The sequence below is a fragment of the Balneolaceae bacterium genome (assembly GCA_034521495.1).
Lineage (GTDB): Bacteria > Bacteroidota > Rhodothermia > Balneolales > Balneolaceae > Rhodohalobacter.
Genome location: JAXHMK010000006.1, coordinates 1 through 57,671 on the forward strand (window position 1 = coordinate 1; position 57,671 = coordinate 57,671).

A 57,671-nucleotide genomic window follows, 5' to 3' on the forward strand; every position below is an offset into this window, starting at 1 on the left:
ATGGTTTGTCATTACTGCGGTTCAAGACACACCGTTAGTGAAGAAGAGATCTATTCAATTGTAGAATCTGCAAAAGCAAAGCTGAATTAGTATGGAATCTACCCGTAAAACTGTGGTAATTATAGGCGGCGGTTTTGGTGGAATTGCGGCGGCAAAATCGCTCAGGAAGAGTACATACAATGTGATTTTGATTGATAAAAAGAATCACCATCTTTTCCAACCTCTCCTTTACCAGGTTGCAACAGCAGCTCTCTCACCGGGTGATATTGCCATGCCAATTCGCGGTATTTTTGGGAATTACAACAATATCCGAACGGTGATGGACAAAGTTGTAGATATTGATAAAAACTCTAAAATCGTCCAGCTCGAATACGGAGATTCCCAAAAGTTTGACCACCTTATTTTAGCACCCGGAGCCCAATACAACTACTTTGGCAATGATGACTGGGCAGAACATGCTCCCGGCTTGAAAACACTGGGCAACGCCCTCGAAATTAGAGAGAGAATTTTGGTATCGCTCGAAAAAGCAGATCAAATATCAGACAAAGAGAAGCGCAAGCCCTATTTGAGAATGTGTGTAATTGGCGCGGGACCAACCGAGATTGAGCAGCCGGGCCATCGCCGAGATCGCAAAACGAAATATGATGAGAGATTTTAAGTCGCTTTCAATCGATGAAACCGAGGTGTACCTTGTTGAAGCGGCCGTTGGCGTATTGAATGGGTATCCTGAAGAACTTTCTGAAAAAGCCCAGCAAGATCTGGAAAAAATGGGAGTAAGTGTATTGCTGAATAGTCCCGTTACACAACATTCGGGAAGATGGAATCGAGATTGAAGAGCGATTTATTGAAACTGCAAACATGATTTGGGCTGCCGGTGTCATAGCATCTCCACTTATAAAAGTTCTCGATTGCGAAACAGATAAAATGGGCCGGGCAATGGTCAACAGAAACCTCACAATTCCCGGTTCAGACAGTATTTTTGTGATTGGTGATGCCGCTCACTTTAAGGATGAGGATGGTAATCCGCTGCCCGGACTTGCACCCGTGGCTCTTCAGATGGGGCGATATGTGGGGATCTCATCAAAAGCGATAAACCTGTAAATAATGCGAAACCATTTCATTATGTGGATAAGGGAACCATGGCCACCATCGGGCGGGCTGAAGCCGTGGCTGAAGTTCGCGGATTTACATTCAGCGGATTCATTGCATGGCTACTTTGGTGTTTCATCCACATCTTTCCTGATTGGTTTCAGAAATCGGTTTCGCGTATTTGCCGAATGGAGTTGGTACTACATTACATTTAAACGAGGGGTAAGGTTGATTACTGGGAGGGTTGAGGATAAATCGCCATAAACAATAAACTTGCATGGTTATGAAAATCGGCTCGAGGCGAGCCGTGGTACTTACACAGCAAACGACGACCCACAGCCACAAGATTCGCTGGCATTCGGATTATCAAACGTAAAACCACGAGCATCCAACCCATCGGGATAGTCAATCTCAATTCCCTCGAGATACATCATATGTTTTGGATTGATGATGATTTCCATTCCCTGGCTTTCAACCACTTTATCTTCATCCGTTTTGATATCAAATCCAAGCTTATAGCTCAGGCCGGAGCATCCGCCACCTTCCACTGCTACTCGCAGATATAGATTCTCCTCCAGGCTCTCATTTTTTTTGATCTCACGAACCTGTCTGGCAGCTCGTTCAGTCAGCATTACCGGTTTTTGGTTGGTTGTTTTTACTGCTTGTTCCGGTTCGGCGGCCGTACTTTCGTCTTCATCAACTTCATCTATTAAAGACGAAATTACATCATCTAAATTTTCTTCTTCAAGAGCCATAGGTTACTTCGTTGTGTGTGAAAATGTATAATAATCAGTTTCTGATCGATTAAAAAGTTTTAGTACCCCGGCACTCACTAAGTTAACGAGAATTTTTGAGGCACGATAGGTCGTAACATTTATCAGTTGGGAGTATTTTAAAACGGTGATCTCCCCATATTCATTCAGATATCGAAAGAGCATCTGCTCGCGCTCACCATATTCAAACGTAACACCTTCATCCGAATATTTCATTTTCAGAATTTCAGCTTGCTCATCGCTTGCCAGAACACTTTTATCGTCCCGCCGAACAAATACAAGTCTCTTCTTCTTGCTTTTGTTGTAAACGGGTTTTTTTTCTGCTTCAGGTACTCTAACCACCATCACATCCTGGTTTCCGCAATGAATCAATTCAATTTCTATCTTTACAGCCGGTACACAGCGTTCATAAGCAGCTTTATGAAGCACATACTCCTCTTCAAAATATGCTCTCACACCTGTTATATTTTTGTGATCATCAACCCCAATAAGAATAGTTCCGCCATTTGAATTTGCAAATGCGCCAATTTCACGTGCAATTTTATTTTCTGAAGGAGTCGTCTTTTTAAACTCAAGATACATTCCTTCACCCGTTTGAATCAGATTACGAAGATCTGATGGGGTCATGCTGGAAATGGTGATTTCTCCGTTTGGCAGCATCATAGTATTAAAATTTTATTGAAAATCGGGGTTCGATTTGAATTCCTTATGAAGAGTAAGCAAGAGTCATAAGGGGATTAACCTGGCCATCAGAATGTAGGCTCAGATCATAATTTCATCTTTGGCATTCCGGGTCATTAGTTCGTTCACAGCGTCTTTGGGGTCCATATTTTCAAATAATACTTTGAAAACAGCATTTGTAATTGGCATTTCAACATTATTCCGTCGGGACCATTGAGTCACGGATTTTGCTGTTTTCACACCTTCCGCTATCATATTCATCCCCGATGTGATTTCAACTAACGACTTTCCCTGCCCAATGTTATATCCCACATAACGATTTCGGCTATGCTCGCTTGTGCAGGTTACAATCAGATCACCCATTCCTGTCAGGCCAGAAAATGTATCCTGCGAAGCACCGAGAGCACATCCCATTCGTTTCATTTCGTGGAGTCCCCGGGTCATAAGTGCAGCTTTGGCGTTATCTCCAAGTTCGGCTCCATCGATAATTCCCGCTGCAATGGCCATAATATTTTTCAATGCTCCGCCAATCTCAGCGCCTAAAATATCGTGATTCAGATACACCCTGAACATGGGGGTCATAAAGGTTTCCTGGATAATGCGGGCTGCCCTCTGTGAATAAGCAGATGCAGTGATTGCCGTTGGCTTGAACTTACTGACCTCCTCGGCATGACTGGGACCGGTTAGGATTCCTATTTGATCCTCCAAAACAACTCCATCTAACACATCAACCAAAATCTGTGAGGGGGTCATTAAACTATCTTGTTCAATTCCCTTTGCAACAGATACGACAATTTCATCACCGGTAAAAAAATCCCTGGCTTTTCCCGCAACTTCGCGAAGTGCATGGGATGGAGTTGCAAACACAACCATTTCAGAATCTTGAATAGTTTCTTGAATGGTATAACTGGCACTTACCGCTTTTGGAAGTTCCACATCAGAGATATACTCCGGATTCAATCCATTTTGGTTAATACCTTCAACCACCTCTTTCTCTCGTGCCCAAATAGTAATGGAATAACCGCTGTGTCCTAAAACAACGGCAATGGCAGTTCCAAAACTTCCCGCTCCTATAATGCTGATTTTCTTCACGCTGCAGTTTGTTGTTCTTTATTGAGTCTGCCTTTTGCCGGCTTGAATGAATTGACCCTGTTTTCGGTACCGTTTAGCAACCGTTTAATATTTCCTTTGTGTTTAACGATAATTGCAATAGCAAGCGCACTGCTAAACAAGAGTATACTTCCGTCAATATCCCAACCAATTCCATATCTCAGAATAAGTTGCGTGATTGGGTATGTAAGAGCACCGAAAATTGACCCAACTGAAACATAACGGGTTGAAAACATCAGGATCAAAAATACTGCTAATGAAATACTTATGGAGATAGGCTCTATTCCGTATAGCATCCCGCAAGCTGTAGCTGCGCCTTTTCCGCCCGAAAAATTAGCATAAACCGGAAACATATGCCCAACAACGGCTGCCACACCACAAATAATTAAAAGCATCGGTTCCAGCTCCCATCCCGGATATAAAGCAATGGGTCCATCACCTATTCTCCAGGCGAGCTTGCTTACCAAAGTGGTACACAGCAATCCTTTTCCAAAATCAAAGAGTAAAACAGAAGTACCTGCTTTCCAACCTAAAATTCTGAATGTATTTGTTGCACCGGCATTTCCGCTGCCGTGGTCACGAATATCTACTTTGAAGAATAGTTTTCCAGTCCAGAGTGAGCTGGGAATAGCTCCAATCAAGTAACTGACTGTTATTACAACTACGAGTGACAGCATTGGCAGCGTTTCCGTTTAATATTTACTGTTATAAAATATAAGTGAACGAATCTGCAGAACCGAACTGATCAGATAAAAATATCAGACATGCCGTTCGGCGTGATAAGAAGAGCGAACAAGGGGACCGCTTTCCACATGCTCGAGCCCTAACGTCTCTCCAATTTCTTTATACTCTGCAAATTGGTCGGGGTGTACCCATTCTACCACGGGATGATGCATCTTGGTTGGCTGCATATACTGCCCGATAGTCAATACATCAGCATCATGATCAACACAATCCTGCATCAACTGAATAACCTCTTCACGGGTTTCTCCGAGCCCAACCATAATTCCGGTTTTTGTGCGAAGGCCCTGATCTTTACACCGTTTCAGAAGTTCGAGAGATCGTTCATATTTCGCCTGTGGGCGAACATTTCTGTAGAGTCTTGGAACAGTTTCCAAGTTGTGGCTCAACACATCGGGCGGGGTGTCAATTACAATTTGCAGGGCATCCCAAACGCCACGAAAATCGGGAATAAGCGATTCGATCGTTACACCTTCAATCATTTCACGCAAAACCTTATGGGTTTCTGCAAAAATCGGTGCACCACCATCTTTTCGTTCATCCCGGTTTACAGATGTAAGAACAACATGCTTTAATTGCATTTTTTTTGCAGCATCAGCCACTCGCTGCGGCTCATCCCAATCTAAATCTTCCGGCGGACGACCTGTTTTTACCGCACAAAATGAACAGGAACGTGTACAAACATCTCCCAAAATCATAAAAGTGGCCGTTCCTGCTCCCCAACATTCTCCCATATTTGGACATCGCGCTTCGGAGCAAACTGTGTTCAAATCATGGTCGCTAATGGTTTGCGAAACCTCTTTGAATTTCTTGCCGGAGGGTAGCTTTACTCTTAACCAATCAGGCCGGCGCTGGCCGGGTCCTTTTTTGTCAATTACATCAAGTTCTTTAATCATAAATTTACCTACGCCAAATGGCTTTAAATTTCAATCTAAAGGTACGAAAATTGCAAATACGGTTCAGGTACAGAATCCTGTTTGTTGATCTCAACATCAAATACTTCGGCAAAGTGTTTCAGGATTTTCTTTTTAACATCTTCTTCACTCACATACCGACCTGTGCATTCAGATAAACTGGTAACCTCTTTATCATCTATTCCGCAGGGTACAATGTTTTTAAAATAGCTTAAATCGGTATTCACATTCAGTGCAAAACCGTGCATGGTTACCCACCTTGAACAACGAATGCCCATTGCGCATATTTTTTCATCGCCTGCCCAAACTCCTGTAAGACCTTCTATACGACCGGCTTTTACACCAAAATCAGCGCAGGTACGAATGATCACTTCTTCAAGATATCTCAGGTATTTGTGTATGTCTGTGAAATGTTGATCGAGATCGAGGATAGGATAGCCAACAATTTGCCCCGGTCCGTGATATGTAATATCCCCACCACGGTCTATTTCTATATATTCCGCATCAATTTTGGAGAGTTCTGAAAGAGTTTTGAGCAGATGGGCGGAATCACCACTTTTACCAAGTGTATAAACATGGGGGTGTTCAACAAAAAAAAGAATATCATTCAGTTCTTCAGAACCTGAAAGTTCTCCTCTTTTTTTCTTAATCAACAGTTTTTGAGCTCGTTTCTGCAGATCCCATACGGGTCGGTATTCTGCTTTGCCAAGATCATATACATCCAAAAGTCTCTTCATGCAGGAAAGATAACTAAAAAATGTGAAGTGGGTTCATTCCTAAACCCACCTCACGATTATCTCCTTCAACTACATTAAAGATGACTTATTTATCTCTTGGCTATCAGCTTTGAAGTCTAAAAATAATAGGTAAATTAAATTGAACCCGAACCGGCCGGCCGCGCTGCAAACCTGGTTTGAATTTCGCTGTCTTCACAACACGAAGTGCTTCTTCATCACAACCTCCGCCAATTCCACGTATTATTCTTGGATTCTCTACTTCTCCTTTTTCATTAACGATGAATTGGACATATACACGCCCTTCAATGTTTGCCCGAATGGCCATTTCCGGGTATTTAATTTTTTCCTGCAGACTCTGAATTCCCCCAATCAATTCAGGCATCTGCTCAACCAGTACAAAGAACTCCTCTTCTTCGTCCTCCTTATCTCCTTCATCAGCTTGTTTAGGCGGAGCGGGAGGCAGTTCAAGTTGTTGGTTAAAATCCAGTTCCGCGTTGATATCAATGTTCACATCTTCAACGATTTCATCATTAGGTACAGCTACCGGAACCGGTGGCCGGGGAGGTGGCGGAACTTTTATCTCTTGTTTTGTTTGAACAATCTCTTCCATTTCAACTGCCTCTTGCTCCTGAAGGTTCGGCATCTCTGTTTCTCCGGTACTGAAATGAACCTTAGTAAGAACTGTAAGGATCAATAACGCTCCAATGAGGCCTATTTCGAGAAAAATTGTGTAATAGTTTCGCAGGTTTTTTTTAGGCTCAGTACGAATTTTGTGGTCGGGATTTAATCTTTTGTCATCCATAATGTGTCACCTCTCTGTAGTTTTTTATCATACACTGTAGTAGGAGTGTCTCTTTATTATTAATATACCCTAACATTGTTAAGATTATGTGTATATCATCATTATTTTTTCTCAAAGAACTACACCTATATGCTCTGTAAATATCGATTTAAGACCATACTATCTCTTATACTCACCTCTTTACTATTGGTGCAATGTACCTCACAAAAACAGGTTCAAAAGGACCCAAATGACAGATCTGAAATATCACCAAAAAGCAAACAGGATAACTTCAGAATTGTAGGATATTACTCATTGGATACTGCACTGCAAGTAGACCCTTCCAATGTACCCTTTAACCAGGTTACTCATATCAATCTGTGGTTTCTGAATCCCGATTCTCTCGGCAATTATAACGCAGATCTTTCTGGATTATCCAATTTTATTGATGAAGCAGATCGGCACAATGTGAAGATCCTGTTTTCGATAGGAGGCGGCGGAAATTACCCGCATTACGAGCACCTTCTTACGGACAAGTACCGGTCAACTTTGATCGACAACCTGGTTGATGAAGTTTTGGAGTACAATATTGACGGTGTGGATGTAGATCTTGAAGGAAGTGCCATCGACGAAAATTACGAACCTTTTGTGATTGAACTTGGCAACGAGCTGCGTAGACACAATAAGATGATGACTTCGGCTATCGCTGTATATTACAAAGATCAGCTGACAGACAAAGCGCTTGCCCAGTATGATTTTATGAACATAATGGTATACGACCGAACAGGACCGTGGAGGCCCGATCAGCCAGGCCCGCATTCAACCTATCAAAATGCAGTTGAGGATCTTGAATATTTTAATAAGGTGAGAAATATTCCAAAGGAGAAGATTGTACTGGGTGTGCCATTCTATGGATATGCTTTCAGCACCTTGCCCGACTCCCCGCCAAGAAGTATGAATTATGATGAGATAACAGCTCGTTATCCGGGTTCCGAATGGGTGGATGAACTGAGAATGCCAGGCGGCTACACTCTCTATTACAACGGTATTCCAACCATTATAAGAAAAACGGTTTTAGCAAAAAGAGAGGCTTCTGGTATTATGATCTGGCAGCTTTTGGGAGATACAGAGGATGAAAAGTCGCTTTTGAAGACGATTAATGAGGTGGCTTATTCTTATTAGTTAAAAGATCCGCGAAGTTTTCAAAACTTCGCGGATCTGACTCAACTCTATTTCTTCTTCGGCTTTGAGCCCAGATGAACACCTTCGCCGTAAGCTTCTGCTACAGCCTCCATCACCGCTTCACTCATTGTTGGATGCGGGTGAACAGCGCTGATAATCTCATGCCCGGTCGTTTCCAGATCGCGGGCTACAACCGCTTCGGCAATCAGTTCGGTTACGTGTGAACCGATCATGTGGCAGCCAAGCCATTCGCCATATTTCTCATCAAAAACAACTTTTACAAATCCTTCTTCGTGGCCGAGTCCGGTTGCTTTCCCGCTGGCAGAGAATGGGAATTTCCCGACCTTCACATCATAGCCTTCATCTTTAGCCTGTGCTTCAGTGTATCCAACTGATGCTACTTGTGGCTCGCAGTAGGTACAGCCCGGAATGTTGTTATAGTTCACTGGAATTGGATTTTCACCTGCTAACAATTCAGCCAAAACAATTCCTTCATGAGAGGCTTTATGAGCCAGCCAGGGAGCACCAATCACATCACCGATGGCATAAATTCCTTCCGCCGTGGTTTGATAGGTCTCTTTATCCACTTTAATGGAACCTTTTTCCGTTTCTACCCCGGCTTCTTCAAGACCAATATTTTCGATGTTTCCGGTTACTCCAACTGCAGAGAGAACAACATCGGCTTCAACTTCTTTTTCACCATCTTCTGTTTTGATGGTCACTTTCACGCCTTTGCCTTTCTTCTCTACTTTTTCAACAGTGCTTTCGGTCAGCACTTCAATACCTTTTTTCTTGTAGATTTTTCCGAGTTCCTTACCAATATCTTCATCCTCAACAGGAACAACCGTTTTCTGAAGCTCAACCAAAGTTACATCTGTACCGATAGTGTTGTAGAAGTAAGCAAACTCAACACCAATCGCACCGGCCCCGATGATGACCATCTTCTCAGGCTGTTTCTCAAGCTGCATCGCTTTTTCTGAATCGATGATCATCTCGCCATCAATCTCCAGATTTGGAAGTTCTCGCGGACGTGCTCCAGTTGCGATGATAAAGTGATCAGCTTTCACCGTTTCCTGTTCTTTACCATCATCATTCTGAATAGATAGTTCATCACCTGATGTAAAGACACCGGTTCCTTCAAACACTTCAATTTTATTGGCCTTCATCAAAAACTGAACACCCTTACTCATTTTGTTGGCCACATTCCGGCTTCGTTTGATCACCCCCTCAAAATTCACAGAGAAATCTTTCACATCTACACCGTAGTCCGATGCATGGGTGATTGATTCAAATACTTCTGCTGAACGGAGAAGAGCTTTGGTTGGAATACAACCAATATTGAGGCATACACCCCCTAAATGCCTTTTTTCTACAACTGCTGTCTTAAATCCTAACTGCGCTGCCCTGATGGCTGCAACATAGCCCCCGGGGCCGGTTCCAATAACACAAACATCAAATTCTTTTGCCATGATGATTCAAAATCTTAGGTTATTTCATTTATTTATTAGAGAGAAATTTCTTCCGCCCTAACGTCTGAACTTCTATTTATTTATAAGCTCTGAAAGGTAAGGAATCTTGGCGGGATTTATAAATAATAGGCGGCAATGAGTGTACGACAGATTGCACTTTTTTTGTTGAGGGTATGGCGCAAGCGTCTCGCTTGTGACCATTTTTCAGAGCACGAGCGAGACGCTCGCGCTATCTTTTAAACGGCGTACCCAAGCTAAGTGCAATTTATCGCACACCTGCGGCAATTCACATCAAAAGTAAATTTCTTAAGTTGCCTGATTCTACAGATCAAAATCCCCGCGTTTTTTTCTGAAAAAGTAGTCTTTACTGGCATCAACTACCCGCGGTGCCAGTAGCAGAGTTCCTATCATTGTGGGAATAGCCATCATCGCAAACATACCGTCAATAATGTTCACTACAATATCGATGGTGGTAATGGAACCGAGAAAAATTGTTGCAACGTAAAAATAATTGTAATAATGCTGCTTGTCTGCCCCGGCAAGAAAATTGAGGCATTTCGATCCGTAGTACGAATAGGTAAACATGGTGGTGATGCTGAAAATGAAAACACATAGGATCAGCAAATAAATACCAATGGTTGGGATTGCCGTATCAAAAGCAATGGCCGTCATCGTGATTCCATCTACCGTGTTATCTGTCCAGGCTCCGGTCATTAAAAGTGCAAGGGCTGTCATTGTACAGATCAACAACGTATCAATGGCCGGCTCCAGCATTCCCACCAGTCCCTCGCGAACCGGTTCAACAGTTTTTGCTGCTCCGTGTGCCATCGCCTCGGTACCGATACCGGCCTCATTCGAAAATGCCCCCCGGCGAACCCCATTGGATATAACCACCCAAAGAGCACCTCCGGCCGCAGCATTTCCGGTGAAAGCATCACTTACGATTAATGCTAAATACTGTGGCACATCTGTGATATTTATAATCAGTATATACACAACAGTAAATACGTAAATAATCACCATCAGGGGAACCGCTCGTGAAGCCACGCTGCCAATCCGTTGAATTCCACCAAATATGACGAGTGAAACCAGTGTTACCAAAATGATGCCCATAATGATGTCTGACAATCGAAATCCTTCAGCGGTTAAGATAGAATCAGACAAAACCATTGTGTTATAACCCAGAAGCGAATGCTCCGCAAGCACCGTATCGCGTATAATTTGTGTGAGCTGATTGGCCTGGAATATGGGTGCGCAACCAATCAAACCAGCCAAACTGAAAAACGCAGCCAATGGTTTCCACTTTTTTCCAAGCCCTTCGGTGATATAGTACATAGGCCCGCCCTGTACTTTTCCGTTACTATCTTCTCCCCTGTACATAATGGAGAGCGTACAGGTGAAAAATTTTGTGGCCATTCCTACAATTGCAGTAATCCACATCCAGAAGATGGCACCCGGCCCGCCCACGCCAATAGCAATAGCAACCCCGCTGATATTACCCATACCAATGGTAGCCGCCATCGTGCTTGAGAGTGCCTGGAAATGATTGATATCACCCGGAGCGTTGGGATCATCGTATCGGCCGGTGAGAATTTCAACGCCGTGCTTAAAATTTCGGTACGGCATGAATCGGCTGAATATCAGAAAAAAGATACCTCCGCCAACCAACAATACGAGCATGGGAGTACCCCACGCATAGTTCGCGAAGGTTACGGTAATCTGCTCTAACGTTTCCAGGTGATCAATGAATTTAGTTTAATAACTCAGGGGATTTGGACATCCTTGCGAAATGAATATAGTCAATCGCAGGTGGTTTAATATCACAATTTCTTAGAAAAAGTGAAATTTGTGCCCTGTGATGCTGCCCGTGAATAATCAGGTGATTTGTAATCTCCCAAACAGAATTACTATAACTTGTTCCCCTGGAGTTTTGATATTGAATTTCCGCATCCAGATTAACTTCATGGTCTGCAATAAAATCCATCCATTTCTGGTTCGCCTTTTTGGCTTTACTTTTCAGAATCTCAAGATCATGATCTTCCCAAATGCCCACTTCATTTTCCATTGAACTTTTGATGACCCTGCGAAACCAAATTTTTTGCGCATTGATGATATGCGAGAGCAGAGAAACACACGTTTCCTGCTCTTTAAATGGTGCATGTTCTGTTACTTTATCAACCAATGTATTGGTGCACCATAAATCGAACTGAAACAGGTGCTGCATTTTTTGTCTTTCGTCCATAATTAAACTCTCTGTTTATGTTACTATTCCAAAATATCTCGATATTCCGCTCAATATAAATTGAACAGCTATTGCCAGTGCAATGAAACCCATCAGGCGTGTCATAATATTCAGTCCAGTCGGGCCAATATATTTTGCCGAAATAGGTGCTAACCGCAGGATGCCATAGGTAATCAAAACAACCAGGGCAATGGAACCACCATTAATCAGGTAATCGGTAACTCCCTCAGCCTGGGTTGCAAATCCAATGACAACTGCAATACTACCGGGGCCCGAGAGCAGAGGCAGTGCAAGCGGACTAAATGAAACGTCTTCTTTTTCCATAGCTGCCACCTGGTCTTCTTCGGTTAGTTTCCTCCCTCCTGATTCGGGATTCAGCATTGCGTATGCTGCTCTCATTATTATCAAGCCCCCTGCAACACGAATTCCTGCCAGCGTTATTCCAAAAAAGCTGAGGACAAAGGTACCTATCAACAAAAAGGTGATGAGTACTCCGAACATGTAAAAACTGGCCCTTTTGGCTGTTTGAATTCGTTCCTGATCGTTAAACCGATCCGTCAGCGACAAAAATACGGGCATGGCCGCAAATGGATTTACAACAGAAAAAAGAGACGTAAAGCTTGCAAATAATAACCCGCCAATTCCAAGCAACGTAGATGTGTGTTCTGGTATATTCTCTGCGATTCCTTCTAACATACTTTAAAGATAGAGATGATTATATCAATTTTGAATATCGATTTTTAGAAAATAGATAGGAACCTGAGTTTTCTTATTTTTACCAAAAACATGAAACCATCTTTATGAGCAACGAATTAATTCTACAGGAAGTCGAAACGATTGTAAACGGACCAGAAAACAGAGAGGAAAAACTTCAATCCATCTGCGAACTCTTGGATCAGGAGATTGACGTATTCGACTGGACCGGATTTTATCTTGCTTCTGATGAGGAGGAGCGGATGCTAATTCTCGGTCCCTATGTTGGAGAGGAGACGGATCACACAAAAATTCCCTTTGGTAAAGGAATTTGCGGGCAAGCTGCCGAAACTCTCGATACATTTGTAGTTCAGGATGTAAACCAGGCCGATAATTACCTGGCTTGCAGTATTCACGTTCAGTCTGAGATTGTTGTGCCAATTATGAAGGGAGATAAATTTGTGGGTGAACTGGATATCGACTCACACACCAAAGGTGCCATAACTCCTGATCTGAGACAATTGTGTGAAAATATTTGTAAAAAGCTCAGTTCTATTTTCTAAATAATTCCTGATTTCAGCCCAGATTCAGCTTTCCTTCAGTTTTTCCGTTTATACTTTGTAAAAAGTTTTTGATAACTATAAAAAACACCAAACGATTGAGGCAGCCTTTCGTCTAAATGGTCAAATTAGCAGACATTTGTAATAAGTTTTTAAAATTGGCACACATTGTACTAAAAATCCGTTCAAGAGTTATTAGTTGCATCAAATGTACGTACTATTGATCGTAGCAAGAAAACATGGTAATCATTTAAACTACTATACACCGTTGAAAACATTCTATAAAAGTATCACAACTATCATCTTACTAACCGCTCTTATATCCTGTGGCGGAGGGGAATCTGAACCATCTGAATTCCGGGGATTTGGTAATTCCGGAGGACAAGAAGCTATCAGTGTTGAAGCTATTCCCGTTCAAAGTGCCACCATTTCTGAACAGGTAAGTGCTTTTGGAAATATCCAGACAAAAGACCTTGTTGAAATTGTTCCACAGGTATCCAATCGAATTACAGAAATACATGCTGATCTGGGCGATAATGTGAGCCAGGGACAATTACTGGCTGAAATTTATGAAGCGCCATTCCGGGAAGCTGTTCAGCAGGCCGAAGCTCAAGTCCGCCAGGCACGTGCAACTTTGGAACGAGACAGTACTGAATTGGGCCGGCAGGAGCAACTTTTTGAACGCGATGTTATCAGCCGGGCAGAATACGAAACAGCACGAAGTACCTATCTAAATAGTCTTGCGCAGTTTGAATCGGCTGAAGCTTCTCTTGCTCAAAGCAGGGAAGATCTTGAAAATACAGATATCGTTTCTCCCGTTTACGGTGTTGTGTTAAGCCGCTCTATTTCTGAGGGTGATCTTGCAACAACCGGAACCACACTTTTTGAAATTGCCAATCTTACCGGGTTCGAAACACGGGTGTTCCTGCCCATTCACGATTGGGAGCGTGTAGAGATCGGGCAACCGGTAACAATGGCACTCTCTTCAGATGGCGAATCGATTGCCGAAGGTGTTGTATCCATGAAAAGTCCGCGGCTGGACCCCACAACCGGACTTGGCGAAGTTGTTATCTCTCTTACAAATACATCTTCATCTGTTTATCAGGGGGCATTGGTTCAAACCCGTATTAACCTTCAGACAAAACAGAACGTAGTTGTTATTCCACGATCGGCACTGGTTGAAAAAGTGGAAACCTACATTGAACCGGAAACCGGAACTATTGAATTACAGCGATCATATTCTGCCTTTGTCACCCAGGGAGATACTTCCGCCGTTCGGAGAGATGTAGAACTGGGTATTGAACAGGGAGATCGAATTGAGGTTGTTAACGGCCTGCAGCCTGGCGACCAACTTGTGGTTACAGGACAACAAAGCCTTGAAGATGGTTCACCTATTCAAATAGCAGGGAGTACTCCTTCGTTATCGGCAGAATCATCCGATACCACCGGCACTGCCGGCAGACAGCCCGGGGCAGGTACAGGAGAATCCGATTCGCAGCAAGCCGAACAGAATTAAATCGTTAAGGTACTATGAATAACCTTCCAAAATTAGCAGTAGACCGCCCGGTAACGTTTCTAATGATCAGTATTATACTGGTCGGTTTTGGCCTGTATGGATTGAATAATCTGCGGCTCAACTTATACCCCGATGTCTCTTTCCCGACAATTACCGTCTATACCACGTACGAAGGAGTTGCACCCGAAGATATTGAAGCTCTAATTACACGCCCGGTTGAGGAGCAGGTAGGAAGTATTTCAGGTGTGCGGCGTGTACGCTCACTCTCAAGCCAGGGATCGTCTGTTGTTAAATTGAATTTTAATTGGGGTACGGATCTGTTTATGGCCGAGACCGAAGTTCGGAAACGGCTTGATATGATTCGCCGAACGCTTCCGGATGAGGTCGATCAACCTATTGTCTTTTCTTATGATCCAAATGATGAACCGGTTATTGTATTGGCTCTTACTTCGAATACCCGGAGTCCGCGCGAACTGCGAACACTTGCCACGCGACAAATTGAACAGCGAATTGAGCGCATTAACGGGATCGCTTCGGCTGAGACAGCCGGTGGATATGACAGGCAGATAAACGTGCGGCTGCGCAATGACCAAATGAGGCGATATAATATTGATATTGCCACCATCTCCAGCCGCCTTCAGCAAGAAAATGTACAAGTACCTGCCGGCGAGTTGGTGGAGGGTGAAACAGTTTTTTCCCTCCGAACGATTGGTGACTTCCGAAATCTCGATCAGATTAAGAATAGTATTGTTGCCATAACGGATGCCGGAAATCCGGTGTATCTCAACGATGTTGCAAATGTAGAAGACGGCATCGCACAACCGATTGGAAATGTTCGCGTGCAGGGAAATGAAGGTGTGATTCTTAATATCTACAAGCAGAGCGACAGTAATATTGTAACCGCAGCCGGGGGAGTTGCTGAATCACTTGATGATATTCGAAGCGTCATCCCTTCCGACGTAGATCTTGCAGTACTCACCAACCGTGCTGATTTTATCAATATGTCCATTCAAAACCTTCTATATACAGGTTTACAGGCCATTGTATTGGTTGTAATTATTCTATTGATATTCTTGCGTAATGGCCGCTCTTCACTCATTGTGGCGATCTCCATCCCGATCTCTATCATCACCACATTCAGCATTATGGATATGTCTGATGTGAGCCTGAATATCATTTCACTCTCTGGCCTAACACTCGCAGTAGGTCTTGTTGTAGATAACGCCGTAGTTGTCCTGGAAAACATATTCCGGTTTCGGGAGGAGGGTGCAGATGGTAAAAAATCGGCTATATCCGGGGCCCGGGAAGTTGCCACTCCTGTGGTTGTTTCTACCCTTACTACACTTGTCGTTTTTCTGCCAATTTTATTTGTACCGGGAATTGCAGGCCTTCTCTTTCGAGATATGGCTTTAACAATCTCATTCGCGCTGATTGTTTCCGTACTGGTAGCCATTACTATAATACCCGTACTCAGTTCGAGAATTTTTGATAATACTCTCATCAATGCAGATAAAAAAGATCCGGCAAATAACCTGTTGAAGAAAATTTTGGTTTGGAGGCGGAAAAATCTGTCTACGCGTATTGCAGCTATACCTCTTTTTCTGCTTTATGCTATAGCCTGGCCTTTCTTAAAACTTTGGACGTGGATCGCAAAAGTATCAAAAGAGTTTTTCAGTGAAAGAGTTGCACCAAAATTGAGCAAAGGCCTCGATCGGCTTGAAAATACGTATAAAAATCAACTGGACAGAGCTCTTTCAAGCAGTGGCTGGGTGGTGGCCGGAGCATTTGGCCTGCTCTTTCTATCACTACCTATCTATTATCTGCTTGGCGGGGAATTTTTCCCACAGGTTGATGAAAACTTCATCATTCTTGAAGTGCAACGGGAGCCCGGTGTAAGTCTTCTTGAACTCGAACGAACTATCAAACAGGCCGAACGTATTATCCAGGATGAAGTTCCCGAAGCTCGCTTAATTGTTTCCGACTACGGAGACAAAACCGGCATTGAGGGAGCCGATAATCCCGGCGGTAACCAGGGACGAATTCGTGTTGAACTGTTACCAATTTCAGAAAGATCCCGCTCTCAGATGCAAATTACGGATGAGGTTTTGGAAGAACTTCGAATTGTACCCGGAGCCAACATTCGCGAGGTACGGGAAGATCCGCTTAGCCCCGACGGAGAAACCGGACTTATTGTACAGATTTTTGGATACGATCAAAGTGTGAAGGAAGAGCTGGCCGAAGGAGTGATGAACAAACTCACAGATATTGAAGGGATTGTAAGTGTATTCAGCTCTGCTGACCAGGGACGACCTGAACTACGGGTAGAGATGGACAGAGAGAGAATTTCAAGAGTGGGAATGACTACCTCACAAGTTGCAGACGCTCTCAGTAATGCAGTTCAGGGTGATATTGCCACTACATTTGTTGACCAGGGAATAGAATTTGAGGTACTCGTGGAAACAGCTGCTATCGATAAATCTCAATCCACTGATCTACAAGAACTGCAAATTCAAACACCCAATGGCGGATGGATGCCATTAAAGAACCTTGCCAGTATTCAAAGATATACAGGACCATCCAATATCTTACGGATTAACCAGGAGCGTATGGTTGAGGTTCAGGCCAATTTAGGTGAACTGGATCTGCAAACAGCTACCGACCAGGCACGGCTGCAACTGGAGTCGATGAACTGGCCGACGGGTTACCGGTATGAACTGGGCGGATCGGCCCAGGAACAGCGGGAATCGTTCCAGTTTCTGCTTTATGCATTTATTATCGCCGGAATTCTTACCTATATGGTGATGGCCTCCATGTTTGAGAGTCTTGTTGAGCCATTTATTATTCTTGTTACTATTCCATTGGCTGTAACCGGCGTTCTTCTGATACTCTGGATTACTTCAACACCCGTAAGTGTAACTGCAATGGTGGGGCTTGTTCTGCTAACCGGTATTGTAGTGAATAACGGAATTGTGATGATTGACTACATTAAAATTTTGCAATCTCGCGGGCAATCCAGACACCACGCTATTGTGGAAGGTGCCAGCCGGCGTTTACGTCCTATTTTAATGACGGCCTTTACTACAATCCTTGCAATGGTCCCGCTTGCGCTGCAACTTGGCTCGGGAGCTGAAACCTGGAGCCCAATGGCCCGATCTGTTATCGGGGGTCTTGCCATGTCAACCGTATTGATGCTTTTTGCCGTGCCGTGCATGTATTACATCATCAACAGCTGGGTAGAAAAAGCCGGTTTCGATTCGGTTCACAAAGAAGATCCGCTTAAAGGGTAGTCCAAAATTTTAGGTATAACGTTTAAGGTTGAGTAAAATGAAAAAAATTACCATTACCGAAAAAATTCTGAAACGGCCCGTAACCGCCATCATGATGTCTCTTTTGGTTATTGGATTCGGTGTTTTTTCTCTCTCAAACCTGAAGGTTACACTCTATCCTACCTTTAATATCCCGGTGATGGGCGTATCCGTGAATTATGCTAATGTAGCACCGGAAGATATGCTTCAGCTTGTGGTAAAACCTGTTGAAGCTGCTATTTCGGGAGTTGAAGGTGTAGAAACACTGGAATCGAATGTTAGCCAGGGCAGTACTTTTATGATTTTACGGCTGCAATCGGGTACGGATATTATGGTTACCGAGCAAAAAGTTCGCGAAGCCGTGGAACGTATCCGGTCTGAATTGCCGAATGAAGCCAGCGAACCAATCATTTTTCAATTCGATCCTGATCGATCCCCGGTAATCAGGCTGAGTGTAGAATCGGATGTTCTGGGATTGGACGAACTACGTACACTTGCGGTAGAATTTATTGAACCCCGGTTTGAACGGATTCCCGGAGTTGCTTCGGCAGATACAAGAGGCGGTTTAACCCGAAACGTATATGTAGACCTGAACCAGGAATCTCTTGCCCGGCACAACCTTCTTCCTCAAGATGTATTCCAGGCTATATCTACAAACAACAGCCAAACACCCATCGGAAATCTGGTGGCAAACCGAACCAGCTACAGCATTCGGGCTGAATCGATGTACACCAATATCGAACAAATTGCACAAACAATCGTCACCATAGAAAATGGTATTCCGGTTCGCGTTCGGGATGTTGCCAATGTAGAAGACGGCTACGAAAAGATTGAAAATATTGTAGAGATTAACGGGCGAAACAGTGTGACTGTTGAAGTTCAAAAACAATCCGACGCCAATACGCTGGATGTCACGCAGTCGGTTGTACAAACCATGGGGGATTTTATGTCCGACCTTCCCTCAAGCGTAACAATGCAGGTCTTAAATAATGAGGGTCAGTTCATAGAGGACTCCGTATCAAACCTGGCCCAATCTGCATTAATTGCTCTTGTGGTTGTGGTACTTATTTTGTTGCTCTTTATGGGCGGCTGGAGAATTGCCTTTGTTGTTGCCATGAGTATTCCCGTATCGCTGACAGGTACGTTTGCAGCCATGTATGCACTCGATATAACGCTTAATATTATCTCCATTACCGGATTAGCATTAGCCATCGGCTTACTGGTTGATAACTCAATTGTTGTTTCAGAAAGTATTGCCGCACACCTGGAGGCAGGGAAAGGCCGGTTTGATGCAGCTCTGAGCGGGACAAAAGAGGTGGGGGGTGCACTGCTGGGCTCCACATTAACCACGATTGCCGTATTCGTGCCCATTTTAGGCGTCTCCGGTTTTGCAGGTTCCATAGCGAAAGATCTGGCACTTACAATTTCCATCTCCATTGCATTTTCATTCCTGGCATCTATCATTTTAATCCCTGTACTTGCTTCCCTTCTACTGAAGCGAGAAGAGTTTGTGCAGAAGAGCTTTACTCTCAACTGGATGAAATCTCTCGAGGCTCGTTATATCTCTGTCCTGGAGTGGATTTTAAAGCGTAAATATGTCATCGGCATCACTGTACTGCTGATTATAGGCGGGTCTTATTACCTGTTTACTGATATACAAAAAGAGTTTTTCCCGGCCAGTGACCAGGGTACATTTGAACTCGACGTGGAACTCGCTGCGGGTACCAAACTCGCCCGAACAGCCACCGTACTTAGAGATTTCTCCGATTATCTTTTGGATGATCCGAATGTTCGAACAGTTATCAACAATATTGGGCGTGAAGGATGGAGTACCGAAAGTAACATCGGTAGTTTGAGCATTACCCTGGTTGATAAATCTCAACGTGATCAAACAACAACGGAAATTGCCACAAGATTACAGAATGAACTGGAAGAACCGGAAATAAAAGTCGAAGTAGATAATCTTGGGGGTGGTGCTCCCGGAAGAGGTTTTGGAAATATGGGAATTCGTGTCAGCCTTATTGGTCCCGATATGGACGTTCTTCAGAAGTTAACTCTTCAGCTTGAACAAGCATTAAGCGACGATCCCAATGTGATGTCGGTAAGTAATCCGCGATCACGTCCGGAACCCAAGCTGGTGTATGAAATAAACAAAGAACGAATCAACCGGGCTGGATTTTCTCCTACAAATATTGCCACGCAGCTTGGTATTCAAACACGCGGAAATCGCGCCGGCTATTACAGAGATGAAGGGCGTGAAATTCCCATCATGGTTCAGCTTCAACGCGATCAGTTTCAGAGTAGGGAGGATCTGTTTTCGCTTGAACTCGCCCAATTTGAAGAACAGCGAATACCTGTTCTTGCTCTCGGTGATTTTTCAGTGGAAGAAGGCCTCAGCCGAATCAGCCGGAGAGACCGCGAAACATTACTGGATGTTAGCGTGATGGTTCGCGGGGATATGGAAGAGTATCGGCAAAAAATTATCAATGTTTTGGATAACGAAATCGCCATGCCCGACGGGTATCGGTACGCCTTTACAGGTTCTGTGTTCGATCAGCAGCAAAGCAGCCGGGAATTAATGATAGCAGCCATTTTTGCATTACTGCTCACATATATGGTTATGGCTTCTATTTTCGAAAATTTGCGTGATCCATTTATTGTTATGTTTTCCGTACCATTGGCTTTTTTCGGTTCTCTTATCTTCCTGTTTATGACATCCACATCACTAAGCGTGCCTGCATATATCGGTATTGTTTTACTGATCGGGATTGTGGTGAATAATGGAATTGTACTCGTTGATTTCATTCACCAAAATACACGTGGTAAAGATGATGATATAGACTATCTCAATCTATTTCTTGAGGCTTGTAAACGACGAATGCGACCGATTCTCTTAACCGCGCTTACAACAATCTTCTCAATGATTCCCCTCGCACTTGAATTTGGAGCCGGTTCTGAAACCTGGAGTCCGCTTGCCAGGTCAGTCATTGGAGGACTTGCATTCGCCACAGTATTAACACTTTTTGTTGTTCCCGCCGTGGTTGTATCAATTTCTAAGAAACGAAGAAAGAGTGTGAAAGAGGCGTTTAAGCTTAAAGAATAGGAAAACTAAATCAAATATTTTTGCATCCTAATAGATGTCATCAAACCTCCAAAGAGCTCAAATCCTTGGAGGTTTTTTCTTCAGATTGTTTACTTGTTCCGAAGGTCCTCCTTCGGAACACCACACCGGAAACTCTTACTTCCATTCTTTGAACTGTTCTTTCAAAGAGGCTGTCCAAAAAGAATGTGAGGGAAATAAATTTTTGATTTTTGTCATACCGGACCCCGATCCGGTATCTCCAAACATAGTTAAAGATTGGAGATTCTGAATCGAGTTCAGAATGACATCCTTTTTGGACAGCCTCGAGCTGAAGCTTCCCCAAACGTTCCGAAGCTGGAGCTTGATAGCCGTCTGACCGCTTTGGTACATGTTTAGCGGTTTGAGTCAAACAACCTGACAGAGCACCGTGCTTTTCGGTTCCTGTCAGAGTTGTGGGATAAGGACATCCCCTTCGAAAACTGTCCCACGCGACTCTGGCAGGAGCTATCGCACTCTGCCAGGACGCTAAACAGACACCCGCTTTGAGCGGTCTGACGGCTAATATACTCATTTCTGAATCTCCTTCCGCAGAGTACTTGCGGCGGCTTCAACCTTTTGATGTAGTTTCTCAGCCAACTCTTTTCGGTCCGAAGCCTGAACCGTCTCCTGACTGTAAACTATCCTGCATTCAATTTTTCTGTTTCCTGCAAGTTTAAAAACATGCTTATGAAATGGATCACGTGCCCCGTAAAAACAAACGCTCTCATCTGCAGGAGGATCATCTTTCGATGTACGATATTGAAGCGCAGAAAAGCAGACCGGCATCGATACGGAAGCCGGATAGTCTAACAACGAAGAACGAAATGGCAGTACACGATCGCCACCTGTTGTTGTTCCTTCCGGAAATAGCACAATCCCCTGATCTTTGCTCAAACTTTTCGACAGCAGTTCATTTACACGGGTCACATCTCTCTTCGTTGAACGATCTACAAAAATAACCCCGGTATATTTTACCATTGGCCCTAAAACCGGCCATGATTCCACTGCTTTTTTGGCCACAAATGTACAATTCATATTGATGAACATCGGTACAATATCAATATAGCTCAGATGATTGGAGACGAGCATAAACGGAGCAACCGGCGGGGTACCGCTGACCTGAAATTTGATATTCAAAATTCGGGCTACCGTTCTCCCCCAAAAACCCGTATAGATATTTCTCCAGGCTTCGTAAGATTGACCAAACAACCGCAATAACAGGTAGATAGAAAAATATCCGGCATATGATACCAGCGTAAAAAAGACCAACAGAAATACCTTAACACTTGCCCGAAAATTTCTCATTAAAGATTGTTTAGTAAATTTGAGTTCGATATAAGAATTTAAAAAAAGAGTTTCCCCTCCTTCGTAAGGAGGGGCCAGGGGTGGTTAAACGTTCATTATTCGAATCTGAAAGTTTAATATTGGTTCGGTTCTTTTTCAACCACCCCTAAATCCCCTCCTTGAAAAGGATGGGACTTTATAATTGCCAATTTTTGAGATTTATGTCGAACTCAAATTTATTAGACTTTTTTTAAAAACAGAAAGGCGAAGAAAGCTTTATCCAAAAAACATTTTCCGGGTTTGATCGGATATTGCTTCTACATCAAGAAGAATAACAAAGTGCAACAGGTTGAGATCCCGGTCGTACGAAGGGCCGCCACAAACTGTGCATCCTACATCAATATAGTTTTGAAAGAGCGGGGGAATATCAATCTCATCCGTTCTTGGCATCTCATCATCCCATTCAAGTTTGTACCCATCGCGGGGTTCTATATGATATTCGGGATGAAGAATATTCTCCTTTTCCAGGTATTCCAATGTTTGAAGTGCAACATGCGGTTTTTTCGACTGAAGAGCCGCATATCCAAAGAGATATCGTTTATTAAAATGTTCGAGGTAGCCCGCCAGTCCCTTCCAAAGCAGAAACAGTACCCGCCCGCTGCGATGCTCCTCACTAATGCAGGCACGCCCCACCTCAACGGCGTTTTTCAACACCTTATCGGGAAGAGCCTTCAGCTGGAAACGAGCATTGGTCGTAAATCCCTTTCCAAATTGTGCCTGCTCGTAACTCTGCAACCGATAGGTACCTATAATAGTGTCCGATTCATTGTGAACAACAATCAAATGATGAGCCTGATCATCGTATTTATCTCTGTCAATTCCATTTTCAAATACAAAATTTCGATCCAGCTCTTCTTTAAAAATTTTGTAACGAAGACGTTGCGCCGCTTTTACCTCTTCCTCTGTTTTGGCAAATTTAATTGTATATCTACGACTGGCAACATCTGAGATTACGTGATCCTTAACTAACAAAATGTAAATCCATTATTTAATTGATAATGCACCAAAGTTATTTTAACAATTTTACCGATATTTATGAATCCGGCAAACAATTATCAAAATAAGAACTTTTTGATCCAAGAGAGAGATTAAATGTTCTAAAGAAATCAATTTATAAAATTTATCAAAAAGGGCTTTATATTGTTTCCTTTGCAGATGCCGAATCACAAAATATTTGGTTTAAACTATATTTTTGAAGCTACAGATCTCAGAAAACTCGCTCCTTAAAGATATCAATCTCTACATCATTTTTGGGGTAACCCTTACCTCGGTGATGGGGGTATCGAGTATTGCACCCGCGTTTCCATCTATCGGTCGGTCGCTGGACGTTTCAACGAACCAGATTGGTCTTTTGATTACCTTTTTTACGCTGCCGGGAATAATCTTTACACCCATTTTTGGCATCCTGGCTGATCGATTCAACCGCAAAGTAATTCTTGTGCCTTCCCTGTTTCTGTTTGGAATTGCCGGTACTGCCTGTGCCCTGGCAGACAGTTTCCAACAACTCCTTATGTTCAGAGTTTTCCAGGGCATTGGAAGCGCAGCTCTCGGCGTTCTCAATTTAACTCTTATTGGCGATCTGTATCTTGGTAACGAACGTGCAACCGTTATGGGCTATAATGGAAGTGTGCTGAGCATTGGAACAGCTCTCTATCCCGCAATTGGTGGTGCATTGGCTATTATTGGTTGGTCATACCCCTTTTACCTGAGCCTGCTTGCCATTCCGGTCGGCCTGTTTGCCCTCTTTTTTCTCCGGCAGGATACAAATCAGAACGGACTTGAAATTAAATTTTACCTGAAGGAGGTAAAGTCGGCCCTTTTCTCAAAAACTGTGCTGGCTCTGTTTCTGTGCATGTTTTTTACCTTCATTATGCTGTATGGCGGCTATATTACCTATTTTACTATTTTGCTTGATGAAAAATTTTCCAAAAACTCGTTTGCCATCGGCGCCATTCTTTCCGGGTCATCGCTGGTCACAGCCATCACTTCAGCACAACTTGGAAAACTTACCGAACGATTCAATGAACAAACGCTTATTAAAGCAGCCGCAATACTCTACACTCTAATTTTTTTGATGATTCCATTTGTCGAAAATATTTGGCTTTTTGCCATACCAATTTCACTTTTTGGTGTTGCCCAGGGCATGAATATTCCAAGCATCATGAATCTTCTCACTGGCTATGCCCCAAAAGAGTTTCGTGCTGCCTTTCTCTCCGCAAACTGGATGGTAATGAGACTGGGTCAAGCGATTGGCCCCTATATTCTCGGGCTGGTTTATCTCTATGTAAGCCTGGAGGGTACTTTTTATTTTGCGGCTGTGACAGGAGTACTTTTTATAATTACAAGTTTTGCAACACTGCATGGCGATATTCCTTCCGCCGATGCAGAAGCTACTATAGCCAGTTGAGGCGATCTTCGTTCTGAACCCCGCTTTCCACATACTGCTCGAATATTTCACTGAGATTTGAGTCTTTTTCCAGCTCCCGGCGGCTCTCGGAATCAAGGTAGGCCAGAATTTTTCCTTTATGAAGAATAGCGATATCATCACATAAATTTTCTACTACTTCCAGGATGTGGCTGGTGATAAAAATTGTGGTTCCCTTATTCTTGAGCCTCCTGATGACATTCTTCATCCGCCCGATCGATATTACATCCACACTTTCGAACGGTTCATCCAAAAAGAGCAGCTTAGGTTCCGTAAGAATAGCGGCACAAAATGCCAGTTTTTTCCGGCTGCCTGAGGAAAGCTGTTTCGTTTTTACCTGCGTGAACTCATCAATCTCAAAATACTCCATCAGGGAACTGATTCTTTCATCCAGATCGTGCGTGGAAACGTTATACATGTCGCAAACATAGGTGATGAACTCGTAAGAGGTAAAATTTTCAAACAGCAGCGGCGGCTGCAAAACGGAAGCAACTTTCTTTTTAATCTCCACTTCATTCTGATCGGAATACGGCAGGTTGCCTATTTGAATTGATCCGCTGTCGTAATGAAGTAACCCCGTTAAAATCCCGATCAGTGTACTTTTCCCGGCGCCATTCGGGCCAATCAAGCCAAATATATTCCCGGTTGGCACCTCAAGATTCAATTCTTTCAGAACCGGTTCTTTATCGTACGCTTTCGTAAGATTCTCTATAATTAAAGCTCGTTCCATAATTTCGGTATTACTTTGGCTTGAAACGGTTGGGCCATGGAGTTGATTTTTCGAATAAGTGTAATTCCGAGAATTAAATCTACACAGATCAGTGCCAGAATATGAAACCATATGTATTCTTCAAAAACAAAAAATGTAAAAAGGCCTAATATCATTACGATAAACATAGCACTGAACGACATAGAAATGGGTAACACCGGGTTGGATACCGACATGACACTGACTTCTTCGATCTTCTTATAATTTTCGATGCAACTCGTCATAATATAATGCAGAAACACCAGGCAGATTGTAAGAATACCCAGATGTACCTGTATCATAGCAGGTACTGATTCAATAAAAATTGGCACCAGGATAAACACGATACTCGATCCCGCAAGGCTTACCAAAATAGCTGCCATAATCCGCTGGGTTACAATCGTTTTCTTTTTAATGGGCATTTGAAGTGAAAGCAGCAGCTCCCGGTTTTCAAAACCAAACATGTTCGTCAATAATACCATCAGATAGATTATTGGAATAAGAGTTAAGAGTACACCGATGATGTAGGTGGTATTCCCCAATAAAACCACATACGGAACAACAAACACATAAGTAATTAAAAGTTGAAGTTTACTGTATCGGTGATTCCAAACAGTGTAGAAATATTTACCTCCCTCTCTGCCCAGCCATTTCATAAATCGCGATGAACTACTGCCGTTTTCAGTACCCGAGCTCGATCTTGGCGGAGAGAGAAGAGAATTCTTTGTTTTAATATGAATGTCTCTGTTTAGTAAAACAGCAAGTATTAGTAAAAAAACAAGGACTGCCGTTTGTTCAATAATGCCGGTTAGTGACGAACCGATATAGAAAAATATATACCCCGGCAGAAAATAGAGCCAATCTGTTAATGTCTGAGCAGCCACTTGCGGAGAACTTAAATAAGGCTGATAATCGACACTGGAGGCAAGCAGAAGGACAAAAATCACCAGGATTAAGGTTGTTCCGCTTACATATTTGAATCGGTCAGCCGAAAACTTTCTGAACCTCCATTTAATAGATGTAATCAATCCATAGTTTACCAAAATCAGCAAGAAAACAATAAAATATTGAATAGCTGTCTGTGCCATGAATCCCAAATAGATCAACCAAAAAACCTGGAAAATGAGATTCAGAGGATGCATAAAACCGGCCAGGTTCAGGTAATGAGTTAATTTTTTAACAGGCATTCCAAACGAAAGCAGCTTTCGATTTTCGTTGATACGCAGCCGACTAATTTTTGTAAAGAAAACCTGCGTAAACCAAAACGCATTTACAAACAGCAGATTTGCAAACAGGTGAACCTCCTCTGTAAGCCAGGGATAGATGCTTTGGAATTGCTCAATATCGGATGTGAAGAGAAGAACAAGAATTACCCCAAAAAACTGACCGGTTGCTATAATTATAAAAACAGAATAAAACAGAATCGCCGCCACCTCTATGCCCTGCAGGGAGCGCCACCACAACTTCAGATTAAGACTGGAAAATAACTTTAACATTAAATTGTGTACTCTGATTTAATCACTTTCTTTGAACCGCTGATTTCTGATATCAGGCCTTTATAATTTACACGAAATTGACATTTTAACGGAAGGGCACTACGAACAATTCACGTTTTTAAAACCGAAAGCCTGCCATCAAAGAGAAATACCCCGGCCTTTCATCCCCGCTAAAATTATCTTTAAAAAGTGGAGGAACTCCTACACTATATCTCAACTGGAGAGAAACAGTTGTGCTTTGAATCAAAAAATCTGAACCAATTCCCGCAATAAGACCGAAATCAACTACATTTGTCACATCATTCAGATCTATCCGGTCCCCGTCATTTTGTACAACTTCTGCATTTGCCCGAAAGGCAGTATAAAATCCACCTACAATTTTTGGTTTTATCATGCCGGTTAGGTCGTAATGAAATCTTGCCAAAACCGGCACTTCTACATAGTCAAGCAAAACGGTTTCGCCATCAAACCTGTCAGAGGTTGGATTCAAAAACCCTTTCTGCGTAAAAAAGACACCTGTTTCAATGCCTGTTTTCACAGAGTATGGCAGAACAAAAGGAAGTGTTATTCCGGCTGATATTCCCATCAAAAAATCTTGTCGCGATTCAGCCGTATAGTCCCCGCCCAGTTTATTTGCGATCCCAATTCCACCCGTAATTCCAATTTTTACTGAAATGGGCTCTCGCTGGACAACGGTCTCTCCTGGTTCCTCGTCATCAATTTCGCGCTGTAATTCATCCGTGCTTTCCGGTTGCTCCTCAGCTATAGCATCAGTGGGTGTATCTTCGGGGGTTGACCATTCAAAAGGATCAGATTCATCGGTCACAGCTTCAATTTCCGTCCTTGTAGCGTATTCCAGATTTACAAGCAGATCCCGCATGTTCTGATCTGCATAAGCTTGAACGAGGAAATAAACATCATCTGCGATTGCAATATCAACACCGATTCCATTCTCTAATTGTGTGAGATCGACAGATACAATCTCCTCATTCAAATCAGGCATTTGAACGTCTTCGGTATTGAGACCGGACGAAAATAGCTGCATTTGAACCCGGTTTATGTTTGGGTGGATCAGATCGAACGAATCCACCATTTCGGATAGATGATATCGGAGAACATATCCATTCCCATCTCCCCGTTCTGTAATGGAAATACGTTCGAGCTGGGATTGTGCAGTAACTGAGCAGATACCTAAAATCCCCCAGAAAAAACCCACAAAAAAAGATCTTTTAAGACTAATCATAACATTCCGTGACTGGCAATTGACTACCTGAATGGAACATAGAATATCTGTAAAACTCAACTACTATTTCCGAATCACGGGCCATTCAATATCTCGCTAAGAAATCTGCCTGTATGGCTCTCTTTATTTGCTGCTATCTCTTCGGGCGTTCCGGTAGCTACAATTTGTCCGCCGCCAAACCCTCCCTCGGGCCCAACATCAATTATCCAGTCGGCCGATTTAATTACATCCAGGTTATGCTCAATAATGATAACCGAATGACCATTATCAACCAGGTTGTTAAACGATTTAAGGAGCTTTGAGATATCTTCAAAATGGAGGCCGGTGGTCGGTTCATCAAAAAAGTAGAGTGTTTCATCCGTGTTCGTTTTTGATAAAAACTTTGCCAGCTTCACGCGTTGAGCCTCCCCGCCGGATAGTGTTGTTGCGCTCTGCCCGAGATTCAGATATCCAAGGCCAACATCTTCCATCGGCTGCAATTTGTTTACGATGCTGGGCTCATCCACAAAAAATTCAATGGCATCGCTGATATTCATCTCAAGTACATCGTGAATATTCTTGCCGCGATATTTTACATGAAGAATATCTTTCCTGTACCGAGTTCCGCCACACTCTTCGCACTGCAATTCAATATCGGCCATAAACTGCATCTCAATCTTTTGTACACCCTCACCCTGGCAGGCTTCACACCGGCCGCCCGGCACATTAAACGAAAAGTGACCGGGTTCATATCCCATAATTTTGGACTGCTTGGTATTGGCAAACAGATCGCGGATACCGTCGAACGCTTTGGTATAAGTTGCTGCATTTGAACGCGTAGACCGGCCAATCGGACTCTGATCCACCATCTCCACAGCCTCAATATTTTTGATTCCATGGATGCCTTTATTCCGTCCGATTTTCTCTTTCCAGGTGCCCAGTTTATTCTGGATAGATCCATATAGCGTATCATGAACCAGGGTCGATTTCCCCGAACCGGATACACCTGTTACACAAACCAGCTTCCCGAGCGGAAACTCAACATCAATACTTTTCAGGTTATGTTCGGATGCGCCTTCAACAACAAGTGATTTGCCATTTCCCTTTCGGCGTTTTTCGGGAATTGGAATCTCTTTCTTTCCGCTGAGATATTTGCCGGTCAGTGTTTTGGACTCCAGAAGTTCATCATACGAACCGCTAAAAACCACCTCACCGCCATGCGTACCGGCAAATGGACCGATATCAATAATATTATCGGCGGATTGAATCATCTCAGGATCGTGCTCCACAACCAGTACTGTATTTCCGATATCTCTCAGGGATTTTAAAATATTGATGAGTCGGTTGTTATCCCTGGGATGAAGTCCGATGGTCGGCTCATCCAGAACATACAGACTACCAATGAGGGAGCTGCCCAGTGAATTAGCCAAGCTGATCCGTTGCGATTCACCCCCGCTGAGGGTATTTGTCAGACGGTTCAGTGTCAGGTAATCCAGTCCTACCTCATCGAGGTATTTAAGGCGTTTGCGAATCTCATATAAAATCTGTCCTGCCACCTCTTTTTCAAAATCACTGAGCTCTAAATTCTCAAAAAACTCGCGTGCATGGCCGATGGTCATCTCCGTTACCTGCCCGATATGCTGCCCGTTTACCTTCACATAAAGTGCATCCTTACGAACCCGATAACCCTCACATTCCGGACATCGGCTGTACCCGCGATACCTGGAATAAAGAACGCGCATGTGGACTTTATAAAATTGGCTTTTTACATCCTCAAAAAATCCATAAATACCGCTGTACTCATCTTTACCATGCCAGAGAATCCGTTTGGCATCCTTATCCAGATCTTTATAGGGAGTATCAATCGGGATTTTTTCCCGGGCTGCTACTTTTATAAAATCTTTCAAATAAGTACTAAACTTTTGCGAATCAAACGGAGCCACAGCACCGCCCCGAATGGTTTTATCGGGATCGGGAATAACAAGATCTTCATCAATGCCGGATACTTTTCCAAACCCTTCGCACTCATCGCATGCCCCAAATGGATTGTTGAATGAGAACATCTGTGGAGATGGTTCCAGGAACTCCATTCCGTCTCTCTCAAACCGTTCACTGTACTTGTACTCCTTTCCCTTTCTAACTTTGATGGAGCAGCGGTCATTACCTTCGCGAAAAGCTGTTTCAATTGATTCAACAATACGGCTTCGGGTATCATTATCTTTTTTGATGGCAAGACGGTCCACTAACACCCGGTGTGTATCCGGTTTGATTTTTTCCGGATCATAATCATCTCGCGTCAGATCGATCAACGTTTCATCTTCAATCTGAAGAATTCTTGTCAGCCCCTTTTCTTTCAATACAGTAAACTGCTCCTCCGGTTTACGTCCCTCTCTCAGCTCAAACGGAAAGAGAACATAGAACTTTGTTTTTTCCTCCAGTTCTTCAAATAGTTCCTTTATAATAGTGTCAGGCGTGTCTTTGAATACCTCTTTCCCGGAAACAGGCGAGATTGTTTTTCCTACTCTTGCAAAAAGCAGGCGAACATAATCATAAATTTCTGTAGTGGTTCCAACCGTTGAACGCGGATTGCTGCTGGTCGTTTTCTGCTGAATAGCCATCGCAGGTGAAATTCCCTGCATAAAATCTACATCCGGTTTATCCATTCGCTCTAAAAACTGGCGGGCATAGCTGGAAAGACTCTCTACATACCGGCGCTGGCCTTCAGCATAGATTGTGTCAAATGCCAGGCTCGATTTTCCCGAACCGGATACACCGGTGATTACCGTAAGTTTATTCCGGGGAATCTCAATATCAATATTTTTGAGATTGTGCACCCGGGCACCTTTTACAACGATGGGCCGGTCGGTAGCTGAGGAACTGTTTTTTGAGATATTTTTCTGTTTAGAAGAGTCAGTTTTGGGCATCAGTCGGGTTCAATTCAAAACTTTAAAAATACAAAAAATGAGAACGAAAATCGTCTTTTTTCCTCTCTGTCGATCTAAAAGAACAGGATACTGAAGTATTGCGTTCTACAGATGGAGAACCTGGCAGTGCAAATGGAGTTAGTTATTGCCAGAGTTTGGATTTTTGGTTTCAAACGCACCCAATCGTGAACCACACTTTACAACTCTGGCAAAAAGGTCCAGATTTTTAAATTATCCAGATTGATAAATAGATGAATTTCTGAATACAGCACTCTACCATATCATAACGGCGGTTGACCTTAAAGATAGGTATAGTTTGCAGGCTGTAGTCAGAGGTTTTTACAGCCTGCATGGGCTATTTTATTTGAATCAAAAATAAACGTTCACTCCGATTGCGATACGATTAATATTGTCTGTTTCCACTTCGTCTGTACTGGTAAGTTTACCGGCTCGAAATTCAAAAAAAGGTTTCAGGTAAGGCAAAATTTCCACATTCGCACCGATAAAGCCATTCCAGTAAAAGTTTCTCTCTTTAAAACTTAAATCTTGGACATCTGTACTGAGTTTAAATCGTTCATTACCAATACCCACACCCACATAAGGAGAAACCAATTCTATAGAAAAACCGGCTAAAGCAGCAAATCCAAAGTCATAAACATTAAGATCGCTACTGAAATTGATTCCTTCCCTGCCGATCTGTGTGGTTTCATTAAAATAACTGAAATGTCCTCTGAGACTCAGATCCAATAATGGCAGATCCTCAAGGATACTTTTTTCAGCTCTGAGTCCAAATCCGCTATTGGGATCTTCATTTCTATATTCGTACGATACACCTACAGACCATTGTGCGTTAGCGGTTTCATGGAATGGAATAAAAAGTAGAAGAGCTCCAAAAATGTAGATGAATTTTTTCATGACTATAATTAATTGAAATATTAGTAAGAGTAGCAGATAAAGACTTATGACAATAAAAAAGTTCCCCAACATAACACATTTTTAAACTCACTATTCATAATAATGGAGAACTTTTTTAATAAATTTATCAAAGCTAATTATCATTTGTTAATAGTTGATTATTATATACTTATGAATTTCAATATTTGATATTATTGTAAGGAAGTTTTTTTCTTCACTTCAATTAATTCTCGATCTCCTATGCTGATTACAGTAATCATCGTATATGAACTCTCATTGTGAGCTAAAACATCAATAAACAGGAGTAGTTTTGGTAATTATTCTATTCTTCGCCATGTCTATTAAAATTCCACAAAAGATTCACTTCTTTTCCCGTGCCTTCTAATCACAATTCTGCAAGGACTTCACGTCATTCAAGCTCTTGAAGGCTGCTTATATTTCTTCAACCAAATAAACTATTGTAATTCCCGGCAGACCCGCTTAAAATAAATGGACAGTTCATTAGTTTATAGATTGTTGCTCAGTTAAAATCCCCTTTTTAATTCCACAATCAGAATTTGCGTATTGGAATACACCCTAATATGAAATTACGGACCAACTCACCTCTCAGGTGTATTCTTCAATTTTTTCTGTTGATCTTTTTTCTTTCAGCTTTCTCAGTTGCCAAAACATACGCACAAACCGAAGACACTACCCGCACTGAACAACAAGAACTACAGGAGCAGGAACTCCGTGAAAATACCCCCGATAAAAGTGAAACTCCTTACCAGATGGATCTGCTGGAATCAGACATCAACCGATACCAACTTCGTGATTATGGAAGCAGGAACCGGTTTTACCGGCAGTTGGAATACAAGAAGCCTGAGGATTTTTTAATGCGGGGAGAAGAGGGTTATCAACGATACGGAGAGGAATGGGAGAGAAAAATCAATGAAGATCTCCTGGCTATTATCCGCGCCACGTTTAAGGAAGACAGCGAAATTATGAAGCTTTGGAAGTCTCTTGCTCCGTTTTTGTCGTTCGGTATCTGGGAACCGTATGAAGTTCCCATAACTCGAGTAAATTATCCAAGCAAAGTACCTGTGGAAACTGTTGAGGAAGAATAATTATTGTTTGGCATCCACTTCGAGCATCATTCTAATATACATCGAACTGGTCTTCCCGTATCCTTCAGAGTAAACATGTACGCCATTGAACCATCTGCATAGAATCTGAATCCAATTCCCACCTTTTCCGGCAGAGCGGTGGACTCTGCCCTGTTATCTTCAGAAGAAGACCACCAGTCGGCTAATCGTCCCATATATCCAAATTCCCCGCCATCTTTTACAGCTTGTTTATAACCACCCGGATAACCATTGAAGCCAAAATCATCCGTTCCATTCATATTATCAACCCAGCCATTTCTTGATTTGAGAAGATCTGCTTCTCCTTTGGTAAAATCATAAAGCTTTTTCCAATCGTCGTAGTCAGGAACCCTGGATCCCTGAGGACATAAGCCTTTTGAGTTTGCCACTGTGTGCCAATTATAGTAATACCCATTAGGAGATTTCATCTCAAAATTATAATTGTAATAAGCCCATCTTGAAGTGTTATTATCCTCCCAACTATTTTTATTCAGTGCCTGGGCAATTTCATCTCCATTTCTAAATTTTGTTGTCATCAAATTACTTGCCGTCCAATACTGGTCGCCAATTTTAATAACTTCATACATGTTGCCATCAATATCTGTAATGGATGTTATCTCCTGCTCCTCTTCTGAATCAACCGGATTATTATCACTGCAAGATATGAGCAGGAATATCACTCCGGTGAGAATTGCTGTCCCCGCGAATACTTTTAACCGTTTCATTTTTTGCCTCCATCTATTGTTTTTTTGTTATGATGAAGGAGATGAAAAAACAAATATCTCTTGAGAATCTTTATTTAATTTCGCTACAAAATGATTATAAATCAATCTAAAATATTGAGCTGTCAATTTTCTATTCCCTGAATCGCGAGTCTTAAATTTTGCATAAGATAGTTCATCACCGAAATTTTATTTGGGGATAGCCGCGCTACTCTCACTCCGTTCGATTCGCTCAGACACGTCGTCTCCCGTCTCCAAAAAATTTTAAAAAATTCCCTTCGATTTTGCATATTGATTCAGACCAAAAACAAACACACAAATATTACCATGACCAACACTATCTCACGCAAAGACTTTCTTGTACGGGCCGGATCCGCTGTTGCAGTTTCAGCCATTGGATTTCCATCTATTCTTCTCTCTCAAAACAACGAAAAACTTGGAGTGGCTCTTGTAGGTCTTGGCTACTACAGTACAAATTTGCTGGCACCCGGTCTTCAGCAAACAGAACACTGCGAACTTCGAGGAATTGTAACCGGTTCACCCGAAAAAATCCCCGTTTGGCAGGAAAAGTATAGTATCCCTGATGCGAATGTGTACAATTATGAAAACATGCATGAAATAGCCAATAACGATGATATTGATATTGTTTATATCGTACTGCCAAATAATATGCATGCAGAATATTCCATCATTGGCGCAAATGCCGGGAAGCATGTATGGTGTGAAAAACCGATGGCGATGAATGTTGAAGAGTGCCAGGCGATGATTGATGCAGCCGAAAAGAATGGTGTGCAACTTGCTATTGGATACCGAATGCAGCATGAGCCGAATACACAAACCATCATCCGGTATGGAGAAGAGCAAACGTACGGAGAAATTACAGCAATTCGCTCCAGTGGTGGATTTCGTGCCAACCACGAACCAGATAACTGGCGTGCCGTCAAAGAGATGGGCGGCGGCTCTCTTTATGATATGGGCGTTTACCCAATGAATGCCGCTCGTTATGCATCCGGAATGGAACCCGTTGCTGTACGTGGAAAACAGTGGTCTGTTCGGGAAGATATATACAGCGATTGCGATGAATACACCGACTTTGAACTTGAATTCCCCGGTGGCTTAATCATGAAGGGCAGCTCCAGTTTTGGTGAGGGCAGCAACTATCTTGATATCGACTGTTCTGATGGCTGGTACAGGCTTCGACCGTTTCTATCATACAGTGGTGTGAGAGGAGCAACAAGTGACGGAACTGTGTTGCCACCCGCTGGAGGGCATCAACAAGCCCGCCAGATGGATGATGATGCTCTTGCCATAAAAAATGGCACAGCACCCATTGCTCCCGGCGAAGAGGGATTACGAGATATCCGAATTTTAAGAGCCATTATGGATTCCTCCCGGTTAGACGGGCAGTGGATAAAGTTGTAATGAATAAAGACATGGTATTTTTCTTGCCAATTTAACGCGTTGTCTCAATATCAAATTTTGGGAAATTTCAAAGCTTTCTGTTAACAAGAAAAAATACCATGTCTCTTTAAGATCAAGTTACTCACCCTTATACACCATTTCTCCGTTGATAATCACTCCTTCAATATGAGTGACATATTCAAACGGATCGCCATCGTAAAGAACAATATCGGCATCTTTTCCCTCTTCAAGTGATCCGACGCGATTCTCGATTTCAAGAATTTCTGCGGCACCGAGCGTGAGTGCATGAAGAGCTCCATCAAAGCCGAGTTCGTTAGCTGCAGCAATAGCAGCTTCAAATCGAACAACTCGTGTTTTGGGAACATAACTTTCATAGCCGCTTTGGAATGCAAAAGGAATTCCCGCTTCTTTCAGTTTGGCAGGCGTTTCCATATCAGCATTTTTACTCTCGCCAAACGGACGGATCATGAGCGGATGAATAACCACCGGAATATCCGCTTCTTTGATTTCATCTAAAACCAAATACGCCTCAGAAGCCCCTTCGAGGATCATCGGGAAATCAAACTCACGCTGGATTCGTAGAGCTGTCATAATATCGTGGGCTGTATGAGCTGACACTAACGCTCTGATTTTCCCATCCAGCAGATCGGCCAATGCTTCCAGTTTCAGATCTCTGGATTGATCTTCTCCGGCAGCTCTCTTCTCAGCATATTCCTCTGCTTTAATCAAATCCTGACGAAGAACAGCAACCGCCTTCGCACGTGTACCGGGCGAATCAAAGTTGTTGTCGATACTCGGGCCAAACGTTACCGCCAATGTTGTTGATGAATCAACCAGTGACTCTTCAACGGTCCTGCCGGATGTTTTGGCGATCATCGTCTGTCCACTGATCACCGCTCCCGGTGCGTGCCCGGTATGGATTGTCGTGATGCCCTCTTCCATCAAATAGTTCACCAAAAATTCACGGGCGTTATACGAATCGATAGCCCGCAATTCCGGTTGAACAGCATTGGATGTTTCAAGCTGATCCTGGTCGTGATCCTGGTTATAGTATCCCGCCAAACCCACAACAGTTCTGGCATCAATCAAACCGGGCGTCACTACTTTGGCTTCATGAACTTCATAGCCGTTTGGGATATCTACATCATCAGCGCTGCCTACTTCTTCAATTACACCATTATTTACCAATACAACGCCATCCTGAATCGCATCACCACTGACCGTATAAACGGTCTCGCCTTTCACGGCAATCTGCGCAACAGATGTGGCAAAAATCCCGGATGCAGCAATCAGAATGAGTACAAGCAACCCGGTTAAAGCACTTCTAAACTTCATAACATTGTTTTCAAAAAATTTCATAATTAATGCCCCTCCCCGTGAATGTGCATATTGGTGGTTCGAAAAATCTCATAGCCGCCGGTTGCATATTCTCGATCCTCGGGATTGCTGCGGTCATACACTTTTTCACCCTCAATCCAGGTCTGTTCTACATGAGTATAAACGCTGAAGGGATCGCCGGAAAGAATTATAAAATCAGCATCTTTGCCCTCTTCAAGTGAACCCACTCGATCTTCGATATCCATCATACGAGCGCCGGCAATCGTAAGAGCTTCCAGTGCGCCTTCGCGGCTCATTCCATTTCGGACGCCAAGTGCTGCGGATCGCAGCAGAAACCTGGAATCCACTATAGGATCATCCGTATGAAATGCCACGTTCGCTCCGGCATCTTCAAGTACTTTCCCATTGATATTAATCATGTTGATAGCCTCAAGTTTTCCGCCGGGCGAATCGATTGCAATGATCGATGCATGGGCACCTGATTCAGCAATCTCATCAGCCACTTTATGCGCCTCACTTACATGTTGAAGAACCAACCGGTAACCAAACTCTTCGGCCAGACGAATGGCTGTAAGAATATCATCATGACGGTGGGTATGATTGTGGACTATCCGTTTTCCTTCAAGCACTTCCACCAGGGTTTCCATCTGAAGATCTCGCGCCGGCATTTCATCGGGATTGCCGTCTGCATCCTCAATTTTTTGCTGATATTCCTGCGCTTTTATAAACAACTCGCGAACCATTGCGGCAGATTTTGCTCTCGTTCCGGGTGAGCCATTCTCCCGAAGCGGATTGGTTCCGTTTGCCATTTTTAGTCCGCCGTAAATTCCGGTTTCTTCATCCACTACAATCAACATCTCCTCGATGGTATCGGCCGGTTTGGGTTTCAGATACACGGTTTGTCCGCTCATCAGCAGTCCGGAACCGGGCATGATATTTACACTGGTTATTCCGCCTGAAACTACTTTTCGGAACTGTTTACTTCTCGGGTCGATGGTGTCCATAATTCGAACATCGGGATGCAGAGCCGATGAATAGTCCCCACCGTCGCCCTCACCTACGTGGGAATGTGTATCCACGAGTCCCGGCATCAGTACTTTGCCGGAAACGTCGTGTACGTCAGCGTTACTTGGAATATCTGTATCGGAATCGCCCACGGCTACAATTTCACCATCCTGAACGATGAGAACTCCATTGTTGATCGGCTCGCCGGAGATTGGGATGATATTAGCTCCCGTAAATACCTGCGGCGTGGATTGGCTGAATGCCGCAAGACTGCCCATAAGAACCATCATCAGCGCGAGTGTCAGATGTTTGGTTACCTTCATACTTACATTGCTTTTTGTTGTTTGAGATTAGGAATACAATTTACAAAAAGATGCAGCCAGAAAAAGAGAGGGTTTTTATAAACGATGTAAGAGATCGTGGATATGGAGTCAGCGGATCAGTGTGAAGGGCAATGGATATTAATTCGATATAGATAACTCATCCGATGACTGCAAAGCTTGAAAAAACGATGCGAACTGAACCAAAGACCCGTCGGGTTTTCCCATCCACAGACAACAAATAATTCTAATGTTGATACACTTGCCACAAAAAACCCGACGGGTCTCAAGTCTTTCGTTTTTTAAGTGATTTTATTTACAATGCCATTTTGTAAATCATAAAAAAACATACGAATGGGTAATAAATCTGTACCATTTGAAGCAAGTACTGTTTATCATATCTATAATCGTGGGCATGGAAGAAGCTTGATTTTTCGAGAGAAGAAAAACTATCAATTTTTCTTAAACAAATTTTCGAAATACATACTTCCTATAGCAGACATTTATGCATATTGCTTGCTGCCAAACCATTACCATTTTTTAATTCAGATCAAAAATGAAGATGAACTACGAAGGTTAGCTAAAAACAGATCCAGATATAAAAATCTGACAATGAATGGCAACTTTGTAAAATTTATTTCAGACACATTTGGTGCTTTTTTCAACTCTTATGCAAAATCATTCAATAAAGTCTACAATAGACATGGAAGCCTTTTTGAAGAAAGTATAAAGAGAAAAGGTGTTGAATCTGATGACTATTTTACTACGATGATTCGATACATACATTTCAATCCTGTTTTTCATGGAATGACATCTCATCCCGCCGAATGGCAATACTCTTCTTACCATGCTTGCATAACTGAAAAACCGACGAAACTAAAACGAAATAGTGTTTTGGAATGGTTTGGAGGTAAAGAAGCTTTCTTAAAATTTCACCATACTATTCAGCAGGATGAAATTGAAAAGATCAGGCATTTGTTGTTTGATGATTAGATTTTTAGGTGGTGAGACCCGTCGGGTTTTCTTTTGAGAGAGACTTTGCCTTTATGTTCGTTTGAAAACTTTTCCACGGCAAACCCGACGGGTCTTCTCTTCCTTATTTCACTGCATTTGCAATCTTATCTACATAGTCCAGTTTCTCCCATGCAAACTCATCGCGGCCAAAATGGCCGTAGGCGGCTGTTTTTTGGAAACCGGGAGTTTTCAATTTCAGACGTGAGATAATTCCGCCGGGAGTCAGGTCAAACACTTTTGAAACGGCATCCGCCAATTGTGCATCGCTCACTTTTCCGGTTTCGTAGGTATGAACATTTATGGAAACAGGTTCTGCAACTCCAATGGCATAGGCTAATTGTACGAGACATTCATCAGCCAGGTCAGCCGCCAGAATATTCTTGGCAATATGACGTGAAGCATATGCTGCACTTCGATCAACTTTTGACGCATCCTTTCCTGAAAATGCACCGCCTCCATGAGCACCCCGTCCGCCGTATGTATCTACAATGATTTTTCGGCCGGTCAATCCTGTATCTCCGTGAGGACCGCCAATTACAAAATTCCCGGTTGGATTGACGTGCAGAATTGTTTCATCATCAATCAAATCAGATGGAATCACCGAAGAGATCAAATATTTTTTAATGTCCTGTTTGATGTGCGATTGCTCGATTCCATCATCGTGCTGTGTGGAAACAACAATCGTATGGATTCGCTTGGGGTTATTTTTATTATCGTACTCAACCGTTACCTGGCTTTTACTGTCGGGGCCGAGGTAGGGAATCTCGCCGCTCACTTTCCGAATATGAGCAAGTTTTCTCAGCAGATCGTGCGAGTATTGAAGAGACATCGGCATAAAGGAATCGGTTTCTCTCGTGGCGTATCCAAACATCATCCCCTGGTCGCCGGCTCCCTGTTCTTTTTCTTCACCTTCATCCACGCCCATCGCGATATCTTCACTTTGATTGTGGATTGCTGATATTACTCCGCAAGAATCGGCGTCAAACCGGTAGCTGGCTTTTGTGTAGCCGATGTCGCGGATTACTTCCCGTGCAGTTTCCTGTACATCCACATACGCCTCGGTTCGAACTTCACCGGAGAGTACAACCAGGCCTGTGGTTACAAGTGTTTCTACAGCAACTCGCGATTCCGGATCCTGCTCAAGCATAGCATCCAAAATAGCATCGGAAATCTGATCAGAAACTTTATCGGGGTGTCCTTCTGATACCGATTCTGAGGTAAATAAATTCTTCATAAAACAATCAGTGATTTGAAAATATTGATTAGCACGTCAAAGCGGCTAAATGTACAAAAAATCTGATCATCTTTCATTTCAAAAATCAACTTTCACAAAGTGTGATTACAGATAACCGATTCAAATTTAGATTCCGAAACAAATTTTCTGTATTGTAGTTATTTGTTTTGAATATCGTAATCCCTCCACGTATTAACAGAATCATGAGAACATTTACTTTTTTCTGTGCGATCAGCATTTTTTTAATGATCTCCGTTGCCGCTTCCTGCGAATTCAGTTTTCTCGAAAATCAGCCACCTGGGGGAGGTTTATCTTCTGAAGATGTTGATATGACGGAACTGCAGAAAGTTGGCGTAAACACACCCCAGAATCTGTTTTCTGATTTTCTTGATATGGTGGACGAAGTAAACACGTTCAGTCAGTCTGAAATTGACAGTTTAAACAGCAGTGAAATTCTTGAACTGGGTGATCCGATTCAGAGAGCGACAGAAAATACAATCTATTTCGATGGGGAAACTCTCGGTCAATTGAATAAACTACTCGAAAATTTAGAAGAGAACTTCGCCACTCTGTCTGAATCCCAACACAGATCGTTCAGCCGCGAAATAGAAAAAATATTGGATTCTGGTGATACGATTGAAGGTAAAAATACCCATCAAATCAGAGAGGTGTTAAAGCTGCTTTCTTCCAATAATTACGATTTAGCCTGTGGAAAGATGTTTAACCGACAAGAAAATTACATCCTTTTAGGTTTAGATGATTCGTTCAACATCGCAAATCAACTGTGTCCGGCGGGTTCTGTGTTTTTTGTGATGCCCGGAACGCATACCGGCCAATCGGTTCTCAGTTCAAAGCAGGGGAATAAATGGATCGGCCTAAATGGCGCCATTATGGATGGAGAGGATACTGTGTATAGAGCCTTTAGCGGTGCATTTAGCCAAAACCAAATTGCATGGATTGAACTTCGTAATTACCACCTTCATGGAATCTATTCCACAAATAATCCATCGAATATTCATATCACCCGTTCTGCATTCCGAAACATTGCACCCGATTCTTCCGGGCAGGATTATGGAGCGATCAAATTCGACAATGCTTCAAATATCACCATCAGCCATTCTTATTTCGAAAACACCGCTTCGGCTGTACGATTCCGTTTTAGCTCCGGTCCGATTGAAGTTGTAGAGAATGAAGCCCTTAACATCGGCAGAAACTTCTTCCAATGTGATGATTGCAGCGGCGCGGGTATCAAAATCAACAGAAATTCCATGGAACGTACCGATGCGTATGGAGTTGCCGTACTGGAAGACTGGATTAATCTCTTCAAATCTCATGGTGATAGTACAAGTTGGATTCAAGTAAACAATAATCGTGCGCGCGGACACAGCCTTTCGGGCAGCGGCTCGTTTATCATGCTGGGGGATGCGGGTGGCAGCTACCAGGAGGCCGTTGGAAATATGGGTGTAAATCCCGGCCAGGTTGGAATTGGTGTTGCCGGAGGAGAGAACATAAAAGTAGAGGCAAACACAATGTTCAGTGTACCTTGGGATTCCAGCAATGTAGCTTATTATTCTGCCTTGTATTCTCCCAGTTGTGGTAATCATCAGTTCCCAGCTACTGATTCAGGAGCATCTCAACCCAACAGGGCAAATTGGATGTGCGGAGACAAATTTAACTGCCATAATCCGCCAACCATGAATTATGCCTGGACTGATGAAAAGTGTGGAATTCAACTCGATGAACTTCGCCGACATGTAAAAGTGGACAGATCCATTGGCCCCGATGTGTGGAATGAATGGTAGTTCCAGCCTCTATGAATTGAAAAGGTCAGATTCACCGGATTCCGGGTCTTCTTTTTTCACACCGAGATATTGATATGACTTGGCTGTTGCCACCCTGCCTTTGGGTGTTCGCTGCATAAATCCTTCTTTGATGAGAAACGGTTCGTATACTTCTTCAATCGTACCCTTGTCTTCACCCACAGCTACGGCAAGTGTTCCCAGGCCCACAGGACCGCCCTTGTAGTTTTCTATGATCGCTTTCAGGATTCGGATATCCATCTCGTCCAGCCCGTTTTTATCTACATCCAACGCGTTGAGCGCTTTATCAGCGATGGCATCGTCAATAGCATCCAACCCATCAACCTGTGCGAAATCTCGCGTGCGCCGGAGCAGCTTATTTACAATCCGGGGTGTACCGCGGCTTCTTCTGGCAATTTCATAGGCACCTTTATCCGTGATTCCAAAATTCAGTATACCCGCTGTACGATGTGCAATACGTGTTAACAGTTCAACATCGTAATAATCAAGCCGCATGTCTATTCCGAATCGAGCACGAAGCGGAGCGGTCAATAATCCCTTTCGCGTGGTCGCTCCCACCAGCGTAAAATGATTGAGCTCAATCTGTACACTTCGGGCATTCGGTCCGGAGTCGATCACAATATCCAGCTTATAATCCTCCATTGCCGAATAGAGATACTCCTCAATCACAGGATTCAACCGGTGAATCTCATCAATAAACAGAACATCGCCCTTTTCGAGATTGGTAAGCAGACCGGCCAGATCTCCCGGTTTTTCGAGTACAGGTCCGGTTGTCGGCTTGAGTTGAACCCCCATCTCCCTGGCAATGATAAAGGCAAGTGTAGTTTTGCCAAGCCCGGGCGGACCGGACAAGATCACGTGATCCAGCGCCTCCCCGCGCTTCTTCGCAGCTTGCACAAATATGGACAGATTTCGAATCACTTTTTTTTGCCCTACAAACTCCTGCAGAGATGACGGACGCAGTGATTCTTCGACAACGGGATCTTTTTCTTCCGGATTCAAGAGTGGATTTTGCAATTTTAATTCCTTCGCAAATGTTTAAACTAAGTTAATCTTATAATAATTAACTTAATCCTGAATTTCAGTGACCTTTGTGTGTTCATTTCAAATTCAGTGATTTCCTATTTTATTTCTGTTTAATGGAGTTCATTTTTCCCGATTCCATTTATAAACCGTTATACATAAATCTTTGGCTTAAATATAAAATTCCCAACATGTCAAAATCCTCAAACGGGGCGGATGAACCAACGTTCAATTCCGTTGACCTGCAAAATTTGAAAAAAAAGAAATCCGATGCTAACCCTCTCAAAAATAAGATTCTCTCAGAAAAGGGAATGCAGAAAGACATGACTCCGAGCGATCTGAAAATATTCGGGAAAGAGTATTTTACTAATTATGAGATCAGCTGGCTGAAGTTTAACTGGCGTGTTCTAAAACTTGCCAAAGACCCCGAAATACCACTCCTTGAACGTGTAAAATTTATCGGAATCGTTTGCTCTAACCTGGACGAATTTTTTCAGAAACGAGTAGGCGGATTGAAACGACAGATCCACGCCGGAGTATCCGAATTGACCGTAGACGGCCACACACCCTCAGAGCAATTACAGGAGATCCGTAAGGGTGTAAAAAAAATGATTAAGCACTACAGGAGCTGCTACCTGGAAGATTTGGTGCCCGAACTTCATAAAAACGGAATCCAGATAAAAGAATACGCCGAACTTGATAAAGCGCTGCAAAATAAGGCCGATGAATATTTTGAAAAGCAGATCTATCCGATTATCACCCCGTTGGCTGTTGATGAAGCTCATCCGTTTCCATTTATATCCAACAAGAGCCGGTCTCTTGCCATAAAGCTTCGAAATACGGAAACCAACGAACTTCTTTTTGCTCGAATCAAAATTCCAGCCAACCGTCCTCGATGGATTGAACTTGACCGAACTGATACGAATGTTGTGCTGCTCTCTGTCAAAAATCTCATCAAAGAAAAAGTCAACCGGTTCTTTCCTGGAGTCGAGGTTCTCTCTGCTCATGTTTTTCGGGTCACCCGGAATGCCGACATTGAACGAAACGAAGAGGAAGCGGATGATCTGCTCGAGCTGATTGAAGAGGAACTTCGGGAACGAAAATTTGCAGAGGTTGTGCGCCTGGAGATCGACAAAGATATGCCGCTTGATGTAAAAAAATATCTGTATTCTCATCTCAATGTTCGACAAACGGAGGTTTTTGAGATGAAAGGCCCAATTGGCCTGGCCGATGCAGCCCAGCTCTACAATTTGGAAGGATTCCAGCATCTGAAACTCGACCCATGGATTCCCACCCTCCATCCCGTTTTTCGCCACCCTATTGATGAAGAAACTCCCAGCGTTTTCCAGGTGATCAATAAAGGTGATTTTATCGTGCATCATCCCTATCACAGTTTTGAATCGTCCACCCAGCGATTTGTCGAAGAAGCCGCGAGAGACCCTAAAGTTCTTGCTATTAAACAGACGTTATACAGAACGTCCAGCGATTCACCCCTGATGCACGCCCTCATTCGCGCTGCTGAATCTGATAAACAAGTTGCCATTTTGATCGAACTGAAAGCCCGGTTTGACGAGGAGAGAAACATTAGCTGGGCTCAGCGCCTGGAGAAAGCCGGTGTTCATGTTTCGTATGGAATTGCAGGATTGAAAATTCATACCAAACTAACCATCGTTGTGCGCGAGGAGGAGGACGGGCTTCGGAGATATGTACACATTGGAACCGGCAATTATCATCCGGATACCGCACAGCTATATGAAGATCTCGGCTATTTTACCTGCCGTGAAGATATCGCCTCGGATGTATCGGATGTTTTCAATCTGCTTACGGGCTATGCTCCCAACCAAGCCTATCAAAAAGTATTAGTGGCCCCCAAACACCTGCGAAACAATATGATGGAATTGATCCAAACCGAAATCAAGGAAGCGCAGAAGGGAAGGAAGGCCCAAATTATTGCAAAAATGAACAGCCTGGAAGATCCACTGATCATCCAAAAACTGTATGAAGCATCCCAGGCAGGGGTTCGTATCGACATGATTGTGCGAGGCGTATGTCGTTTGATTCCACAAAAAGAGGGTTTAAGTGAGAACATTCGTGTCCACTCTATCATGGGGCGGTTTCTCGAACATTCCCGAATCTATTATTTTCATAATGGCGGCAAAAATCTCTACTACATCGGCTCGGCCGACTGGATGCACCGCAATCTTGATGCCAGGGTTGAACTTCTCGCGCCTATCGAGCATCCGCAGCTCAAGGAGTACCTCCGGTTTATGTTGAGCATCTATCTGCGCGACAATCAACAGCGATGGATCATGCAGCCAAATGGAAATTACAGAAAGGTGAAGCGCAAAAAAGGTGAGAAAAAAATTGGCACTCACAACTATCTGATGTCTCATACAAAATCGCATGCTGAGCCTGTTCCGAGGGCCAGCAAAACGGACCGGGAGTAATTTTATTCAGATTTTACAACATTCAGGGTTTTACTCACCCAACCTCGCAGGTGCTTCATCTGATGGAATATTGCCCAGCCTTACATCCAGTTTTTTCAGCAGGGCAAGTGCCGCTGATTGATACCGGCCATTCATACTATATGCATTGAAAACAGCTTCTCTGGCTGCACGAGGTTCCTCTACATTTAAATGTGCATTGCCAAGAAACCACCACGCCTTCTCTTTTTGATAATCCTCAATATTTTCAATCTCTACGATAGACCGGAAATGATTCTTTGCTGACTCGTAATCTCCGCTGTTATAAAAGAGTATGCCCAGGTTCATCTCAATTCGTGCCTGCTGCTGGTTATTTGGTGATTCTGCCAGTAACTCCTGAAACTCTGCAATGGCCTCTTCCGTTTCTCCTTCGTATGCAGTAGCAAGTGCCTCATTGATGGCTACATCAAGCTCACCGGCAGGAATGTCATCCGACCGCAGGACATCAGCCCCGATTAAATTTGACTGATCAATCTCTGCTAATGCGAAGCCCGATACCGGTTCCGATTGCTCGTAGCCAAAGAACTGTAATCCTATAGCCAAAAGTACTGCGGCAGCAGCAGCATAGATCCACCTTCTGTATTTTTTAAGATTTGGGTTGGTACTACGATTTGCCGCATTATCTGTATTAAAGTTTGGCCGTTTCTTCTTTTTTATGAGACTTCGAAGATGCAGTTCTGTTTCAAACCAATCGTACCATTCAGGATGTTGCAGAAACTGCTTCCACAGCTCATCAATCTCATCTTGCGATAGCTCTCCCTTTATATATTGATCTATCTTCTCAAGTAATTGAATTTTGTCTTGTTCTTTCATTTTGCGGGTTTTCTTATTCACTCCGTTATTGTACTATTTGACAGTACCTCTCGTATGTATGAACCGGATTTTTCCATTTCCTTACAAAAATTTTTCTTTTTTTTAGAAATATTGTTGCACACATTCCTGTAACTGCTGTATAACCCTGTGTTTACGTGTCCATGCATTGTTCTTGGAAATTCCGAAATATTCAGCAATCTCCTTTGTATTGGCATTCGGGTGATCAAAAAGAAAGGTGATAAGATCCTGGTAGTGTCCTTTTAATTTCTCAATACACGTTGAAAGAATTGACTCCTGATCTTCACTTACTAAATTCCACACCTGCCTGGGCTCGGCCACCAGTTGCTCTTCCATCTCCGCGTATTTATCGAGATCAAAATCCCGTACTATTTTATAATAACTGTGGCGGGCTCCCGAGAGCATGTACGAAAGCAGCCCCGAAGGACTCGTGATCTCATCATTTTGGATCTTCGGAATCACATATTCAAACATTTTTTGAACCGCATCTTCGGCGTCTTCCGGGCTGGCATTTACATTAGAGATCAGATACTTTTTTAAAATTGGAATCGCCTCACCGCACATTCGGTTTGCGGTCTTCATATCATCTTTTTTTACTGCGTATACCAGTTCTGAATAGTCCATATATCCCAAAGATTTTTAGTTAACCCCTTGGAATATAACAGAAGGCTTTTTTTACACAAATAAAAATTATGTGATAAAGGTTAGAATATGGTGTTTTAAGCTATTTCAGGAGATAATTTTCTTATTTCTCAGGCTGATATACCCGTCTCCGGCAATAATGATATGATCAATCACGGGAACTCCGAGAAGATCTCCTGCATCAGACAACCGATTTGTAAGGCTAATATCCGCCTGCGAAGCTTCCAGATAACCGGATGGATGATTATGAACAAGCAATATGGAGTTTGCCTGGTTGAGTACAGCCTGCCGCATCACCTCCGATGGTTCAACAACAGTAGCGGTGGTACCCCCGGAGCTGATTTTCTTATAGCCAGTCAAAACTTTTGAATTATTCAAAAACCCAACATAGAACTCTTCATGTTTCAGATCACGAAGACGTGGCATGAAGTAGGCTGCAGCCGTTTGCGGTGTGGTAATTTTAATCTCATCACCCAGCGATTCCATCTGAATCCGTCGGCTCAGCTCAAACACAGCTTCCAGTGTCAGAGCTTTTACTTTAGCAATACCGGGTATTACTTTGAGTGCCTGCCAATCTTGCTTGGACAAATTGCGAAGGCCTTTAAATTGATCCAGCAATGCGCGAGACATATCTACTACATTCATCCCTCTGGACCCGGTTCGGAGTAAAATAGCAAGCAGTTCAGCCGTTGACAGACTTTCAGGACCGTAATTCAGTAGTTTTTCGCGAGGTTGTTCATCCGGCTGCATCTCGCGAACAGTTCTTCCTTTGTATTTGTCGGCGTCAAATTCTTCCAGTTCCATAATCCTTTTTATATGTATGAACTGGAAATGAGCATTTCCTTACAGAAAAACTTTTGAATATCGAACACCGAACACCCAATATTGAATGTCGAAGGGTTTTTACTTCATCATTCTTTGATCGGTGTTCGTTATTCGATATTCCTATTCCGGCCCGCCCATCAGCGGCTCATTAATCGCACGAATACTGGAGTTCGGCAGACCGTCGGGGTAGTTAGCTTTGCTCATATTTAATGCATCTATCACAATCTCCAGGTGCATCTCCTTGGAGTTTTCATAAAATGTTTGAGCCGCTCCGCTCAGCTTTGGCTTTCCGTGCAACGGTTTATCACTCACACAAAGCAGCGTGGCAAAAGGAATTCGATACCGGTACCCGTTCGTAGCCACCGTGGCTGACTCCATATCAATCGCCACACTCCGGCTGACATGAATCTCCTGGACCGATCTTTTTTTGATGAACTCCCAGTTACGGTTCGCTGTAGTATAGACCGTGCCAAGGCGGTAATTTCTCTCGTTAGAGTCGAGCACTTCTTTTAAATATACATTCAGAAGATGGTTTGGAGTTATCGGGATATTCAGCGGCAGAACATCATCCAAAACTCCATCAGCCCGTAAAAACCCGGTTGCCAGAACAAAATCGCCAATATCCTGGTGATTTCTCAGCCCCCCGCAATGCCCCACCATCACCATAGCATCCGGGCGCAGTACGGCCACATGATCGGAAATAGTTTTCGCATTCGATGGTCCAACACCAATATTTACAAGCGAAAACCCTTTATTCTCTGGTAATTTGTGGTGATAGGCCGGCATCTGTACCGAGTGGTCCGGTTTTACACAATCCGGAAATAGGTTCTGAAATACATCCACATGCATATCGTAATTGGTAAAGAGAATATACCGCTGAAAATCTTCGGGCTTGGTTCCCGTGTAATGTTCCAGCCTGTTCAGAGAAATATCAATCCGCTCCGGGCTGAACAGGAACAATTTTTTTTGGGTGATATCCCAGTCGTCTTCATCGGCATTATCAAACAGAGCGGGATCATTTACAGCTACCCGCGGACGCGACGGAAACACTTTCATACTCGCTCCTTTTTCAAGAAATTTTCTGAGTTCCCGCTTCAAATACCAACGATACGCGCTTGGCAAGGCCATCTCCCCGGTTATAATTGGATTGTGTTCCGACCAGGAACGCTTCACCAACAGTTTGGGATAATCCCCGTCCCGGTATATCTTTTCCATCAGATCACACGCTTTTTCTACGATGTCATTTCGTTCTGTATCCGTTGATATTGATTCGCCTGTGATTTCTATTCGTTCATCCATAAACTGCTATATAATGCCTCATTCATTTTCATTTACAAAACCCAAATGGGATATCATAAAAGATAAGAAACTCTTAGAAACTCCCATCTTTTCTCTTTATCAACGAGAGTTGTTACCTGACAAAAAAACTAACCCTGCTTCTTTCTACGTGCTGGATGCACCAGACTGGATTAATGTAATTGCTCTGACCACAGACCGAAAGGTTGTTTTGGTTGAGCAGTATCGCGCCGGTATTCATGAAGCCTCACTCGAAATTCCGGGCGGCATGGTAGATGAGGGTGAATCTCCACTGAAATCAGCTAAACGAGAACTTCTTGAAGAGACCGGCTACCAGTCAGAAAGGTGGACAAAGTTGGGTGCAACAAGCGGCAATGCTGCGATCCTCAACAACTATACTCACATCTACCTGGCCGAAGATTGTGTAAAAGTGGATGAACAACAATTAGACGGTAATGAAGATATAGCCGTTCACATTCTCGAATTTGATTATTTCCTTGAATTGGTAAAAAACAGTACAATTCATCACTCGATTGTTGTGGCGGCAGTGGCACATCTGTTGCTGCATCTAAAAGAGTAGCCTGGTTCGCTGAGCGGAACAGGCCGATGAATAGACAGCAATGTAGAATTCAAAAATTGTACGCCGGACAGCTTGTCCGGCATCTCAAAACCAAAATTACATCTCTTTATCCTGATCGCGCGAGCGTCCTTATAAGGTAGTATTTTGTAAAAAAACGAATGGAGGGAACGGGCAGGCTCAACGTCGCATAAAGCTACGATGAGTAAACTGCTTGTTGTACGGTGTACCGGACAGCTTTTCAAAATCAAAATTCCAGTTGATGGCGCGAGCGTCCCGCTCGTGACCTACCCCGAATTATTCACGAAAAAGTATAAAATAGAAGTTAAACCGCTGATATTATTATATGTATCGGAAAATGATGGTAGCTCAATTTTGAGTGTTGTGGCAAATGGCTACGAAATTTGGTGCATAATCCGGGGCTACAACAAACATTATTACGAGAACAAGCGAGGCGCTTGCGCTATCCGAGTCCACTCACTCATCCGAATGATTAACCGAGAACCTAAAAAAGAAAAAGCGCACAGTTTCTACCTATGCGCCCTTGAGGTCTTAAGATGTAAGAAATGTAAAACCTATTCCCATGTCCTGAAAAGTTCTTCGGCAAAATATGCGCGAGAGTTTTCACATGATGCCACAGCATTCATCTTGTCGCCGTGTTCATTGGCAATTTTATAATAGTTTTGAGCCATATTGCCTCTATGCTGGTAACTTTGCCACCATACTAAACTCATAAAATCATGTTCAACATTTTCAAAACCCAGGTATGGCATCTGGAAATGCACACCATAACCATCCATCCCCTCTGCAATGGTGGCTTCAGCAATCTCTTTTTGTACGGCTACAGCATGTTCCATTGAAACACCCTCTTTCAATGTACAATCAGCCAGTTGAACCGGAAACCGGGTATCAATCGGCTCATTTTCTCGTGCAGCATTTACCACGATATGATCCATGGTAGCAAACGTTATCCCGCAGATATCTGGATTCTCATCATTATCATCATCCATATGTCTGTTTACATAATTTCCGTACTCTTTGTACATCTCCTCACCGTTTGGCCATTCACCCACAAGGATGTGTGTGATGCCTTCCAAACGCTCACCATTAATTAATGGTCGCATCAGATACTGGTTATATTTGCTGCCATCCGCGGCAACTTTTTCACCATATTCTTTTGCATCCGCAATCACGTCATCAAAAGTGGAACCATCTTTAAGCTTGCAAAGAATATATTCCATACGAACATTTTCTTCAGTTTCCTGTGCTACTGCCTCCGCTGCAATTAACAGAATAATTGCAACCGCCAATGCATTTATAGATGTCTTCATAAATCCCCATTTTTATTTTTAAGTGTTTATGAAGTTAATTTCTCAACTGCCCTCAGTCTTGTACTTTTGAACCATTTGTTTGGATTATTTACACAATACCATGAAAGCAGAAGAGTTTTTGAATGATACTTTTAATCGATTCATTCGCATCAAAAAACGACTCTTTCGATGGTGCTGAAAGGAGATATTTAAAAGCAGTTGCTCAATGTGTTACAGAATGTGTATACTAAAAGTCTGATTTTTTATTTTGAATCAGACAGAACGAAACGTGGTTTGTTTCGGGTTATAATGACCTAAATTCACAAAGAATTACCAAATCAGATGATTTCAAAAGGATCAAAAATAGATACAGATTTCTCACTTAAAGTCGTTGAAAATGGCGAAGAGAAAGAGGTTCAGTTCTCCGAACTGTTAGACCGGCCCACTATCGTTTCTGTATATATGAAGAATAATACCAGCAGTTGCGACCGCCAAACCGAAAGCCTTGCTGAACATTCAAATTGGTTCGATAAAAAAGGATATAATTTGATCGCAATCAGCAAGGATGGCTGCAGATCTCATAAAAATTATGCAAAGAAAAAGGGAATTGATTATATCCTTGCATCCGATCCCGACTATAAATTTGCCGAAGCCACCGATTCTATCGTAGAAAAAAATATGTTCGGTAACACCTATGAAAGTCCCAGCCGATCTGCTTATTTGATTGATACTGACGGAACAGTGCTTGAAATCATTCAGAAAGTAAATACGAAAGCTCATGCAGAGGAGTTAAAAGAGCTTGTTAAATCCAATTAAAATTAATTTATGAAGTCTTTAGTAATAGTAGAGTCGCCCACAAAAATTAAAACCATCAAGAAGTTTTTACCGAAGGGCTATGTAGTTGATTCATCGATGGGACATATTCGCGACCTTCCCTCATCAGCCAAAGAGATTCCGGCCAAATACAAGAAAGAGTCGTGGTCGAACCTGGGAATTAATGTAGATGACCGGTACGATCCGATCTATGTAGTGCCGAAAGGAAAAAAGAAGATTGTAAAAAAGCTGAAAGAACTGCTCAAAGATTCTGATGAACTGATTTTAGCTACAGATGAAGATCGCGAAGGTGAAGCGATCTCCTGGCATTTAACCGAACTGCTGAACCCTAAAGTGCCCGTAAAGCGAATGGCGTTCCGCGAGATTACCAAAGAGGCGATTGAAGAGGCTTTGGAGAATTTCCGCGACATCAACATGAACCTGGTTCATGCGCAGGAAACACGCCGGATTCTGGATCGGCTTGCCGGGTATACAATCTCTCCCCTTCTGTGGAAAAAAATTGCACCGGGCCTTTCTGCGGGTCGTGTTCAATCTGTGGCAGTCGAGTTCCTCGTTGAACGTGAACGGGAGCGCATGAAATTCAAGAGTGGTACCTATTTTGATCTGAAGGCGATTCTCTCAAAAGAGGGTGAAAAGGATACATTTGAAGGTGTACTTTCGCACGTGGATGACAAGCGACTTGCCAGTGGAAAAGATTTTGATGAGAACACCGGCAAGCTCAAAAAGCCGGACAATGTTGTTCTGTTGGATGAGGAAAAAGCCGGCAAACTTCGGGATCTGCTAAATAAAGCAGATTGGGCGGTTTCAAATGTAGATGTAAACGTTCAGAAACGTAACCCGTCGGCACCGTTTATTACATCAACGCTGCAGCAGGAAGCCAACCGTAAATTTGGATTCTCCGCCCGGGATACGATGAGCGTGGCTCAGAAATTGTATGAGAACGGTTTTATCACCTACATGAGAACTGACTCCACCAACCTCTCCGGACAAGCGATTAACGCTGCACGAAGCGAGGTGGAAAAGCAGTATGGAGAGGAGTACTTATTTGACCGTGTTCGAACCTATGGAAAATCGAAAGGGGCACAGGAAGCGCACGAGGCAATCCGGCCGGCCGGTTCAACTTTTACACATCCGAAAAAAGCGGGCTTGAGCGGCAGACGGTTTAAACTTTACGATCTGATCTGGAAACGAACCATCGCCACACAGATGGCTGAAGCAAAACTGGAATTTACCAACGTAACTATCACAGCGGAGCACGACGGAACGAAAGCCGATTTTAAATCAAGTGGCAAAAAGATACTGTTTCCCGGATTTTTCAGAGCCTATGTAGAGGGAAGTGACGATCCCGAAGCCGCCATCGAAAATCAGGAAATTTTCCTCCCGGAGATGAAGGAAGGAGATGCTACAGAACTTCACGAACTCGAATCGATTTCTCACGAAACCAAACCGCCTGCCCGTTACACAGAAGCTACCCTGGTGAAAGAACTTGAAAAAAGTGGTGTTGGGCGGCCAAGTACATATGCCACCGTTATTGGCACAATCCAGGAGCGCGGATATGCTAAATCAGTAAAAAAAGCATTGGTTCCCACCTACACTGCTTTCGCTGTAACGGAACTATTAGAAAACCATTTTCCCCATCTTGTAGACAGTGAATTCACATCAAAGCTGGAAGACAAACTGGACAAAATAGCCCGTGGTAAATACGATCCGGTAAAATATCTCGATGATTATTATAAAGGCGATAAAGGCCTGAGAAACCAGGTTGATGAGCGGGAGGACAAAATTGATCCACAAAAAGCCAGAAAACTCAATCTGCCTATTGAAGGATTGAATGGCATGCGTGTTCATGTAGGGCGTTTTGGTCCGTATGTAAAAGTAAGTTCCAATGGTGAAGATATTACCACCTCGTTACCCGAAGGGTTAGATCCCGGTGAACTATCGGCCGATAAAATCAAAGAACTTCTGGTTGCTGAAAAAGAGGGACCGAAGTCTCTCGGAGATCATCCCGAAACCGGCGAACCGGTCTATGTACTCTCCGGCCGTTACGGTCCTTACGTTCAACGGGGCGATGTTACAGAAGACAACAAAAAACCCAAGCGGGTTTCTCTCCTCAAGGGAATGAAACCGGCAGATGTGGATTTCGAAACCGCTGTGAAACTACTGGAGCTGCCCCGCACACTCGGTGAACATCCTGATACCGGTAAAGTAGTAAAAGCAGGAATTGGACGATATGGACCATTTGTACTTCACGATGGAAATTTCAAGTCGCTAAAAAAGACGGACAACGTTCTTGAGATTGGATTGGATCGCGCCGTAGAACTTATCAAAGAGAAGAAAAGTAAAGGCCGGAGAAGCAGTTCGGAAATTGCTGATCTGGGCAAACACCCGGAAACAGACAAACCCATTAAAGTGCTTGACGGCCGGTACGGTCCCTACATTAAATACGGTCGCAAAAATATCTCACTGCCCAAAGGCACCGAGCCAGAGGAGTTCAGGATGGCCGATGCTGTTCAGTTGATTGAGGAGAAGGGGAAGAAGTAAGCAATTCCAAAACCTCCAAGGTTTCTAAAACCTTGGAGGTTTACAGTTCAGGTTACCAAATTGGATTAGAAAATATTCAAAAAGTAGTGAGTTCGGACTATAAGATTTTTATCTTCGGACAGGAAAATCAATTCACATCAAACCAATCGGTTTTAAAATGTCCGCAAGCTCACCTGCCAAACCCTCCGTTTCGTATAAAATTTCCTATAGTCATACATTCCGGGATAATGAATACGGAATTACGGATTCGGCAAGAGAACTCATAGAAGATCTGTTTTTTGAAGTTGGAAAAGGTAAAAAGAGTATCATTAAACGGCTGCAGAGGGCGATAAAAAAATACCCGAAGGTCCCTCAATTCAAGAATTACCTTATCAAAGAATACCAGGCCGCCGGTAACCAGAAGATGGCGAACGAGGTTATCGAACAGATTTTAAAAGCTCACCCCGATTATCTTTTTGGAAAATTAAACAAAGTCCATTCGCTGCTGGATGAGGGAAAAGCGGAACAGGTTCCCGAAATTCTGGGTACAGAGATGGACCTTCAGGCATTGTATCCCGAACGGGATGAATTTCATATCGAAGAGGTACTCAAATTCTATTCCATAACCGTTATCTATTTTCTTGAAACCGGGGATCGTGAGCAAGCTGTCGCCCGGCTTGATCTGCTTGAAGAACTCGATCCCGATGCCCCTGCCGTCCAAATAGCCCGCAACCGGCTTATGATGTACGACATAAAGGAAAACCTTGAAAAAAGCAGGAAAAAGTGGGAGCACGACAAAAAACATGAACGTACCGTAGAAAGCCGGGGGTACAGAAGGTCCACTCAAACTGATCAAAAACCTGATTTTCATCATTCCGAAATTGAATATTTATACACAAACGGTTTTGATATTTCAGAACAGAAGATCCGGGAGATTCTCGCCCTGCCAGAAAATTCACTCGTAAACGACCTTGAAAACGTTCTGGAGGATGCGGTAAACCGCCACGAGGTTTTGAAAGAAGAAATTCTGCAGAGTGGATGGAACTATGAACGCCATAATTTTGGCAGCCATGCGGTTTCCCTTCTTGCTGAAATGGAAAGCACCCAATCCTTGCCAACTGTTTTAGAGCTGTTGCGGCAGGGCGAAGAATTTCTCGAATTCTGGTTTGGCGACCGCCTCGAAGAATATTTTGCTGATCCGGTAGCAGTGCTTGCTGAGAACCAACTATCCCTGCTGGACGAATTCCTGAAAGAACCGTACAACAGCTCCTATGCCAGAAATATCGCTGTAAGCGCCACAGAAAATATTGCCCGGCAAACGCCGGAGAAGCGGGACTCCATCGTAACAATGTACGAAGACTGGATCAATTTCCTGCTTAAAAACGAAAAGGATGACTCCCTTTTTGACACCGAGCTTCTGGGTTTTATTGTATGGAGCTGCTTAAATTTAAATGCTGACAGTCTGCTCCCGCTCATTAAACAGCTCTATCAGAACAACCTGGTTCCAATAAATATGCTTGGAACGTACGAGGAAGTTGAGCGGGACATGCTTCAAACATCACTTTTACCTACAGTAGATCCGTTCGATATCTACACCCATTACAAAAAAATCCATACCAATCCGCTGTACGACAAGCCAGATTCCGAATCTGATCATCAGCCTCTTCCGGCAACTCCGCCTCCCCTGCCGTCTTTTGATCAGCCCGGTACCGGCAGTCAACCAGCCGTCAACCCCTGGAAAGATGTGGGCCGGAACGATCCCTGCCCGTGCGGAAGCGGCAGAAAGTATAAGCGGTGTTGTTTGAGATGATAAAAACCTCCAAGGTTTTCAAAACCTTGGAGGTTTGAAGAGGTCCGAAGTTTGACAGACCTTTCACCTAAACTGGTGCAAGTGTTAAATACGGTATTTCAAAACATAAATTGGAATAAAGGTAGATAATCTCTTCCTGGGAAAAAATCATTCTACAATCAGTAAGTCGTGGATGTCACTTGTGCCAAGTTTTTTGCAAATGGAGAGGGGCACAAGTGACGCTTCGCTTAACACTTGCGCCAGGCGGGGACAAAGTTTTATTTTGAGACCATAGAAAATAAAATTTTGTAAGGTATTCGGTTTTTCGTGCTCTTACGAATAGAAGAAAACTCATAAAACCGCAATTATATTTAAAACCATGCAATTGTATCTCTCCCACCTGTTATCCGACATCCGGGCTGCTCACAGAACGAATTCCCCGGAAGAAAAGCCTGAGCCGAAATCAATAGAAGATCATTTCAAAGATATTGACCGATGGGTTTCCGGCGACGCCGAACAGCCATTGAGCTATTATTGCGGATTGGAGGCAGAAGCTTTTCCACCATCTGACCAACTCAGTGCCGAACAGATCAGCAAAGTGTGTGATGCGTTTACGGCCATGATCCACACGTGGGGCGCTGATATTGATCTTCCCGATGAGATGCCCCTGAACCGGAAATATGAGTTGATTGTGGGGTTATTGGATCATGAATTTACACCCTTCAATTACGGCGGATATATATTCGATTTCTGTACCGGCTATGCTCCCGATTGCGAATTGAAAGAATATTGTCCGTGCCTGGAATTTTGGGAAGAAGACTCCTAAAAAAAACCTCCAAGGTGTTCAAAAAATTTAATCGAACCTTAGAGGAATTGCCCCGACAGATTTATTACTTCCTCATAATAATCGTTGTTGGCTGTGAATTTATCTGTAGGCTTTTCACTCTGGGCGCCATCGGGATAATCGAACCTTAGAGGAATCAGGGCTTTAGTCTTATAACCATCCATCCGAAACCTTGCCTGATTTGCCGATCGTTATATCTTCACAGAGAGACAAGACTATGAATTGGAAATCGTGTATGGAACGCTACAGGCAGATGATTAAACATTTCATATTTTTTAGGGCTGCCGGTGTAACAAAACTGCTTTTCTCGCATCATAACTAATACACAGGACATTAAAACAAGAGACGGAACCTTCACTTTTTCAAGCTATCCGGTATGACAACCGGAACATGTTGAAGATGAGAGAATTAAGAAACCCTCTTCAGACTTCCGTTTTGCTAACTTTTAACATATCAAGACCATGCCAGATCCAACTCCAATCTCCGTAATCAACCCAATAAGAATTAACCCCGGATTTTTCAGATTTTTACTCCGAAGCCAGTGGGCGTTTGAACCTATCAGCCTGAATGAACCTCTCAATGATGGAAGCTGGGAGGATGCAGGAACCATGAAGTTCGATAAAGGGTGGATTCTTGCCAAGAACGATGCCAATTTTCTCTATTTAGCAATTGATGTAACGGCCGATACGGGCAATGACCTTAAAACCGAT

General features: G+C 43.2%; 48 protein-coding genes (1 of these 48 running past the window's edge). 20 read left to right on the forward strand and 28 right to left on the reverse strand.

The features are described 5' to 3' along the window. Nucleotides 1-91 precede the first annotated feature (91 nt). Genes U5K72_03625 through U5K72_03635 form a run of 3 tightly spaced genes read left to right on the forward strand, consistent with a single transcriptional unit; the run spans nucleotide 92 to nucleotide 1,101 of the window. Nucleotides 92-658, forward strand: coding sequence for an FAD-dependent oxidoreductase (locus U5K72_03625; protein ID MDZ7717896.1), 567 nt, complete (start codon nucleotides 92-94; stop codon nucleotides 656-658). Beyond that, complete coding sequence (locus U5K72_03630) at nucleotides 642-833, forward strand: NAD-binding protein (GenBank protein MDZ7717897.1); 192 nt, start codon at nucleotides 642-644, stop codon at nucleotides 831-833. Before U5K72_03625 ends, U5K72_03630 begins: the two co-directional genes overlap by 17 nt. A gap of 25 nt (nucleotides 834-858) precedes the next feature. Continuing rightward, nucleotides 859-1,101, forward strand: coding sequence for an FAD-dependent oxidoreductase (locus tag U5K72_03635; GenBank protein MDZ7717898.1), 243 nt, complete (start codon nucleotides 859-861; stop codon nucleotides 1,099-1,101). 302 nt (nucleotides 1,102-1,403) lie between these two features. Here U5K72_03635 and U5K72_03640 read toward each other — a convergent pair whose 3' ends face one another. The 7 genes from U5K72_03640 to U5K72_03670 all read right to left on the reverse strand — a co-directional run bounded on the left by U5K72_03640 (nucleotide 1,404) and on the right by U5K72_03670 (nucleotide 6,847). Next, a complete protein-coding gene (locus U5K72_03640; protein ID MDZ7717899.1) occupies nucleotides 1,404-1,844 on the reverse strand; it encodes an iron-sulfur cluster assembly accessory protein in 441 nt (146 codons plus the stop codon). A gap of 3 nt (nucleotides 1,845-1,847) precedes the next feature. After that, nucleotides 1,848-2,525, reverse strand: coding sequence for an ATP-binding protein (locus U5K72_03645; GenBank protein ID MDZ7717900.1), 678 nt, complete (start codon nucleotides 2,523-2,525; stop codon nucleotides 1,848-1,850). A 99-nt stretch (nucleotides 2,526-2,624) separates the two neighbouring features. Next, nucleotides 2,625-3,635 (reverse strand): NAD(P)H-dependent glycerol-3-phosphate dehydrogenase, encoded by a 1,011-nt coding sequence (locus U5K72_03650; GenBank protein ID MDZ7717901.1) that lies wholly within the window; start codon nucleotides 3,633-3,635, stop codon nucleotides 2,625-2,627. Beyond that, nucleotides 3,632-4,330 carry a glycerol-3-phosphate 1-O-acyltransferase PlsY gene (gene plsY / locus U5K72_03655; GenBank protein MDZ7717902.1) on the reverse strand — a complete coding sequence of 233 codons (699 nt, stop codon included), beginning with the start codon at nucleotides 4,328-4,330 and terminating at the stop codon, nucleotides 3,632-3,634. Before plsY ends, U5K72_03650 begins: the two co-directional genes overlap by 4 nt. An 81-nt stretch (nucleotides 4,331-4,411) precedes the next feature. Further along, nucleotides 4,412-5,290: a lipoyl synthase gene (gene lipA / locus U5K72_03660; GenBank protein MDZ7717903.1), complete on the reverse strand. Its 879-nt coding sequence runs from the start codon at nucleotides 5,288-5,290 to the stop codon at nucleotides 4,412-4,414. 35 nt (nucleotides 5,291-5,325) lie between these two features. After that, on the reverse strand, nucleotides 5,326-6,045 hold the full coding sequence (lipB, locus tag U5K72_03665) for a lipoyl(octanoyl) transferase LipB (GenBank protein MDZ7717904.1): 720 nt from the start codon (nucleotides 6,043-6,045) through the stop codon (nucleotides 5,326-5,328). A gap of 103 nt (nucleotides 6,046-6,148) precedes the next feature. Continuing rightward, nucleotides 6,149-6,847 (reverse strand): energy transducer TonB, encoded by a 699-nt coding sequence (locus tag U5K72_03670; protein ID MDZ7717905.1) that lies wholly within the window; start codon nucleotides 6,845-6,847, stop codon nucleotides 6,149-6,151. A gap of 129 nt (nucleotides 6,848-6,976) precedes the next feature. Between U5K72_03670 and U5K72_03675 the strand changes: the two genes are divergently transcribed. Next, complete coding sequence (locus tag U5K72_03675) at nucleotides 6,977-8,008, forward strand: glycosyl hydrolase family 18 protein (GenBank protein MDZ7717906.1); 1,032 nt, start codon at nucleotides 6,977-6,979, stop codon at nucleotides 8,006-8,008. 47 nt (nucleotides 8,009-8,055) lie between these two features. On the opposite strand, the gene lpdA is transcribed toward U5K72_03675, so the two are convergent. The 4 genes from lpdA to U5K72_03695 form a co-directional block, all read right to left on the reverse strand. After that, nucleotides 8,056-9,477, reverse strand: a complete 1,422-nt coding sequence (gene lpdA, locus U5K72_03680; protein ID MDZ7717907.1) for a dihydrolipoyl dehydrogenase — start codon at nucleotides 9,475-9,477, stop codon at nucleotides 8,056-8,058. A 321-nt stretch (nucleotides 9,478-9,798) separates the two neighbouring features. Then, a complete protein-coding gene (locus U5K72_03685) occupies nucleotides 9,799-11,103 on the reverse strand; it encodes an alanine/glycine:cation symporter family protein (protein ID MDZ7717908.1) in 1,305 nt (434 codons plus the stop codon). A gap of 124 nt (nucleotides 11,104-11,227) precedes the next feature. Beyond that, nucleotides 11,228-11,719, reverse strand: a complete 492-nt coding sequence (locus tag U5K72_03690; protein MDZ7717909.1) for a DinB family protein — start codon at nucleotides 11,717-11,719, stop codon at nucleotides 11,228-11,230. A 15-nt stretch (nucleotides 11,720-11,734) separates the two neighbouring features. After that, on the reverse strand, nucleotides 11,735-12,415 hold the full coding sequence (locus U5K72_03695) for a MarC family NAAT transporter (protein MDZ7717910.1): 681 nt from the start codon (nucleotides 12,413-12,415) through the stop codon (nucleotides 11,735-11,737). Nucleotides 12,416-12,519: 104 nt separating this feature from the next. On the opposite strand from U5K72_03695, the gene U5K72_03700 reads away from it, so the two are divergent. The 4 genes from U5K72_03700 (at nucleotide 12,520) to U5K72_03715 (ending at nucleotide 20,896) form a co-directional block, all read left to right on the forward strand. Then, entirely contained in the window at nucleotides 12,520-12,975 is a 456-nt protein-coding gene (locus tag U5K72_03700) for a GAF domain-containing protein (protein ID MDZ7717911.1), read from the forward strand. Nucleotides 12,976-13,240: 265 nt separating this feature from the next. Then, complete coding sequence (locus tag U5K72_03705) at nucleotides 13,241-14,488, forward strand: efflux RND transporter periplasmic adaptor subunit (GenBank protein MDZ7717912.1); 1,248 nt, start codon at nucleotides 13,241-13,243, stop codon at nucleotides 14,486-14,488. A 14-nt stretch (nucleotides 14,489-14,502) separates the two neighbouring features. Beyond that, nucleotides 14,503-17,775, forward strand: coding sequence for an efflux RND transporter permease subunit (locus tag U5K72_03710; GenBank protein ID MDZ7717913.1), 3,273 nt, complete (start codon nucleotides 14,503-14,505; stop codon nucleotides 17,773-17,775). A 37-nt stretch (nucleotides 17,776-17,812) separates the two neighbouring features. After that, nucleotides 17,813-20,896 carry an efflux RND transporter permease subunit gene (locus tag U5K72_03715; GenBank protein ID MDZ7717914.1) on the forward strand — a complete coding sequence of 1,028 codons (3,084 nt, stop codon included), beginning with the start codon at nucleotides 17,813-17,815 and terminating at the stop codon, nucleotides 20,894-20,896. Between the two features lie 546 nt (nucleotides 20,897-21,442). On the opposite strand, the gene U5K72_03720 is transcribed toward U5K72_03715, so the two are convergent. Both U5K72_03720 and U5K72_03725 read right to left on the reverse strand, forming a co-directional pair. Next, nucleotides 21,443-22,219: a lysophospholipid acyltransferase family protein gene (locus tag U5K72_03720; GenBank protein MDZ7717915.1), complete on the reverse strand. Its 777-nt coding sequence runs from the start codon at nucleotides 22,217-22,219 to the stop codon at nucleotides 21,443-21,445. 255 nt (nucleotides 22,220-22,474) lie between these two features. Beyond that, nucleotides 22,475-23,230, reverse strand: a complete 756-nt coding sequence (locus U5K72_03725) for a GNAT family N-acyltransferase (GenBank protein MDZ7717916.1) — start codon at nucleotides 23,228-23,230, stop codon at nucleotides 22,475-22,477. A gap of 220 nt (nucleotides 23,231-23,450) precedes the next feature. Between U5K72_03725 and U5K72_03730 the strand changes: the two genes are divergently transcribed. Next, entirely contained in the window at nucleotides 23,451-24,665 is a 1,215-nt protein-coding gene (locus U5K72_03730; GenBank protein MDZ7717917.1) for an MFS transporter, read from the forward strand. Here the strand turns inward: U5K72_03730 and U5K72_03735 are convergent. From U5K72_03735 to U5K72_03755, 5 genes are all read right to left on the reverse strand, one after another. Continuing rightward, nucleotides 24,652-25,413, reverse strand: a complete 762-nt coding sequence (locus tag U5K72_03735) for an ABC transporter ATP-binding protein (protein MDZ7717918.1) — start codon at nucleotides 25,411-25,413, stop codon at nucleotides 24,652-24,654. The genes U5K72_03730 and U5K72_03735 overlap by 14 nt on opposite strands. Next, nucleotides 25,398-26,927 (reverse strand): hypothetical protein, encoded by a 1,530-nt coding sequence (locus tag U5K72_03740; GenBank protein MDZ7717919.1) that lies wholly within the window; start codon nucleotides 26,925-26,927, stop codon nucleotides 25,398-25,400. The genes U5K72_03735 and U5K72_03740 overlap by 16 nt, the downstream gene beginning before the upstream one ends. 118 nt (nucleotides 26,928-27,045) lie before the next feature. Then, nucleotides 27,046-28,170, reverse strand: a complete 1,125-nt coding sequence (locus U5K72_03745) for an outer membrane beta-barrel protein (protein MDZ7717920.1) — start codon at nucleotides 28,168-28,170, stop codon at nucleotides 27,046-27,048. A gap of 74 nt (nucleotides 28,171-28,244) precedes the next feature. Next, a complete protein-coding gene (uvrA, locus tag U5K72_03750; protein ID MDZ7717921.1) occupies nucleotides 28,245-31,073 on the reverse strand; it encodes an excinuclease ABC subunit UvrA in 2,829 nt (942 codons plus the stop codon). Between the two features lie 369 nt (nucleotides 31,074-31,442). Continuing rightward, nucleotides 31,443-31,988 carry an outer membrane beta-barrel protein gene (locus tag U5K72_03755; GenBank protein ID MDZ7717922.1) on the reverse strand — a complete coding sequence of 182 codons (546 nt, stop codon included), beginning with the start codon at nucleotides 31,986-31,988 and terminating at the stop codon, nucleotides 31,443-31,445. A 581-nt stretch (nucleotides 31,989-32,569) separates the two neighbouring features. Here U5K72_03755 and U5K72_03760 point away from each other — a divergent pair. Next, a complete protein-coding gene (locus U5K72_03760) occupies nucleotides 32,570-33,094 on the forward strand; it encodes a hypothetical protein (protein MDZ7717923.1) in 525 nt (174 codons plus the stop codon). 26 nt (nucleotides 33,095-33,120) lie between these two features. Here the strand turns inward: U5K72_03760 and U5K72_03765 are convergent, their stop codons facing one another. Continuing rightward, nucleotides 33,121-33,837, reverse strand: a complete 717-nt coding sequence (locus tag U5K72_03765) for a fibrobacter succinogenes major paralogous domain-containing protein (GenBank protein MDZ7717924.1) — start codon at nucleotides 33,835-33,837, stop codon at nucleotides 33,121-33,123. A gap of 324 nt (nucleotides 33,838-34,161) precedes the next feature. On the opposite strand from U5K72_03765, the gene U5K72_03770 reads away from it, so the two are divergent. Continuing rightward, on the forward strand, nucleotides 34,162-35,256 hold the full coding sequence (locus tag U5K72_03770) for a Gfo/Idh/MocA family oxidoreductase (GenBank protein MDZ7717925.1): 1,095 nt from the start codon (nucleotides 34,162-34,164) through the stop codon (nucleotides 35,254-35,256). A gap of 117 nt (nucleotides 35,257-35,373) precedes the next feature. Here U5K72_03770 and U5K72_03775 read toward each other — a convergent pair whose 3' ends face one another. Together U5K72_03775 and U5K72_03780 are read right to left on the reverse strand one after the other, a co-directional pair. Then, entirely contained in the window at nucleotides 35,374-36,591 is a 1,218-nt protein-coding gene (locus U5K72_03775; GenBank protein MDZ7717926.1) for an amidohydrolase family protein, read from the reverse strand. A 26-nt stretch (nucleotides 36,592-36,617) separates the two neighbouring features. After that, nucleotides 36,618-37,922 (reverse strand): amidohydrolase family protein, encoded by a 1,305-nt coding sequence (locus tag U5K72_03780; GenBank protein MDZ7717927.1) that lies wholly within the window; start codon nucleotides 37,920-37,922, stop codon nucleotides 36,618-36,620. Nucleotides 37,923-38,273: 351 nt separating this feature from the next. Here U5K72_03780 and U5K72_03785 point away from each other — a divergent pair, with 351 nt between their 5' ends. After that, nucleotides 38,274-38,912 carry a hypothetical protein gene (locus tag U5K72_03785; protein MDZ7717928.1) on the forward strand — a complete coding sequence of 213 codons (639 nt, stop codon included), beginning with the start codon at nucleotides 38,274-38,276 and terminating at the stop codon, nucleotides 38,910-38,912. A 103-nt stretch (nucleotides 38,913-39,015) separates the two neighbouring features. Here the strand turns inward: U5K72_03785 and metK are convergent, their stop codons facing one another. After that, nucleotides 39,016-40,167: a methionine adenosyltransferase gene (metK, locus tag U5K72_03790; GenBank protein ID MDZ7717929.1), complete on the reverse strand. Its 1,152-nt coding sequence runs from the start codon at nucleotides 40,165-40,167 to the stop codon at nucleotides 39,016-39,018. Between the two features lie 203 nt (nucleotides 40,168-40,370). On the opposite strand from metK, the gene U5K72_03795 reads away from it, so the two are divergent. Next, nucleotides 40,371-41,969, forward strand: coding sequence for a right-handed parallel beta-helix repeat-containing protein (locus U5K72_03795; protein MDZ7717930.1), 1,599 nt, complete (start codon nucleotides 40,371-40,373; stop codon nucleotides 41,967-41,969). Between the two features lie 9 nt (nucleotides 41,970-41,978). Here the strand turns inward: U5K72_03795 and ruvB are convergent, their stop codons facing one another. Then, nucleotides 41,979-42,989, reverse strand: a complete 1,011-nt coding sequence (gene ruvB / locus U5K72_03800; protein MDZ7717931.1) for a Holliday junction branch migration DNA helicase RuvB — start codon at nucleotides 42,987-42,989, stop codon at nucleotides 41,979-41,981. 212 nt (nucleotides 42,990-43,201) lie between these two features. On the opposite strand from ruvB, the gene ppk1 reads away from it, so the two are divergent. Beyond that, nucleotides 43,202-45,457, forward strand: a complete 2,256-nt coding sequence (ppk1, locus tag U5K72_03805; protein MDZ7717932.1) for a polyphosphate kinase 1 — start codon at nucleotides 43,202-43,204, stop codon at nucleotides 45,455-45,457. A 30-nt stretch (nucleotides 45,458-45,487) separates the two neighbouring features. On the opposite strand, the gene U5K72_03810 is transcribed toward ppk1, so the two are convergent. From U5K72_03810 to U5K72_03825, 4 genes are all read right to left on the reverse strand, one after another. Then, on the reverse strand, nucleotides 45,488-46,306 hold the full coding sequence (locus tag U5K72_03810) for a hypothetical protein (GenBank protein ID MDZ7717933.1): 819 nt from the start codon (nucleotides 46,304-46,306) through the stop codon (nucleotides 45,488-45,490). Nucleotides 46,307-46,408: 102 nt separating this feature from the next. Next, on the reverse strand, nucleotides 46,409-46,948 hold the full coding sequence (locus U5K72_03815; GenBank protein MDZ7717934.1) for a hypothetical protein: 540 nt from the start codon (nucleotides 46,946-46,948) through the stop codon (nucleotides 46,409-46,411). 105 nt (nucleotides 46,949-47,053) lie between these two features. Further along, a complete protein-coding gene (gene radC, locus U5K72_03820) occupies nucleotides 47,054-47,770 on the reverse strand; it encodes a DNA repair protein RadC (protein ID MDZ7717935.1) in 717 nt (238 codons plus the stop codon). 141 nt (nucleotides 47,771-47,911) lie between these two features. Further along, nucleotides 47,912-49,090, reverse strand: a complete 1,179-nt coding sequence (locus U5K72_03825; protein ID MDZ7717936.1) for an AMP nucleosidase — start codon at nucleotides 49,088-49,090, stop codon at nucleotides 47,912-47,914. 13 nt (nucleotides 49,091-49,103) lie between these two features. Between U5K72_03825 and U5K72_03830 the strand changes: the two genes are divergently transcribed. Continuing rightward, complete coding sequence (locus tag U5K72_03830; GenBank protein MDZ7717937.1) at nucleotides 49,104-49,667, forward strand: NUDIX hydrolase; 564 nt, start codon at nucleotides 49,104-49,106, stop codon at nucleotides 49,665-49,667. 572 nt (nucleotides 49,668-50,239) lie between these two features. Here U5K72_03830 and U5K72_03835 read toward each other — a convergent pair. Further along, complete coding sequence (locus U5K72_03835) at nucleotides 50,240-50,995, reverse strand: hypothetical protein (protein ID MDZ7717938.1); 756 nt, start codon at nucleotides 50,993-50,995, stop codon at nucleotides 50,240-50,242. 321 nt (nucleotides 50,996-51,316) lie between these two features. On the opposite strand from U5K72_03835, the gene U5K72_03840 reads away from it, so the two are divergent. From U5K72_03840 to U5K72_03860, 5 genes are all read left to right on the forward strand, one after another. Next, nucleotides 51,317-51,790 (forward strand): redoxin domain-containing protein, encoded by a 474-nt coding sequence (locus tag U5K72_03840; protein MDZ7717939.1) that lies wholly within the window; start codon nucleotides 51,317-51,319, stop codon nucleotides 51,788-51,790. 9 nt (nucleotides 51,791-51,799) lie between these two features. Beyond that, complete coding sequence (gene topA, locus U5K72_03845) at nucleotides 51,800-54,349, forward strand: type I DNA topoisomerase (GenBank protein ID MDZ7717940.1); 2,550 nt, start codon at nucleotides 51,800-51,802, stop codon at nucleotides 54,347-54,349. A 157-nt stretch (nucleotides 54,350-54,506) separates the two neighbouring features. Then, a complete protein-coding gene (locus tag U5K72_03850) occupies nucleotides 54,507-56,138 on the forward strand; it encodes a DUF1186 domain-containing protein (protein MDZ7717941.1) in 1,632 nt (543 codons plus the stop codon). A gap of 358 nt (nucleotides 56,139-56,496) precedes the next feature. Next, the gene (locus tag U5K72_03855; GenBank protein MDZ7717942.1) at nucleotides 56,497-56,943 is read left to right on the forward strand and encodes a hypothetical protein; all 447 of its coding nucleotides are present in this window, start codon (nucleotides 56,497-56,499) and stop codon (nucleotides 56,941-56,943) included. A gap of 479 nt (nucleotides 56,944-57,422) precedes the next feature. Then, on the forward strand, nucleotides 57,423-57,671 hold the start of the coding sequence (locus U5K72_03860; protein MDZ7717943.1) for a hypothetical protein. The gene runs 1,266 nt beyond the window's last position; only the first 249 of its 1,515 coding nucleotides appear in the window; it begins with the start codon at nucleotides 57,423-57,425; its stop codon lies beyond the right edge, outside the window.

Bases quoted from the DNA above. Each gene is read 5' to 3' on its own strand.
- U5K72_03815 (MDZ7717934.1), bottom strand. From the start codon at position 46,948: ATGGACTATTCAGAACTGGTATACGCAGTAAAAAAAGATGATATGAAG.
- lipA (MDZ7717903.1), bottom strand. From the start codon at position 5,290: ATGATTAAAGAACTTGATGTAATTGACAAAAAAGGACCCGGCCAGCGC.
- U5K72_03795 (MDZ7717930.1), top strand. From the start codon at position 40,371: ATGAGAACATTTACTTTTTTCTGTGCGATCAGCATTTTTTTAATGATC.
- lipB (MDZ7717904.1), bottom strand. From the start codon at position 6,045: ATGAAGAGACTTTTGGATGTATATGATCTTGGCAAAGCAGAATACCGA.
- U5K72_03715 (MDZ7717914.1), top strand. From the start codon at position 17,813: ATGAAAAAAATTACCATTACCGAAAAAATTCTGAAACGGCCCGTAACC.
- uvrA (MDZ7717921.1), bottom strand. From the start codon at position 31,073: ATGCCCAAAACTGACTCTTCTAAACAGAAAAATATCTCAAAAAACAGT.
- topA (MDZ7717940.1), top strand. From the start codon at position 51,800: ATGAAGTCTTTAGTAATAGTAGAGTCGCCCACAAAAATTAAAACCATC.
- U5K72_03740 (MDZ7717919.1), bottom strand. From the start codon at position 26,927: ATGTTAAAGTTATTTTCCAGTCTTAATCTGAAGTTGTGGTGGCGCTCC.
- U5K72_03785 (MDZ7717928.1), top strand. From the start codon at position 38,274: ATGGGTAATAAATCTGTACCATTTGAAGCAAGTACTGTTTATCATATC.
- U5K72_03685 (MDZ7717908.1), bottom strand. From the start codon at position 11,103: ATGCCGTACCGAAATTTTAAGCACGGCGTTGAAATTCTCACCGGCCGA.
- U5K72_03630 (MDZ7717897.1), top strand. From the start codon at position 642: ATGATGAGAGATTTTAAGTCGCTTTCAATCGATGAAACCGAGGTGTAC.
- U5K72_03695 (MDZ7717910.1), bottom strand. From the start codon at position 12,415: ATGTTAGAAGGAATCGCAGAGAATATACCAGAACACACATCTACGTTG.
- U5K72_03635 (MDZ7717898.1), top strand. From the start codon at position 859: ATGATTTGGGCTGCCGGTGTCATAGCATCTCCACTTATAAAAGTTCTC.
- U5K72_03710 (MDZ7717913.1), top strand. From the start codon at position 14,503: ATGAATAACCTTCCAAAATTAGCAGTAGACCGCCCGGTAACGTTTCTA.
- U5K72_03810 (MDZ7717933.1), bottom strand. From the start codon at position 46,306: ATGAAAGAACAAGACAAAATTCAATTACTTGAGAAGATAGATCAATAT.
- U5K72_03775 (MDZ7717926.1), bottom strand. From the start codon at position 36,591: ATGAAGTTTAGAAGTGCTTTAACCGGGTTGCTTGTACTCATTCTGATT.
- U5K72_03675 (MDZ7717906.1), top strand. From the start codon at position 6,977: ATGCTCTGTAAATATCGATTTAAGACCATACTATCTCTTATACTCACC.
- U5K72_03735 (MDZ7717918.1), bottom strand. From the start codon at position 25,413: ATGGAACGAGCTTTAATTATAGAGAATCTTACGAAAGCGTACGATAAA.
- plsY (MDZ7717902.1), bottom strand. From the start codon at position 4,330: ATGCTGTCACTCGTAGTTGTAATAACAGTCAGTTACTTGATTGGAGCT.
- U5K72_03645 (MDZ7717900.1), bottom strand. From the start codon at position 2,525: ATGATGCTGCCAAACGGAGAAATCACCATTTCCAGCATGACCCCATCA.
- U5K72_03835 (MDZ7717938.1), bottom strand. From the start codon at position 50,995: ATGAAGACATCTATAAATGCATTGGCGGTTGCAATTATTCTGTTAATT.
- ppk1 (MDZ7717932.1), top strand. From the start codon at position 43,202: ATGTCAAAATCCTCAAACGGGGCGGATGAACCAACGTTCAATTCCGTT.
- lpdA (MDZ7717907.1), bottom strand. From the start codon at position 9,477: ATGGCAAAAGAATTTGATGTTTGTGTTATTGGAACCGGCCCCGGGGGC.
- U5K72_03640 (MDZ7717899.1), bottom strand. From the start codon at position 1,844: ATGGCTCTTGAAGAAGAAAATTTAGATGATGTAATTTCGTCTTTAATA.
- U5K72_03855 (MDZ7717942.1), top strand. From the start codon at position 56,497: ATGCAATTGTATCTCTCCCACCTGTTATCCGACATCCGGGCTGCTCAC.
- U5K72_03760 (MDZ7717923.1), top strand. From the start codon at position 32,570: ATGAAATTACGGACCAACTCACCTCTCAGGTGTATTCTTCAATTTTTT.
- U5K72_03850 (MDZ7717941.1), top strand. From the start codon at position 54,507: ATGTCCGCAAGCTCACCTGCCAAACCCTCCGTTTCGTATAAAATTTCC.
- U5K72_03625 (MDZ7717896.1), top strand. From the start codon at position 92: ATGGAATCTACCCGTAAAACTGTGGTAATTATAGGCGGCGGTTTTGGT.
- U5K72_03690 (MDZ7717909.1), bottom strand. From the start codon at position 11,719: ATGGACGAAAGACAAAAAATGCAGCACCTGTTTCAGTTCGATTTATGG.
- U5K72_03700 (MDZ7717911.1), top strand. From the start codon at position 12,520: ATGAGCAACGAATTAATTCTACAGGAAGTCGAAACGATTGTAAACGGA.
- U5K72_03720 (MDZ7717915.1), bottom strand. From the start codon at position 22,219: ATGAGAAATTTTCGGGCAAGTGTTAAGGTATTTCTGTTGGTCTTTTTT.
- radC (MDZ7717935.1), bottom strand. From the start codon at position 47,770: ATGGAACTGGAAGAATTTGACGCCGACAAATACAAAGGAAGAACTGTT.
- U5K72_03765 (MDZ7717924.1), bottom strand. From the start codon at position 33,837: ATGAAACGGTTAAAAGTATTCGCGGGGACAGCAATTCTCACCGGAGTG.
- U5K72_03840 (MDZ7717939.1), top strand. From the start codon at position 51,317: ATGATTTCAAAAGGATCAAAAATAGATACAGATTTCTCACTTAAAGTC.
- U5K72_03780 (MDZ7717927.1), bottom strand. From the start codon at position 37,922: ATGAAGGTAACCAAACATCTGACACTCGCGCTGATGATGGTTCTTATG.
- U5K72_03825 (MDZ7717936.1), bottom strand. From the start codon at position 49,090: ATGGATGAACGAATAGAAATCACAGGCGAATCAATATCAACGGATACA.
- metK (MDZ7717929.1), bottom strand. From the start codon at position 40,167: ATGAAGAATTTATTTACCTCAGAATCGGTATCAGAAGGACACCCCGAT.
- U5K72_03670 (MDZ7717905.1), bottom strand. From the start codon at position 6,847: ATGGATGACAAAAGATTAAATCCCGACCACAAAATTCGTACTGAGCCT.
- U5K72_03830 (MDZ7717937.1), top strand. From the start codon at position 49,104: ATGCCTCATTCATTTTCATTTACAAAACCCAAATGGGATATCATAAAA.
- U5K72_03755 (MDZ7717922.1), bottom strand. From the start codon at position 31,988: ATGAAAAAATTCATCTACATTTTTGGAGCTCTTCTACTTTTTATTCCA.
- U5K72_03770 (MDZ7717925.1), top strand. From the start codon at position 34,162: ATGACCAACACTATCTCACGCAAAGACTTTCTTGTACGGGCCGGATCC.
- U5K72_03745 (MDZ7717920.1), bottom strand. From the start codon at position 28,170: ATGATTAGTCTTAAAAGATCTTTTTTTGTGGGTTTTTTCTGGGGGATT.